The sequence below is a fragment of the Ruegeria sp. YTSC106 genome, assembly GCF_059609765.1.
On sequence record NZ_JBXWMI010000022.1, the window covers coordinates 1 to 49961 of the forward strand.

A 49961-nucleotide genomic window follows, 5' to 3' on the forward strand; every position below is an offset into this window, starting at 1 on the left:
AGGTATTCCTCTCGGCCATCGCTCTCGCTGCTACAGTCCTATTCTGGCTGTAATTCAATGAGTCTGGAGCCTAGCAAACCCTGCGCGACGGGCAAATGGTGCAAACGGAGACTTTATCCAACCCGACTTTGCTTTGTTTGTTATGAGACGGTTTTGGCTCATCACCTCACCGAGGTACTTACCATCCCGAGCATATATTTCATCTCCATGGAACTTTCCCACATGCTTACCATCGTGGGTCCACAAATCGTCGCCATCTCTATAACCGAAGCTTTCACCACCCCAAGTCCACATCCAATCCATTCTCAAAATCCTCCCAAATATGTGAGACAAATCTGAGACAATGGTCTTTTATGGTCAACCTTATTCTGCCTAAGTCTCTGATTTTGTTGGTGCCCGGGGGCGGAATCGAACCACCGACACGAGGATTTTCAATCCACTGCTCTACCCCTGAGCTACCCGGGCACGGGAACGACGTTTGTCGTTGGGTGGGGGCCTTCTATGACTTGCTACCAGCGGTGTCCAGAGGCTTTTTCACATTTTTTCAATGCGGTCGCCCGGGCGTGGAGTCCGGCGTGTCAACCTCGGCTTCCAAGTCCTCTTCGCGCTGCGACGGAACCGAATAAGAACCGTTCAGCCACTTGGCCAAATCAATATCTGCACACCGTCTGGAACAGAACGGGCGAAATTTCTGCGCGGTCTCCCCTCCACAAATCGGGCAGCTCATTTCAGAATCTCCATCACGGGAACGCGGCCACGTTTTCGCTGCAACTCAAAATGGCCCAGTGGAGTCCAACCGACAAGAATCGTCTCGTCCGGGTCTGATCTGAACGCGGCACGTAAAGCGGATTCAAACCCGCGGCGATCCTTCTTTGGCATGGGAGCGGGGTCCAGCGTAATCTGCCCCGCCAGCCCACGCACGCGCAAAGCCCGGGGCAGCATCTTGGCGCAGGCAAAATTGGCTTTGGTGCCCGCGGCCATTGACGTGTCCGCTCCGGTGTTCACATCCACGGCGACCAGTGCGCGCGTGGGTTCGATATAAAGGTGCCCTCCGCCCGGCAAAGGCTCGGACGTTCCGCGTACCGTATCCAGTGCATCCAGAACGCCGTGGGTTTCGAAACCGCCCGTCTGGGTCACGACTTCGGCCGGGTCAGTCCAGTCGCGCCAGGCAAGGATATGAGGGCTGTCACCTTCGCTGAGCAGTTCTGGCTCGGACCCATCGTCACTCATCACCTGCTCGGCCTGCGCCAACATGGCTGAGATATCTTCCGAGATATCCTCGGCATCTGCTCCTGCACAACAGGAACGGAGGATCAGACCATAGGCGCTATCACCCATGTGTTCATGGGCGATTTCAAGCAATTTGTCACGTATGTCCTCGTCCTTGATACTGCGCGAAATGTTCAGGCCCGGGGCATCCGGCGTGACAATGGCATAGCGACTTTTAAAAAGGATGCGATTGCTCACCGGGATGGCTTTGCCGGGCTCAGCAAACCCGCTGACCTGCACCAACAGCAAGACGCCAGGGGCCAGACCCTTGACTTGTCGCAGGAAAGCCGGACCGTCGGGCGTGGTCAGGAACATTCCTCCCTGCCCCTTGACCGGGCGATCAGCGCGGGCGCGGTAGATCGTGCCGGGCGCGGGTGCGTCTGCGGCGATCAGGAAGTCATCCAGCTTGCCGTCGACCATCAGCGCAGCCGCTTCGCGGCCTTGGATGTGGTCCAGAACAATGGTGCGACCTTTCATGATGCCTCGCGATACAGTGGATAGCCGATGCCTTGTAGCAAGGCCGCGGTCTCGGACAGGGGCAGACCGACGATGCCGGTAAACGACCCCGAAATCCATGGAATGAAAGCCCCTGCGGGACCCTGAATGGCATAGGCGCCTGCCTTGCCGCGCCAGTCTCCGGTCGCCAGATAGGCGTTTATCTCGACATCCGACAGACGTTTGACCTTGACCTGTGAGACGACATCACGCTGTAGCACCCGGTTTCCGCGCCGGACCGCAACCGAAGTGATCACGCGGTGACGGCGACCAGACAGGGAATGCAGAAATTCCGCCGCCTGTCCCGCGTCCTCGGGTTTTCCCAGAATCCGGCGCCCCAAGGCCACGGTGGTATCTGCACAGAGGGTAACGTCGTCTCTATCCGACTGAACCGCCTGCACTTTTTGACGCGTGATGCGGTTGCAATACGGAACCGGGAGCTCGCCCTTCAAGGGCGTTTCATCGATGTCAGGAGGGCGAATGGCATCGGGCTGCACGCCAAGCTGAGCCAGCAGGTCCAGCCGTCTTGGGCTGCCCGATCCGAGAATAAACGCCATTGCGGCAGGCGTTACTTGAAGCGGTAGTTGATCCGACCCTTGGTCAGATCATATGGGGTCATCTCGACCTGAACCTTGTCGCCGGCCAGAACACGGATGCGGTTCTTGCGCATCTTGCCTGCCGTATGTGCGATGATCTCATGGCCGTTTTCCAGCTCGACCCGAAACGTCGCATTAGGCAGGAGTTCCTTCACGACACCGGGAAATTCGAGCGTATCTTCCTTGGCCATGTTGTCTCCATCATTACGTTGCACCCGCAGAATCTGCGGGGATGTGCGCTTAAATGAGCCTATTCTGGCCTTATTTCAAGGGCGGAATCGCCTAAAGGGCGGATATTGTGACCGATTCGACTCGGGGGGCCTGTTCTTGCCAATGGGTTCGGTTCAGCACGTGGCCGTCGGCGCGAACCTCGGCGATGGCTGACAGGTCGACGTCTGCATAGGTCCAGCCGGGCTGGTTCAATGCGCCTTCGGCCAGCACACCGGTGGCCGGGAAACCTTTATCGGGCGGGCCGAACACACCGCCTGTTCCGGTGTTCATATCCACCGCCTCGGACCACTCGTTGTTTCCGACCAGCGAAGCCATAACTGTAACGCATTGGTTTTCCAACGCTCTTGACATCGCGCCTATCCGCACGCGCCAGTAGCCCGAAAGCGCTTCGGTACAGGACGGGACAAGGATCAGGTCTGCCTCACTCAGCGCGCGGCCCAGCAGGGGAAACTCGCTGTCATAACAGATCAAAACACCGATTTTGCCCAGCGTTGTGTCAAAGAGTTTCAGCGGACCGCCGGGTGCAATGGCCCATTGCTCGCGTTCGAACCGGGTCATGATCTGTTTGTCCTGATGATCGCAACTGCCATCCGGTGCGTAGAATGCGGCGCGGTTCACCGGACGACCGGGACCATCCACAACCGGAGCAGATGCGCCCAGAATGTAGGTTTTGTACGCCCTGGCGAGGCGGGTGTGCAGATTTTGTACATCTTCCATCCGGTCGGAGACGGCCCGGATCGAACGCTCCAGATCACCGGCAACCTCGGCCCCGTCCAGGGTCGAGAGCTCCATCGCGCCATATTCAGGAAAGACCAGCAATTCGGCCCCCTGCCCTGCGGCCTGGGACACCCAGCGGTTCAGCTTGTCTTCGTACTGCGCCCAGCTATCCAACCAATCGAGATTATAGGCGGCGGTTGCGACTTTCATGGCAGCGTCCCCGTGCGATCAATTTCGCATGACCTTAGTCGGGGACACAGACCGGAGTACAGCCCAATTACCCTGCGGTCGTCGGATCGATGATCGTGGTCACTTCGGTGATCGTGTTGGCCGGAAACCCGCTGAGCTCGGCGTGCTTGTGGATCGCGTCCTCGCTCTCGGCCAGATAGATGCAAAAGGTCTTGTCACCGGCAACATAGGAATGCTCCCACTGCACGCCGGGTATTTGAGCCAGCGCTTCGTTCGACTTCGCAGACGCGCCGCACAGTTCCTCACCGGACATGGAACCGACACCCGGAAGATCGCGTTCGATAACATAGCGTTTCATTGCACTTCCCCCACAGAAAACCCAACAATACCACGATTCGAGGTTTTTTTCTGCGCTTGGCGTTCACAGCTCCCTGATCCAAAACTGCAACGGCTTCAGCGTCTCACCCTCTTCCCCGATGTCTTTCCACGAAAACTGCGCGATCGCGCCGGGCAAAGGCGCATATCCTCGTGCGCGCCAGAAAGAATCCAGCGGGCGGTAATTGTTGGGCCGCATCGGGTGATCGGCGGGGCGCTGCACACCGCAGAAGGCGCATTTGGTGAAGCCCAGCGCGCGGGCGTGGGCCTCGCGTTCGTCGAAGAACCTGTGGCCGACCCCCTGCCCCCGATATTCCGACAACAGCACCGATTCCGCGCAATAGAATATGTCGTTCAGATCAAGGCCTGTGCCCTCGAAAGCCGCAGCGAAATCTTCGGCGTGGTCGATCAGGGGCGCGCCGGTTGACGCGCCGATCAGGCGGTCCTTGTCGAAGGCGCCGACCACAATGGCCTTGTCGCTGTCTCGGTAGGATTGCAGGTATTTCCGCTCATATTCGAGGTCGCCGTCATAGAGATACGGCCAGTCATGAAACACCTTGATCCGCAGGCGGGCAACGTCATCCAGAGCGGGTTCCAGCGCCTCACCTGTCAGGGGGCGGACGGCGGTGACCTTAGCCATTCGAGACCTGATTGGTCCAGTCGGCAAGATTATAGAACGTGGTGACGCGGGTGATCTTGCCGTCTTTGAGGTCAAAGAACGACCCGGCAGGCAGGCGGTAAGTCTGACCATGCGCGTCAGGCAGGCCTTCGTCCGTTACCAGATAAGTCCCGTTGACGATGAATTCGGCTGCGGCGCGGCTGCCGCCTTCGGCTTCGAACACGACGATGTCGGTCAGGTTCTCTTTGTAGCAGCGGTTCATATACAAGCAGAACGCGGCGAACTTTTCTTTGCCGATGCGGATCTGGCCTTCGTTCACGTGATGGGCCACGTCATCGGACAGGCAGGCCAGCATGGCATCCACGTCACCGGCATTGAAGGCTTCGAAATAGGTTTTAACGGTCTGGTTCATGGTCACTCCGTAGGTTCGCCCCAGCGATCTTTCAGATGCTTGATGATCTGATCGCGGGTCTGTCGGTAGTGATGTAGCTTTTGTTCGCGGGTCTCGCCCATCCCGGTAGGGTCCATTATTGGCCAATAATCGACATCGAGGTGAAAAACCCGGGTCAGTTCCAGCGCCTGACGCTGGCTGGCGGGTGACAGCGCCACGATCAGGTCAAACGAGCTGAGATCGTCGCCCCATTCCTGCATCTCGTCAAAGGAGCGCGAGCGGTGGCGGGACAGTTCGACACCCACTTCGTGGCATGCCGCGATACAGAACCCGTCGATTTCCAGATCGTTGTGCACGCCAGCGGACTGAACATAGGTACCAGTGCCGTAAAACTTCTTCATCAGCCCCTCGGCCATCGGAGATCGAACCGAGTTATGGTCGCAACAGAACAGGACCGACTGCGGCAGAGGCTTCACCCGTCAGCCCCCGAAATGTAGCACGCAGATCAGCGTGAACAGGCGTCGGGCCGTATCAGTATCCACTTCTGCTTTTCCCTCCAGCCGTTCTTGTAGAACGCGGCTGCCTTCGTTGTGGATGCCGCGGCGGGCCATGTCGATGGTCTCGATCTGGCTCGGCGGCAGGGTCTTGACCGCGTCGAAATAGCTTTCACAGATCTGGAAATAATCCTTGACCACCTGACGGAACGGGCCAAGCGACAGGTGAAATTCAGCGGCTTTTTCGGCCTCTTCCGTCTCGATATCAAAGACCAGCCGTTTGTCGCGGATCGACAGCTGTACGTGGTAAGGCCCATCAGGTGCGACACGGTCATCACGTTTGGGCAGCGAAAAGCTGTTATCTTCCAGCAGATCATAGATGGCAACCTTGCGTTCCTGCTCGATCTCGGGGGTCGGAGGCGGCAGGTTTCGGTCATCCAGTTCGATATGCGAAATACGGGTCATCTTTACGGCAACTATCCTTGTGTCAGCACAGACCTATAACAACGGCTTTCCGTCGGCAACGCAGAGAAGCGCCATACATGCCCGGTCTTTGCGTCATTTCAGCCATTCAGGCGGTTCAGGCGCGCCGTGACCGAAAGGCCGTGCGCCTCGAGGCTTTCCGATTGCGCCAGCTGTTCAGCGGCGGGACCGATCGCGCGCAGGGCTTTGGGGGTCATTTGGCTGAGTGTCGTGCGTTTGAGGAAATCCATCACGCTGAGCCCGGACGAGAACCGGGCGGACCGGGCCGTTGGAAGCACGTGGTTTGGGCCGCCGACATAATCACCGATGGCTTCGGGGGTGTATTGGCCCAGAAAGATTGCCCCGGCGTGGATGGTCTTTTCGCTCAGCGCGACCGGGTCCGCGACGCAAAGCTCCAGATGCTCCGGGGCGATACGGTTGGAAAGCGCCGCGGCCTCGTCCAGATCGCGTACGGTGATGATGGCGCCAAAGTCGCGCCAGCTGGCACCGGCGATGACGCGGCGTTGCAGGGTTTGGAGGCGCTTTTCGACAGCATTGGCAACGCTGTGGCCAAATGCGGCGTCGTCGGTGATCAGGATCGATTGCGCGCTTTCATCATGTTCGGCCTGGCTGAGCAGGTCCAGTGCGATCCAGTCCGGGTCATTGTCCTTGTCGGCAATGACCAGGATTTCCGAGGGGCCCGCAATCATGTCGATGCCGACCTTGCCAAAGACGCGCCGCTTGGCTGCCGCCACAAAGGCATTGCCTGGGCCGGTGATCTTGTCGACCGGTGCGATGGTGTCGGTGCCATAGGCCAGCGCCGCCACGGCCTGCGCTCCGCCGATGCGATACACTTCGTCCACGCCCGACAATTGTGCCGCCAGCAGCACCAGCGGATTCACCTTCCCGTCCGGCGTGGGCACCACGATGGCCAGCCGGTCCACGCCCGCCACCTTGGCCGGAATGGCATTCATCAAAACCGAGGACGGGTAAGAGGCCAACCCGCCGGGCACATACAACCCCGCAGCAGAGACCGCAGACCAGCGCCAGCCCAGCGTTGCGCCCGCCGCGTCCGTCCATTGGTGATCCTTGGGCATCTGCCGTTCGTGATAGGCCCGGATCCGGCCGGCGGCCAGCTCCAGCGCCGCGCGGTCTTTGGACCCGACTTGCGCCACCGCGTCTGAAATCTCCTGCGCGCTGAAGGCCAGCTTTTCGGGCGTCAGCTCCAGCCGGTCGAATTTCGCGGTCAGTTCGATGACTGCCGCGTCGCCCCGGTTGCGTACATCGTCGATGATCTGCGCCACAACTGCATCCACATCCGGACTGTCTTCGCGCTTGGCAGACAGAAGGGTCTGGAAGGCGGCTTCGAAATCGGGCGATGTGGCGTCGAGGAAAACGGGCATGGTCTGGCACTCCGGGCGTTGCGCCACGGGACATATCGCCCACGGGGCGCGGCCTCAACCCTCAGCCCGCGGGGTGCAGCGATTTGCGCATGGCAAAGCAGGACAGGTCCTGACGGTCACTGCATTGCCCCGTGACCTGCCAGCCGTGGCGCAGATAGAACTCGCGCGCAGTCCGGGTGCCATCAAGATGCGCCTCGGAACAGCCGCACGCGACCAGTTGCCGCTCCAGCCGGTTGAGCAGTGCGGCCCCAACCCCGCTGCCCACGTGATCCGGGTCAACATAGAGCAAGGTGATCTTGCCGGTTTCGAACAATCCTCCGACCGCAGCCACCTGCCCTTCACGCTCGGCCAGCCAGATCTGGGATCCCGGCTTGAACCAGCCCCGGATGGTCGCCGGGTCTTTGTTCGCGGTCCACTGTTTTAGATAGACGGGGTCGTTGTTGTGATCGGCCACGCAAAGCTGAGTGATCGACCGGATCAGCACCCGGCTTACGTCAAACACATCGAATACCGTGGCCGGGCGCAATACGATGCCATCGTGCACCTTCAAAAACGCCTGAGAAATGCCACGCTTGTTTTGCATCTATTCGGGGTGTTGCGGGGCCCGGCCGGATGGGGCCTGATACGGGCGCGTGACGTCTTTGAGCGTGGCTTCCAACGCCTCGACCGTCAGGCGGATCGCGCCATCACCCGCCAGTGTCAGCAAGACCTGGCCCGCGCCATCCTCGCCGGGTTCGAATTCGACGGACAGCAGGGACATGACCATGTCCTTCTCGCCGCGATCAATGCCCTGACTGGCCACGGACAGAACGGAATCGAAGACCAGAACCGACTGCACCCGTTCAAACGGGCGGTCACGACGGGCGGCGGCATCCTTGTCTTCCCAGCGAAAGCGATTCAGCAACAAGCCAAAGCGGCGCTTCGACGGTTGCCATTTCATCTCGGTCACAGGAAAAACCGCGTCCTGGGCTAGGGTCGAGATCACCTTCAGGTCATCTGCATCCTCGGCCCCCAGATTCAGCGGGGCTTCGCGCCCGTCTTCAAAACTTGCGTCCGTCATTCGCCCTTGATCCGTTCGATTTTTGCACCCACGCCTTCCAGCTTGCGCACCACATGCTCATATCCGCGGTCCAAATGATAGACCCGGCTTACCGTTGTCTCACCTTCAGCCGCCAATCCGGCAAGGATCAGCGACACCGAAGCCCGCAGATCTGTCGCCATCACCGGGGCGCCTTTCAGCGTTTCGACACCCGTGACGGTGGCGGTGCCGCCATGCACTTCGATATTCGCGCCCATGCGCACAAGTTCCGGGGCATGCATGAAACGGTTTTCGAAAATACGTTCTTCCAAAACCGAAACTCCTTCGGCGGTGCACATCAGCGCCATCATTTGCGCCTGCAGGTCGGTCGGGAAACCCGGGAAAGGTTCCGTAACCACATCCACGGCCTGCACGCGGCCATTCTTGCGGGCCACTTTCAAGCCGTTTTGGGTTTCGGTGACACTGACACCCGCCGCGTCGAGTTTGGCGGCAAAGGAGTCGACCAGCGACATGCGCCCGCCCAGCAGCTCGACCTCGCCGCCGCAAATCGCCGGGGCCAGCATATAGGTGCCCAGTTCGATCCGGTCGGTGACAACCTGATGTGTGGCACCGTGCAGCCGGTCGACGCCCTGAATTTCTATGGTCGAGTTGCCCTCGCCTGAAATCTGTGCACCCATCTTTCGCAGGCATTCGACCAGATCGACAATCTCGGGCTCGCGCGCCGCGTTCTTCAGAACCGTGGTGCCCTTGGCCAGCGTTGCCGCCATGACGATGTTTTCAGTGGCCCCGACTGAGGCAAAGCGCATCTCATGCACCGCGCCTTTCAGCCCACCCGTAGCCCTGGCGTGCAAATAACCGTCCTTCAGCTCGATCTCGGCGCCCAGCGCTTCAAGCCCTTCCATGTGCAGGTCCATCGGACGGGCTCCGATCGCGCAGCCACCGGGCAAAGAAACAACCGCTTGTCCAAATCGCGCAAGCAAAGGACCCAGCACCAGGTTCGAAGCACGCATCTTGCGCACGATGTCATAATCCGCCGTTTGGCTGGTCAGGTTGTGGCTCGACATCGCGATCACCTGACCATCCTGCAGCGACGACACCTCGGCCCCCAGCGATTGCAGCAGAGCCGTCATGGTCTTGATGTCGCTGAGGCGTGGCGCGTTGGTCAGCGTCAGCGGTTCTTCGCTCAGCAAAGTCGCAGGCATCAGTGTCAGACACGCGTTCTTGGCCCCCGCAATCGGTATTTGACCGTTCAGCGGGCCGTTGCCCGTCACCAGAATCGAATCCATCTGCTCTTATCCCTCGTCCTTGTCGGCATTGTCCCCGGAGGCCGCCCGCGCCTTGGCCTGTGCCTTGCGCCGCGCCATATTGGCCTTCAGCGCCGCCTTCAGCCGCTCTTCGCGTGCATCCCCGGATTTGCCTTGTTTTTTGGGTGAATTTTTTTCCGTCATGATCTTTCTCTACAGGAGGCGAAAAAAACCGTCCAGACACCCTTGCGCCGCGTTTCGTTTGAGTCTAATCACCCGCCCACAGCGCTGCTGTAGCTCAGAGGTAGAGCACTCCCTTGGTAAGGGAGAGGTCGAGAGTTCAATTCTCTCCAGCAGCACCATGATTTCCTTATATTCGTCAGAAACTTACGCCGAACCAACGGCTTGCGCTTGCAGACTCCTACACAGGAGTCCTACACAGTGACCCTTACCATGCCTACACCAGTCAAAGACAAAAAGAGCGGAATCTACTACGTCAGGGTGCGCGTTCCAGCGGACCTCAAGGGAATCGTTGGCCGCGCTGAGGTCTCAAAGTCACTCCGCACGAGAGACCCAGCAGTCGCCAAGGAGCGATTTGCGGCTGAGTACGCCAAAATTCAAAAGCGGTGGGCTTCCCTTCGGGCAAAGCCTGAACCCCTCCCATTGAAAAAGATCGTCGCACTTTCGGCGCGCGTGTATTTCCGCCTTATGGAAGTATTGGAAAATGAACCGGGAGAGCCTGAGATTTGGCACCGCGTTCTGGAACTGAGCCAACAGGCGGAAGCTGCTGAGGGCGGGTTAGAAAAATGGTATGGAGATGCCACTGACGAGATATTGGCAGAAGAAGGAATTGCTGTAGACGAACCGACGCGCGCTCGTTTGCTACGCGAAGTCCATAGGTCTTGGACGCAGGCAGCTAGTCAGCAATTAAAGCGGGCCGAAGGCGACTTCACCCCGGACCCGCAGGCTACGCGCTTCCCTGAGTGGGAACCCGCAAGCACTCCACAATCGGCACCCGAGGGTCCCACACTCACCAGCCTTTTTGAACGGTGGAAGAAAGACCACCTGAGTAACGGAAAGGCACCTGCAACGGTCGATGACTTCGCTCAGAAGAAAGACGCCTTGGTCGCGTATCTGGGACATGAGGATGTCTCCCGAATTAAGCCCAAGGACATAGCGGATTGGTGCGACTATCTTCGAGATGAGAAAGGACTGAAACCAAAAACCATCGGCCCGAAATACCTTACGGCTATCAAAGCCATCCTCCGGTTAGCTCGCTCAAAATTCTTGATCGAAATTGATCCATCCGAGGGGGTGTCGGTAAAAGTCCCTAAGCCTGTCGCAGCGCGCTCCAAAGGCTTCACCGATGACGAAGCAAGACTCATTCTGAAACACGCCAACAAAGCCCTAAAGGAAGACACGCGGGCGACCCTAAGAAACAAGCTGGCCTGTCGATGGATACCTTGGATTTGCGCATATAGCGGAGCTAGAGCGGGAGAAATCGCACAACTCCGCAAGCAAGACCTGAAATCGGAAGGAGTTATCCAATGGCTCTTAATCACGCCTGAGGCGGGGAGAGTTAAAGCTGGGCGATACAGAACTGTGCCTTTGCACCCACACCTAGTCGAGAGCGGTCTTGTGGACTTCATTAGCAGTGCCCGAACTGGTTATCTGTTCCACGATGGAGGAAAGACACCAGAAGACGCTTTCCGGCTTTCCCAGAACGCCCGCGATAAGGTCGGTGATTGGGTCAGGAACAAAGTCGGCATTACGGACCCTAGGATTCAACCAAGTCATGCATGGCGGCATCGGTTCAAAACGCAAGCAAGAAACGCTGACGTTGCTGTCGTCTATCAGGACGCTATTTGTGGCCATGCTAGCCGAAACGCCGGTGAGGACTACGGTGACTATCCTATATCAACGTTATACCGCGAGATTTGCAAAATCCCTTGGATCAAAATCAGATAATCTTTAGGGGCTAGTACTAGGGTACTACATTTAGAGTGGCTACCCCGCGACGATCTACGTAAGGTCGAACGTCTGCGTGCCCTAAGGGACAACCCAGCGGCGACTGAAGGGGAGAAGAGGGCTTGATCGGGATTTGATGTGGTCCAGATATTTTGGCAAATAAATCTGAGTGCCAGAGATAATATATAGCGCCGCGCATACCCCCCGGCGGGGCCGCCTCAGGTTCACCTCTCACCGCCTGCGGGAAAGTCCATTTAGTGCATTAAAAACAATATTTTGACGATCGCTCCCTGTTGATTCATCAAGGCGTTGCATCCCCTTGATGCAGCACTACCAATAATAGGAATAGTAGAATGATCGTCTTTGACTTTTGCGTCGGCCCCTTTGATCTGCTCGTGGAGCGTCACTCGCATTCAGTGCCCCTTAAGGTGAGCCGTGAGAGACCGGGCGAGACTTTCGTTGACGTTGGCCGTTACCGCCTGATGTTCACGAACCACAGAAGGTGCCCCAAGGCGTCCTGAGCGCGCGCGTCCCATTTGACCGGAGTGTAACAAGACAAGTGCCAGCCCACCAAATCCGTCTCATTTAAGTGGTGTTGACACTTAAAGTACACCTTCCTACTTAACCCTAAAAGGTAAATGATACACTTTCGGAGACAGGCACATGCTCATCGGATACGCGCGGACGTCAACCGCAGACCAGATCGCGGGCTTTGAGGCGCAGCAACGCGAGCTTAAAGACCATGGTTGCGAGAAGGTGTTCGCGGAACAGGTCAGCAGTGTAAAGCAGCGAGGTCAGCTTGAGGCGGCCATAGACTTTGCCCGTGAAGGCGACACTTTGGTTGTCACTAAGCTGGACCGTCTGGCGCGCTCTGTCCCTGACCTCATCGATATTCGCAAGCGGCTTTCAGGCAAAGGCGTCCAACTGCACATCAAGAACATGCCAATGATGAATGACAGCGCCACAGCGCAAATGCTTGAAACCATCCTTGGGGCTGTAGCTCAGTTCGAACGGGAAGTGATGCTTGAACGGCAGCGCGAAGGAATTGCTAAGGCTAAGGCAGAGGGGAAGTTCAAAGGACGACCTGCAATGGATGAGACCAAGGCGACAGCCATCCGTAAGGCGTTCGAGAACGGTGTGAAGCCAACCCAGATTGCGAGGGACTTCGGGGTCAGCAGAGCGACGGTTTATAGGTTGGCCAAAGAGGTGGCCTAGGCTCTGGACCTATAAAGCGCCTAAAAGCAGCCATTCGATGCGAGGTGCTTCAACGACCGAGTTGCGGACACATGGGACTTTTTGCGTTGAGTGAGCGTCGATTAAAACTCCACAATGATCGATTTTCGGACGTTGGTGTTCTGGGGATCTTCCAACTGTGTATGCCAATCGAGACAACTTGGATCTCGACGCCACAATAAGGTCAATTTTTCCTTTGATACTTAGACTTCGTCCTACTGCTTGCTAGGCGAGAAAATGTCTCTTTAACCTTGCGGTCTCCTAGCTCCATCAAAGAACTCAATGCTGATCGGCTTACTTTCCAACTTTGCAATTAATGTCGAACATAACGCCGGCCATGCGTTGCGTACAACAACGAGGTGCAACAGATGAAACGATTAATCACAGCGGTCATTCTAGCCGTGACAGCAACAACCGCTACCGCAAAAGACTACCTTTGTGTACCTACAGACCCAAATCTCAAAGGTGTTAAGTTTGCACAGATCAGCGAACTTGTGATCGCCTTTCAGCCCGATGGGCAAAAAACACTTTACGAATGCGAAAAAAATGCAACTTGCTCCAACGAAACCTCGGACGGAATAAATCTGTTACGAATTTTTGCAGATCAAGGAGCGGTAACTAGGGTGTTTGTCCCTAAGAACGAGACGAAAAACCCCGGAATAGGTTTCGTTGAAGTCAAATGCACAGCAATTTAATCGAACGCCCGTCTCAGCTGGGGTCTTCTTTTCCGGGTACTTTTCTCACTTTCAATGACGTTGCATGTGCTTTTTCGAACAGAGCGCCCGTTTTAGTCGCGGTCCTCATCTGTGATTGAGTGACACCCCGGCTCGCGACAACATAGCGCAAGTAGCCCGCTTTGGGTTCGGAGCAGCCGTTCGCTTCAGTCTGCCTGAACGTTCGCTTTGCTGCCAGTGAGCAGATTTTTCATTTATAGGATTAGAGCCTAAGGCACTGATTTAACGACCCGCAGGTCATTTTTGTCTGTTAAGGCGGACCTTTGACTGTGACGTGAGTGACGTTAGGCACTCTTTCCCCTGGCGCCGCGGCAGTAAGCAAGCGCTCGATGGCATTTAGATGCCCCTGAAGGGTCGCTCAGAAAGAAACCTGATATCATATACTTATGAAAATCCCTCCCACGTGAAGTAAGTAAACGCTCGTCATTCTGCGGTAGTCAACACCCATACAAACCCCGACAGAAACTCGAGCTACGGATTGACAGTGGTTCGTCCCATCCCGTGGATGAGGCGGAAACCAGCATTTCGCCTAGCGCGAATTTCAGGGACTTCCATCTGGGCGGGGCGTCTCTCTACAGACCACCTTGCCTTAGCCTGCCCTGAGGGGCCTTTATCGGGCGTCCTGAAACGCGTCGCGCGTCATCTTTCATTCAGGTGCCGCGCACTGGGCGGCGGGTCTTTCCTGTCCGATAGCTCCCGCGTGTCCCTGCCCTGGGGCGTTATCGGTTGAAAAGCCAAGTTGCACGCAATGCACGAAGAGAAACCTATATCCATGTTTAACGGAGCAAAGAGCTATGAAAGCCTCTGAACTCAACACTGAAAATGTCGTGGTCGCATGCGACGACATACCTGTTACATCAATAGCAAAGGACCCCCGATTTTGGTTTCGTTCTGGTGAAGCACCGAGCGCCGACCACATCGATACCCTAGCGAAAGCCTTACGATCTGGCCGAGAACTCGACCCGATACTGCTCTGGCGGGAATGCGATGATACCGGTAGCCATACCGGGCGATTGATCATCATGGATGGCCACCACAGGACCGAGGCATACTATCACCACTTCGAAACCCACAGGGTTGACCCAAGAGATGCTCCTCTGGTTCCCGTTCTTGTTCACGAATGCCTGCCTATGGTTGCCCGTTTGGTGGCGCTGGCGGCGAACACAAAAGACAGTAAGCCCTTGATGCCAGCAGAGCGGAACAACGCCGCATGGCGGTTGGTTCGCGATAGCTTGCAGTGGACGGGTAAGAACTGGCAGAGCCAGATAACCAAGTCACAGATCGCACATGCGTCAGGGGTCTCAACACGAACCGTTCAACGCATGAACAAGGTGTTTAAGCTGATGGCCGAAGCAGAGCACATTCCGACCGGGGAGTGGTGGCAGGACAATCAGTGGAAGGTCCAACTCGACGACGCTTGGACGCCTCCCAGCAGTGAGGAATTGGAAGCAATGACCAACGACGCTGCGAATGCAATCAGCAAGGTGTTGACCGATGCCAAGCTAAAGCGGGATGAGGATGTCCTTACAGTGTTGTGCAAGGTGTTCGACCCTTGGCGATTGAAGCAGATCACCGCAGAATTGTGGGAGAGCGATGTACTGGACGCTGACGAAGAATTTGCGGACACCAGCATCGTTGATCGAAGGCGCACCGCACGGACGCCTGTAGGGGACACTGAACGACCACTTGATGCGTTGTTGAGAGCAGCCAACGACGACGAAGGCAGCAACTTCACATACAACCCCCGGCGTAACTTCAAAGGACGCATGGACACGCTCTCAGACGACGCTCTCAGTTTGGATTAAGTCGGCTTCTGAGAGCATCCTAAACGAATACCCGAAGTGGCCGTGATGGCGGCACGAGGGGAGACACATAGAGGGAGACATTGTCTCCCCATAACAGCAACCGGGGCGTCCAGAACGGGCGTCCCTTTTCATATCTGGAACACACAATGGAACTGAATGAACAGAACCGCGTGGCCGACAAAAGGCTGCGCCGTATCGGCAATGACAAACGACGAGCGTTCACGAAACGCCTGAGATCAACCACACGCGCCCGCCTAGGCCACGACAAGATTGACGAGCAGCTTGACCTTTGGGCCGACCGACAAAACCACTGGGCTAGCGTGAGAGTGCGCCCTGAAGTGGTTGCTACGGTCAACACTGTGCGGGAACGCATGGTCGAACAGATGGGCCGAGAGGTCTCTCAGAGCGAAGCACTTTCATTCTTGGTTGGGCTTGGCGTGGTCGCCATGACCGACCGCAAACAAACCACAGCCCTCTAACGAACGAAGAAGAACCCCAAAATGACAAACACTGAAATAACAATTCACACTGATGGCTCATGCCTTGGAAACCCCGGTCGCGGCGGCTGGGCTGCAACTCTCCGACGATACGAAGACGGCAAAGAGGTCAAGAAGCGGTCCATCAATGGCGGCGTCAAACACACCACCAACAACAGGATGGAAATGACAGCCGCCATTCAGGGCCTAAAAAAGATCAAAAAAGGCGAGAAAGCTCAGATCACTGTTTACTCTGACAGCCGGTTGCTCATCCAAGGAATGACCGAATGGATGCCAAAATGGCAGGCTAACGGCTGGCGAAAAGCAGGCGGAAAACCCGTCGAGAACCGCGACCTTTGGGAAGAGCTACTTGCAGCAACTGACGGGCTGATCGTGGAGTGGGAATGGATTCGTGGCCACTCGGGAGACCCCAGAAACGAAGAAGTCGACGCGTTGGCAGCGGCGGCAGCCAATAAGGCCGCGTAATCTAGGGGTGTTTTGCTCTTAAACTAACTCAAGATGTCCCCACCTAGGTGGGGGCAATATTAGGATCAACTTGTGCCGGATTTCTCAGCCACTTGGGAGAAATGGCCACCAAGCTGCCGTTCGCTGCATTTGCAGCACTAGGCCTCAGCGACGGCGGCAATGCGCAGGAAGCGGACTTTGGATCAAAGATGCAGTGTCTTGGAGGCGTGGACAGCAGCTGTGCGGACAAATCGGTCATTCTCGTTTCTTGAAACCTGCACAAATCAAAATTCGACAATCATTGAGGTCTCAACAGCATGGACGCCTATACCCACGATAATTCCTACAAATATCAGCCCGACAAATGCGTTGATAACCGCTAAGACCCTGCTCGCGGGTTGCTCTGGCTTAATGTCACCGTAGCCTACTGTGGTTGCGTTTATGAAAGCATGATAAAGGCTTACCCCGGTCGACCAGCCTTCGATTCTACCAATCGATATCCCCAGCGTGGACACCAAAACCAGCAAAAACACTAATATCGGTGACAGATAGATCAGGTCCCAAAGGAAAACCGATAGAAACGTGCAAATGTAGCTGGCGTCGCAAACCATGTCGGGAGTCTACCCCTCTACTGATCGGGTCCTAATTGAAAACCAAGGTCTTGACGGGAAGCAAAATGGCCTGAGCACGTAAGACTATGGCATTTGCGATACCCATGCCGTCCACAATTCTTGCAATGAATGCAGACAGGCCCGTGATTTCACCAGCGTCGATTTCCTTTGCTCGGCTCGTATAGGCAACGCCAACGCACGCGCTACCGGGCGGGATGCTTTCAAGATGACGTGGGAAAATAGGTGCGAGAAAAGCCGTAACGGTACCGGGTCGCACTCTATCTTGCTGATCCAACAGCGCATCCCCCGGACGGAATTGCCCGGCAGCAATCGCGCCCTGTACTTCGTCTACGACCATTGGGATTATGGTCAAGGGTTTAGATGCACATGTAATTTCCACTAGCATACCTCGTTTCAGCACACTTGAAGAAATCTGACCAAATGCCGCGATGTAACGCCCTTGCCCCGTGACTTCAGGCACCAAAATCCCAGCAGGGCGAAGAATTGGATTAACGATATCACCCGGCTTTAGGAGGAACTGCGTTACCGTTCCATCCACCTCGGCGAACACGGTGGATTTTGATATCTCGTTCTCAGCCTCTCTCAAAACTGCACGAGCAGTTTCAAGCTGTGCAGGGAGAAGAGTGGTTTGGCGCAATTTGGCACCATCCAGCGTGGCAATAGCGGCTATCCGCTGGCTTTCTGCGCCGGACACTGCTGTTTGCAAGCGTTCCAATTCCTGCTCGCTCACAGCTGTGTTGTTTCGCTCCGCAAGCTTCAGACGTCGTTCCAAATCGCTCGTAGCCTGAGCAAGTTCGGCTTCCGCCGCCTCGACCCGAGCGATAGCACCAGCGACTTCCGTTGCGGCTAGGCCCAGAGCCGCCTCGATCTCTTCTATGCGGCGCTGAGCCGTATCTGCTGCTGCCTCCTGTCGCGTTGTGTCTAGTCGAAAAATAGCCTCACCGGCTTTCACGTCGTCATTATTAGCGACGTAGACTTCCGCGACCCGCCCCGCACGATCCGACAGAATGGTAACCGTACGAAACGCGGCGGAGACATTCCGCGTTGAGGGGTGGAAATAGAAGATCACCGTGATCAATGTCACAGCCAGTATTGCGCAGGCGGTCAAGCCCCACCGCAATTCATACCAGACATTGAACAGGGTAATTTCGTGGCCCCAACGCTTGCCCTGCCTGTAGCGGCGATACAGGTAGTCCGGGACGATTGTGATTAGCGCAGAGAAGACCAACTCAAGCATCGTGGCTCTCCGAGAGGTCTAATTCTGGCTTAAGTGGAAAGATTTCATGTAACGGCACGGCGGCGATCAGAATTGCTGCGATCCAGAAAGCGTTGTTCAGAGTGAAGAGAGAAATCAACCCAAGCACACCGACCAGCTGCATTTGGATTTTATGAGCACCAGCTGCCATACGGTCGGGAATGGCTTGTACGGTGAAGTAGAGTGCACCAAAACCCAGAAGCACTGTGACAAGAACCAATCCAACAACGATCAGAAAACCGTCTGTCTCTCCGGGGGGTGTCACCCAGAACGGGAGCCTCGCCATAGCCTCATCAGAAATAGAACTGCGCACCTGTACCCCACGCTTCCAAGTCATCACATTCGAATATAACTGATTGAAATCAAAAAAACCAATTTCTTATGAGGCTTTGAAATTTGTTCAAACGCATCATGACAAACCTGGCTAAACCACCAAGCTTTGAGACTGGGGTGTAGATCAATTACCGGGAGTATGTTCAGAATACTGTTGGGTCCGCTCTGGGCTCGCAGTCGACATTCGGCCCTTTCACTCAGACAATTGACGAGCACCGAGGGGTCAAGGTCGGCAAAGTGCAGTAAGCAGCCTTGTGCACCCGCAGCTACCAGATCACTCGGCTATGTCCGGTCAGAGCTCAAACTTGCTGAAAGCTGCATCCACCGCGAACGTTCGCTTTGCATGAATAAGGCCATATTTCACAATGTAGCTGGCACGACAGAATCGGAAACCTCGCTAGTGCATCTGCGAAGGCTCAATAAACGGCGGTATTGCGAACTCATCGCTCAATGCTACGCGATTTTAAGACGGTCGTTGGATTATATCCGATCTTGCTTTGCAGAAATCCAAGATGAAATGATCTTGAGGCAATCAGTATTGTCGTAAACTTCACTGTGCTTAAGGCCCTCCCACCTATCCAAGACTATAACCTCCTCAGTGTGAGGATCGTAATATTCAGCGGCGTTGCTTGAGATTGGCTCGACTAGAACGCTTTCATACGACCCGGTGTTGGGCGTTGTTTCAGCCGAAACTAGGCAATTGGAATAATGAAAGGGGATGTCGAAACCATACAATGCCGTACAGAACAGTCGGAGTATGCCCAGCAGGAAGGGCAGACCCAGCACTATTCCGACGGTGCTCATGATGATGGCAGCACCGAAATCAACGTCGTATCCAAACGCCATAGGGCCCAATAAAACTGGCAAGTAAGCCAAGACCAGAAACGACACACCAAAGACGGTGACGATCCTGTAAGGGATTGTCGCTACACGAATTGAAATCCAGTTGATTAACGCAGCAGCACCTAACAAGCCGTTTGCTTCATCACCAATTGTGCGAACCGAAAGAAACTTTTCGCTGGGTATGTGCGGAAGCTCTGCGTCGTAGATTCTCTGTTTGAATCTAAGGGAAGCGTCTTTGCTTGCTCTGTAGAGTATGAAGAAAACAAACCAAATCAGAAGATTGAGGCTCTGTGAAAGTAAGAAGGCGGCCCAAGAAACTCCGTCAGAAAAGTTATCGCCGTAGTCTTTGTGTATGTCGGACAAGATACCTTTCATGAACACAAAGATGATGATCGTTAGAGCGCAGCGCGCCAAAAAGCTCATGGTGTTTACCGATCTGTTGCTCCAGAAATGTAGGAACGGCGTCGACAGGCAGATGATACCGTCTATGTCGTCTTTGTTTTCCAATTGAGCATATGCGTATAGTGCGACGTTCCCGCCATGGCTGTGGCCGATGAGATAGTGAGCTACTTTTTCTCCGCTTTGTTCGTGTTGCGCTTTTAGCGACTCCACATGCAACTTTAGGTCCCGAGCCGCAGTCAGCCTCGCTCGAACTTTGTTTTGGCCACGCCAAGAGAAGGAATGAACCGAAGGTGCGTTTGGAAGGTTCTTTCTCAACCAAGAGGCCAATGATGAGCCTGACTTTATCCAACTGGCATTGGGGGCAAACGTGCCATTAATCAAAGTAATCAATATCTTAGGATCGCTCATTTTTCGCCTCCAATTACGTAAACTTGACGCCGACCGTATTCTTCTTGTTCCTACTTGTCATTGTTGATGTATCGGCCCTTCGCACGTCCACGTTGGCATGCGTAGGTCATAGAAGCTCAGCTTTTCTGCAACGAGGCGTAGATAATATCTCAACACACAACATCTCAGCATATTGGCGTGTCTGGCAAAAAGTGCTCTTCCGCGAAAGGCGGACATTGAAGGAACCCTTGTCGATGTCTCCTTCGTCCGCGTTGCGGTCATTCGCGATATTTCGACCAACATCCGCATCGAGCCCAGATTTACCTATGCTGCGCTCAGCGGATAGGTCTGCTAGTATGGATATGCTTTTGCAAAACTCGGTAGAATTAGTTGACACAATCATCCAACAGACGCGTACCAGATCCGAATGTGAAACTTGCATGCAAACCTCGCGTATACAGATCCTCCATTGGTTTGGATTTCTGGTACGACCATAAATGCCGCGCGATTGTTACCAATGATCCGACAACGTCCATTAAATTCGTCCGTGCTAACCGAGGCATGGACAGTGTCATGTTCGTGTACCTCGAAATAGATGGAATGAGCGTTCAGATCGCACAAAAAAATGGTGAACCCTACCCACCTAGTGTCTATCGAGGTCCAAAGCATTCAACAACTTGGGTCATAGGATCGCTCGGTATACCGCTCTATCGACATCAATTGACTCAGGGTTACAGGTCGTTGGGGGAAGCCGATTTCGATGCTTCCAACGGATATGAGCCCATTGCAATTGAATCCGGGTTTTCTTCAAAGAAGCAACAAGATGTAGCGGTGTGTTTCATTAATGAAGCGCTCCAACGGTATAGTGGCGAGTGGATCGGAGCGTGTCGCGGTGAAGAACAACAAGCAGAGGTATATTTTCGGCCAGAGTTGGAAGAACAACTGGCGAATGGGGAATTACTATACCCTAGGTGACCTCTCCAAAAACAGACATCGAGCATTGCAGATGAATGGCGGCTTTGTCCGCGATTCCGTCGTTGCCCCGATTTTGCTGAACGTCCGCTGTTGGTAGGAAAGCTACCGTTCAGGCTGGTTGCGACGGTTCATGGAAAGGATCGTGCGCGCGACACATACGACTTCTTGGTCAGGCGCGAGGCCGGTCAGGCGATGCGACCACCTTCTCAGCCCAAAGGAGCGCCCGGCGATGCTTACGCCTTCGACCGCGCATTTAGAAACACTCTCGCAGAGTAAACATACCACCCCGAAGGCATCCGAATTAGACCCGGCGCAGCCAAAACCGGACTCGTCAGGTGACGAGTCCGAAAAACTCGGCATCGACCCGGAGCAGCCAAACCCAGCCTCCTCCGGGGAGGAGGCTGCAAACCTCGGCATCACCGCCTTGGCACTGGCGTTCGCCCGGTTAGCCACGCCCAACTTCTGCCGCGCCTCATGGCATAGACCAGATCGGCGTTGATCCCAAACAGTCGCGCGATGCTCGCAGGCCGGTTTCCCTCCTTGAGCATCTGATCGATCTTCAAAGCTTCCAGATTGGTGATCTTGGCAACCGGGTTCTTTTCTCCGAAATGGTCTGTGCCAATCGCCTTCTTATGCCGCGCGTTTTCCTTCGGCGTCACCCAATGGAGGTTTGGCGTCCGATTGTCATCCTTCACGCCGTTGATATGCGCGGCCTGATGCTCGTCGCTTGGTGGCGGTCCTTTGTGCGCCCAGAGAACAGCGCGGTTGACCATCGTCGTGCGGCCTGCTGCTTGGAAGAAAAGATAGCCTTTGAAGTTCGGATTTAGTTTTAGAACCTTGCGGGAACGCGCAGACCAGACGCGGCCCATATTGCTGATGAGATATTGCGGTGCTGGCGGGTATGGCTTCCAGACTTCTCCGACTTTGGCAGGCGGTTCTGAGATGATAGGTTGCTGCATATCATGATGCTCCAAACTAGGGGTCGAGGATTGGACGCTCGCTGCCCCTAGTTTATCAGCTTTTCCGTCAAAATTGGGAACGAAATGGGAGCCGATACGCTTTATGCGGTCGGTTTTTCTATAATTAATAAATAGTTAGATGTGGGATGGTGGTAGCGGAGGAGGGACTTGAACCCCCGACACGCGGATTATGATTCCGCTGCTCTAACCAACTGAGCTACTCCGCCTTGAGTGAGAGGCGATGTAAGCGAGGGGCCCGGGAGGGTCAAGAGGGAAATCAACCCGCCCGAAGATTTCTTTCACGCGTGCCCAGATGGCTTGTTCTGCAAGGACATCCGGGGGGATGTGGTTGCGGCCGTCATCCTGCGGATGAAGGCAGCGCAGATTTCGGGCTCAGTAATCGGAATCATGTGACCGAACCCGTCCAGCTCTTCAAAACTCAGCCCGAATTCGGCCATTGTCGGCCCGTGCAGCGGCGGCGACAGTATCGCGTCCTGACGACCATACAGGATGCCCCCGGGGACAGTCAGTTTCGGATAGCGCGCGACCTGCGTGTTTATACTGGCATCGACACCGGCAACGTCCTGAGACGCTGTGATAAAGGCGGAAGGCCGCAGGCCGAGCGCGCCGCCTGCCCGGTCCAGAAAGTCATCAGGCGGGGTCTCTGGGTCAAACGCTGCGCTCAGCGTGTGCGGCGCGGTTTTGGACGCCAGAGGAACGGCGAGCGTGTTGCCGATCAGACTGCGCAGCCATTCGGAGCGGATCTCGAGCGGTTTGAAGATCGCCGGGGTTTCGGGCAGTTTGTGAGTCAGCGGTGCCAGCAGCGCCAGCCCGGCAATTCGGGCCGGATGGTCCAGTGCCATCGCCAATGAAACCGCGCCCCCCAGCGAGTGGCCGACCAGAACGGCCCGGTCCACGCCTTTTTTGTCCAGAAACTCAGCAATCATGCCAGCCTGGTGGGGCAATTGCGCCAGCTCGGCCGTATCGCGCGTTGAATACCCGCATCCCGGCCGGTCCAGCGCGATAACGTGGTAGTCGTCGGCCAGAAGATCCACCAGCGCATAGGTAAAGTGCTGCAACTGCCCGGCCAGGCCATGGATCATGACGATGGTCTGTGCGTCGGGGTTTCCCCTTTCCACATAGTGAATGCTGCCGCCGCGAACGGGTGTGATCTGACCCAGCTGTGGCACGGTTTCAAGACCGTGGCGTGTTATCCTCCGGGTCCACAGGTTCGTGACAAACAGGGCCACGGCAAAGACGGCGATCACGATCAGAACGGTTGTCATTCAACTCTCTCCATTGCCAAGGGCGGCGGGTCTGTATTGTTCCAACCCCGATTGTGCCATGCGTTTCTGGAACTCGGCAACCGTGCCGGGCCAAAGGGTCGTGTTCCGCCCTTCCGCATCCATGTACCACGATGAACAGCCCCCGGCCTGCCAGACACCGTCCGAGTGGCGGTCGTGCATTTCCCGTGTGAACGCCGCCTGTCTGGCTGCGTCAGGAGTAATCGCGGACAGACCCTTGTGCTGCATCTCGCTCAGGACCCGGCCGATATGGCCAACCTGGGCCTCGATCATCAGCACGACCGAGTTATGCCCCAGCCCGGTATGCGGCCCCAGAAGGAGGAAGAAATTGGGGAAACCCGCAATTGCGGTACCCAGATGCGCGCACATGCCATCCGACCAGGCAGTGCGCAACGTCAGCCCGTCTGTGCCGGTGATGTCCAGACGCTCGACCACGTCGGTTACGTGAAACCCCGTGCCCCAGATCAAGGCATCCGCCTTGGTCTGGGTGCCATCCGCCGCGATGACTGTGTCACCTTCAATTCGGGCGACGCCTTTCGGAACAACGCTGACATTGTCGCGGGCCAGGGTCGGGTACCAATCGTTCGAGCTCAGGATTCGTTTGCAGCCGATCCGGTAGTCGGGGGTCAGAACCCGTTGTTCGGCCGGATCGGTGATGGCGCGCTCCAATGCCTTTCGCCACATTTTCAAGGCAAAATTTACCGCACGTTCCTCACCGCGAAACACGCGGTGGCGAAATTCGAAGATCATGAATATCAACTTGCGCCGAATGCGCGGCAAAATGGGAAACCGGGCGTAAATGCTGCGCACCCAGGGCGCAATCGGGCCGTCCGGGCGCGGCATCACGTAAGGCGCACTGCGCTGAAAGATCGTGACGTGGCCTGCAATTCCGGCGATTTCGGGTACAAACTGAACAGCGGACGCCCCGGTACCGACGACCGCAACGCTCTTGCCGGTCAGATCGACATCGTGATTCCATTCGGCAGAGTGGAAACTGGGGCCGGGAAACCTGTCTGCGCCGGGGATGTCCGGAATGCTGGGATAATGAAGTGCACCAATGGCCGAGACCAGAAACCGGGCCGACCAGTGCTGACCATCCATCGTTTCAACTTGCCAGCGCGTTCCATCCCACCTGGCCGATTTCAGCTCCTGCCCGAAGTGGCACAGGTCATACAACCCTTCCTGACGCGCAACCTTTTGCAGATAAGCCTGTATTTCTGCGCCACCGGCATACGCGCGGCTCCAATGCGGGTTGAGGTGGGTCGCCATGGAATACAGATGCGATGGCACATCACAGGCGACACCGGGATAGGTGTTTTCGCGCCATGTCCCCCCGATATCATCGGCCTTTTCCAAAATCGCGATATCCTTGATACCGCGTTTGCGGGCCTCAAGCGCCATCGTCAGCCCGGCAAACCCGGCGCCGACGATCAGCATCTCTGTTTTGTGGTGCATGAGTGAGTGCCTTCAGAATCAACCTTACGTTTATCTGTTGCAGATGTATGCACTTGATTGGCTGTGAAGTAGGTCACACAGGGGAAAATGACCGGGCGTCCTTTCGTTACAAATGGATGAAAAAAAAGGATTGGCTTAACCTTTGTCGCTTCTTGCAAGCACATATCGCAATCAGAGAGGTGGGCGCGCCGCGAATCCGTCAGTTTGCTTCAAAATTGGAGGATTGCCCCTTGACCACTCGCACTGCCACGCGTTCCGGCGGACGTTCTGCCCGCCGCGCCAAACGCTCCGCTCCGAACTTTGACATGCTGCCGGGCCTGACCCGAGGCATCCCGCTGTGCGAGGTCATGGACGCGACCCAGGTTGAGCGCATCGACAATGCGGCGATGGACATTCTGGAGAACGTCGGTGTTCAGTTCCGCGACCCCGTCGCGCTGGAAGACTGGAAAAAAGCCGGAGCCAAGGTTGATGGAGAGCTGGTTTTTCTGGATCGCCACATGGTGCGCGACCTAATCTCGAGCATTCCGGCGCAGTTCACCTATCACGCGCGCGATCCGAAAAAGAACCTGGCGCTGGGGGGCAAGCACGCGATCTTCGTACCGATGACCGGGGCGCCATTCCTACGCGATCTGGACGATGTGCGCCGCAACCCGACGTTGGATGATCTGGCGATGTTCCACAAGCTATCGCACATGATGCCCGCGCTGCACAGCTCGGCCCATCACATTGTCGAGCCCTATGATCACCCGATCAGCCAGCGGCATCTGCGCATCACCTATTCGTCGATGAAATATTCGGACAAGACCTTCATGGGTATGACCACCTCGCCCAGGAACGCCGAGGATGTGATGGATATGAGCGATATCCTGTTCGGCGAAGGTTTCATTGACGATCATCCGGTCACCACCGGCAACTGCAACGGCAACAGCCCGCTGGTCTGGGACGAAACCATGCTGGGTGCGATGCGGGCCTTCTGCCGCCGCAATCAGCCGGTTCTGTGCTCGCCCTTTGTTCTGGGGGGCGCGAACACCCCGGCATCGGTGCCCGCGACCGTGGCACAGCTGACTGCCGAGGCGCTGTCGGCGCTGGCCTATACGCAGGTGATCCGCAAGGGCTGCCCTGCGATCTGGGGGCATTACCTGTCGACCGTTTCGATGAAATCCGGAGCACCCATGGCCGGCACGCCCGAGATCAGCCTGATGAACTTCATGATCGGCCAGATGGCGCGCTTTTACGATGTTCCGTGGCGCACCTCGAACACGCTGGGCGGGGCCAAGACCTTTGACGCGCAGGCAGGCTACGAATCCGCCACGACGCTGAGCGCGGTCATTCACGCCGGGGCCAATTATATCTGGCATTCGGCAGGCTGGAACGAGGCTGGCATGCATTGCTCGGTCGCCAAGTTCGTCGTGGATGCGGAACAATGCGCGATGGCTTACCGCATGGCCGAAGGGCCGAAGTGGCACGACTTCGATGAGGCTTTGGCAGCGGTTCCGGATGTGGGGCCCGGCGGGCATTATCTGGGTCATCCGCACACACAGGACAACTTCCAGACCGCGTTCTTCATGCCGGAACTGTTCGACAACAACTCGATCGAACAATGGGTCGCCGAAGGTGAAATTGAAATCACTGAACGCGCCCTGAAACATGCACGGAAATTGCTGGCCGAATACCAAGAACCCAAACTGGACGAAGCCAGGAACGAAGCGCTTCTGGACTATATCGCCCGCCGTGAAAGGGAAATCCCGGCGGCGGATGAGTTGAACCAGACATACTGATATACACTCCCCTTACTGGCCCGACCGCATTTCGGGTTGGTCGTTTTTTTTCGGTCAGGACAAGTACACAAGATGAAGATTGCCGAACTGCACATCCACAGCTACGAACTGCCGGTCAAAAACGGACCCTAAACCATGGCCAATGCCAAGGTCCGGGCGCTGGATTCCACGCGGGTCAAAACCGTCGCGGATAACGGTGCAACCGTTCGGCCCGAGCTGCTGGAAGGTGTCTGACTGGCTTCGCCATATATATCGAAGGCAACTACGATCCCGAAAACGGTATCCAAATCAAAGGCGCGCATATCGAACTGCCAATCGGGCCGGGGCTGGGCGTGGTTCCTGTTGAAGGCCTGATCGGAGCACCTGTCGCATCGGTCCAGCAATGGATGACCTTATGAACCTGAATGGAATATCGGCTTGGGTCACTGGCGCTGCCGGTGGCATCGGGGCGTCAATCGTTCAACGCCTGCACAATGCGGGGGCACGGGTGGGCGCAGCGGCATTGGCCGGGCCATCGCCCAACGTTTGCAGGACGAAGGGGCGCATGTCTTCACTGCCCAACGTGGCGAGGGCTCGGAATTCCACGGCATCGTTGCGGATTTCACCCTTACCGACAGCCCCGCGCAGATGGTCAGCAAAGTGACTGACCTGGCCGGGCGTCTTGACGTGCTGGTCAACAACGCCGGCATGATGCAGGAAGCCTCGGTCGGGGGATGAGTCTTTAGGACTGGCACCGCACTCTGACGGTGAACCTGACCACCCCGCTCCCGATGATCAAAGCTGCGCTGCCGTATCTGCGCGACACCAAGGGCACTATCGTCAACATCGGATCCATCGAAGGCTTGGGCAGCAATCCCGGTCACGCCGTCTATTGCACATCAAAGGCAGGGTTGCACGGCCCGACCCGCGCCGTTGCCGTGGATCACGGGGCCGAGTGTATCCGCTGTAACGCCGTCGCGCCGGGATGGATCGATACCCAGTTGAACGAGGAATTCATCGAATCCATGCCTGATCCGTCCGCGTTCCGTCGCGACATCGCCAAGATCCACCCGGTGGCCCGAACAGGGCGGCCTGAAGAAGTTGCCGCGCTCGTCGCGTTTCTGGCGTCTGGGGATGCGGGTTTCATCACCGGGCAGGTCTTTACGATAGATGGTGGACGCATGGCCAAGCTGAGCTTGCCTTGACCTCACTCTTTACCAGATCGCCACTCTTTCCAGATCAAATAGCTGTTCGCCCCAAGCGAGGCGAAGGGCTCGGGCGGCAATCTCGGAAGGTCCGGCTGCGCCAGAAAGTGATCCGCGATCTCTGATCCGCCCTGCATCAGCAGTTCCGCGATGCCCATGCCTTGCAAAGTGCCCCGGGCGATGCCCAGGCCATTCTGACAGCAGGCCGAGAACACGTCCTCCTCCAATTCGCCAAACGCCGCGGATCCGTTGCGGCTGAGGCACAGCATCCCGGCCCAGCGATGTTCCATCTGCACATCCGACAGATTTGGAAAGCGTTCCCGGAACTTGCGGTCATGCACCCAGCCGGCATTGCGCAACCGCATCCGGCTGGTTTCGATCGTCGGGTGAAAACTGGATCCGGTACGGATCAGAATGCGATCCCCGTAGCTGCCCGAAATGCGCCGGACCGAGGTGCCCATCGGATCCGCCGGGGTCACCGACCAGCGCGGTTGCCCGCCCAGTGTCTTGATCTGCGCCTCGGTCAGCGGGGCCGTGATCGAGGCGTAGAGGCAGATATGCATCAACTGCCTCTGGTAGAACCCGAAGCTTTCCAGATGGCCATTGTTGGCCAGGATGATCCGCCCGGTGCTGACCCTGGCCTTGTCGGTGCTGACGATCCAGCCTGTGCCCTGCTTTTCAAAGCTGGTGACAGGAGAGTTTTCAAACACGTCAATCTGGCCGGCCAGGCGGTTCGAAAGCGCCCGCACATAAGCTGCCGGCTGGATCATGACCGTCCCCGGCGCAAAAAGCCCCGAAACATAATGCGGGCTGCCCGTGATCTCTTGCATCTGCTTTTGGTCATACAGCGTATGCGGCTCACCCAGTTTGGTCAGATGCCCGGCAAAGGCGCGGTTATGGGCGTCTCCTGCCTTTGTGGCGGCTGCATTGTGTTTGCCGCAAGGATCGAACATCTCTTGCGGCAGGTCGCAATCGGCGGCGACCTCGGTTGCGAATGCGATGGCCTTACGGTTCAGTGCAATGGCGGCGCGGTCCGCTTCCAACCCATCGCCTGCGTAGTTGTCCGAGGCCAGATCATGCGGCAGGTCGATCATGAACCCCGAGTTCCGCCCCGCCGAACCATCCGCAAATCTACCCGCTTCCAACAGGGCGATCTTCAACGAGGGGTCCAGCTGGTGCAACCGCCGCGCCGTGGTCAGCCCGGCAAACCCACCGCCGACAATGGTGACGTCGGCGGTCAGGTTCTGTTCGAGCTCTGGCAGGGGCTCCTGGGGCGGCAGGATGGCATTCCATCCCGCCGGGCCCGTCTGCCGGGGCAGTCTTTTGGCCTCAAAGCGCGTCAATCCACGGCCTCGTCGGCGTCGTCGGAAAGATCAATCCAGATGGTTTTCAGCTGGGTGTACTGATCATGCGCATGGATCGAATTGTCGCGACCCCCAAAGCCCGATTGCTTGTAGCCGCCAAACGGCGTGGTGATGTCGCCTTCGCCGAAACTGTTTACCGTAACAGTCCCTGCCCGAATGGCTCGCGCACCGCGGATGGCCCGCTTGGCGTTGGCGGTGAAGATCGAGGCACACAAGCCGTAGTCAGTGTCATTGGCAATCCTGATCGCTTCGTCAAAGCCCGAGACTTCAATTACGGACAGGACCGGGCCAAAGATCTCCTCTCGGGCCAGCACGGTGTCATTGCCCGGCACTTCGACGACGGTAGCCTCGACAAACCCCTTGTGCGCCTTGCCGCCGATCACCACGTTTTCAACCTGATCGAGGTATCTGCAGACCTTGTTGTAATGCCCTTCGCTGACCAGCGCGCCCATGCGGGTTTCAGGGTCCAGCGGGTCACCGATGTTCCACTGTTTGGCGTGATGCGCTATGCGTTTCAGCAGTTCGGCTTTCACGTCTTTATGCACGATCAGGCGCGACGAGGCCGAGCAGTTCTCGCCCATGTTCCAGAACGCACCATTCACCACATGCGCCGCCACCCGGTCGAGGTTTTCGGCGTCGTCCATGACGATGGCGGGGTTCTTGCCGCCCATCTCAAGCACCACCTCCTTGGCGTTGCTTTCCGCCGAATAGGTCAGGAACCGCTTGCCCGTCACCGTCGAGCCGGTGAAGGAAACCATGTCGATATCCATGTGCCGCCCGATGGGTTCGCCCACATCGGCCCCTCCGCCCGGTACGATGTTCAGTACGCCGCGGGGAAGGCCAGCCTCCATTGCCAGTTCGGCTAGGCGCAGCGCGGTCAGCGTGGTTTCAGCCGCGGGTTTCACAACCACTGAACAACCCGCCGCCAAGGCAGGTCCGATCTTCCACGCCAGCATCAGCAGTGGGAAGTTCCACGGCAGGACCAACCCTACAACGCCAATGGGTTCACGCACGACCATGGCGATATGGTCGTCACTGGCTGGTGAGACCTGATCGTAAATCTTGTCGATCGCTTCAGCATGCCATTTCAGACAGTGGATGGTTTCGGGCACGTCCACGGTTTCGCAGTCATAGATGGTCTTACCGCTGTCGTTACTTTCCATCACCGCCAGTTCACGGGCGTTGCGGGTCATCAACTTGCAGAGCCGGATCAGCACATCCTTACGCTCGGACGGGTGCATTTTGCTCCAGCGCCCATCGTCAAACGCTTCACGCGCCTTTTCGACCGCAAAGTCGACATCCGCTGCACCGCAGGATGCGATATCCGCCAGCTTGCCGCCCGTAGCCGGGTTCACTGTCTCAAAGGTTTCACCCGTGATCGACGGGCGGAATGCCCCGTCGATGAACGCCCCGGTCGGCAGGTTCAGGCCTGCGGCGATTGATTTGTATTCGTCCTGTGTCAGCAGATCCATATCTCTCACCCCTCAGCCACAATGTCAGCGATTGTCTTCTTGAGCACACGGGTCACCTGTTCCAGCGCGCGCTTGTCATCCTTGTTCAGACCTTTTAGCGGAGGCCGCATCGCGCCCGCGTCGATCCCGTTCATGGTAACGCCATGCTTGATGGTCTGGATGAACTTTCCACCCTGTTCCAGCACCCGCATCAGCGGCATCATCGCGGACATGATCCGGCGACCTTTCGCGAAATTGCCTTCAACCACGCAGGCCCGATACAGAGCCACGTGTTCAGCAGGCAGGAAGTTCGACCCGCCGCACACCCAGAACGGCGCGCCCCAGGCAAAGAACTCGAGCGCCTGATCATCCATACCGCAACCAAGTTGGATATGTGGATAGTCGCGGGCCAGCAAATGCACCCGGTTGATTTCGCCCGAGCTTTCCTTGATGCCGCAGAAATTCCGGCTGCGGCCCACACGGTCAAGGAACTCTTCGCCCATCATCGTACCGGTGCGGTGCGGGTAGTTGTACAGCATCACAGGCAGATCGGCGGCCCTGTCGATAGCCAGCGCGTTCAACGCATTCTCGCGGTCGGTTGGCACTGAATATGGCGGACTGGCCAGCAGGATTGCGTCTGCGCCGATCTTACGTGCGCCCGAAGCCAGAGCAATAGAATCCGGCGTCAGCATCGCGCCTGTGCCAACCACCAATGGCAACCGGCCCTTCAACTGCTCATGCGTGAATCTGGCCAGTTCCAGCCGTTCTTCCACAGTCTGGGCATAGTTCTCGCCGGTCGAACCACCCGAGATCAGGCCATGCACGCCATTCTCGATCAGGTATTCGATCACGTCGGACAAGGCGTCCCAATTCACGCTGCCATCGTCGTGATAAGGCGTGACCACAGGGGTATAGATCCCCTCAAACTTGAAAATCGGGTTCATTCCGTCCTCATGCAGGTTTCGAAAGGGGCGGGACGCCCATCGGGACATCCAGCGCGTCAGGCATCACGAACAATTCAATCTGATCGCGTGACAGGTTCCAGTGATCTTCCGCCAGCTGCGCCGCCGCCGCTTCATCGCGCGCCTCGATGGCTGCGATAATCGCGTCATGCTGCTGGCTGGCCAGCGACAGGTTTTCCGACATTTCACCAGTCTGTGGCCGATAAAACGTCATACCGATCCGGGCGTGATCGATCAGCAGCCGGTTGAACGAAGGCAGCAGGTAGACATTTCCGGACATTTCGCCCGTCACGTCATGAAAGCGGTTGTTGGCCAAGGCACGGTCCTCGCCGGACCCGGACCGAAAGGCCGCCTTGAAAGCCTGCTGGGCCTCTTTCAAATCATTGATCTGGGCGTTCGTCGCATTCAAAGCCGCCAAACGCAGGATCGCTCCGTATACCATCGGCGCGGCAAGGAAGAAGTCGCGCAGGGTGGTGTAGGACATCTCCGAAACCCGGGCGCTGCGGTTTGTCCGCAAGTCCAAATAACCCTCGCCAGCCAACTGACGAAACACCTCGCGCAGCGGCGTGCGCGACAGTCCGAATTCGTCCGACAGATGCGCCTCGTCCAGATCGGCGCCCGGGCGCAGGCGCAGCGTCAGGATGGACACTTTCAGGTGCTCTCTTAGCGCGCTTTTGCGAGACTTGGCTTCGTCCTTCATGCTTTGGCCTCATCCTTCTGTTCGGCGTCCGTGGTCGAATCGCGTGCGGTCACAGTTTTGTATTCCATAAAAATACAACTTGTATACAATTAAAATTCGTGCAGCATGGAAGCCGGCGAAATAAACTCATGTTTTGGGCGTTGTCCCAGCTTGCAAACGGTATTGCTCATGCCTCAGACGCGGCACATCACATTCATCCTTGTCGAGGAGTTTTCGCATCTTGCGTTTTCATGCGCGGTCGAACCGTTGCGGATCGCCAATCTGGTGAGTGGTGAAGAACTGTACCGCTGGTCTTTTGTGTCCGAACATGGCGAGCAGGCCGTGTGCTCGAACGGATCCGTCACGCTGGTGCATTCCGGTCTTCAGGGTCTGGCCAAATGTGATCAGCTGTTTGTCCTGTCGGGCATTCACATGCGTGACCACGTCACACGCCCTCTGCTTGCAACCCTGCGCCGCGAACGCGCGCGCGGTACGAAAATCGGCGCCCTGTGCTCGGGGGCATGGGTGCTGGCCAAGGCTGGTTTTCTTGACGGTATGCAGGCAGCGATCCACTGGGAGTACCACGACGCGTTCATGGAGGCCTTTCCCGAGGTCAATCTGGTGCGCAGCGTGTTCGTGGCCGACGAAAAGCACATTACCGCATCTGGCGGGACCGCAACGGCTGACCTGATGCTGCATCTGATCGAACGCGATCACGGCGAGGAACTGGCCATCGATGTGGCGGATCAGATGGTCTATAACGCGGTACGCAATGCCACGGCCAAACAAAGGGTTTCCCTTCAGTCACGCAACGGTATGCGCAATGCGCACCTCGCCAAGGCGATCACCATCATGCAGGGCAGTATTGAAACCCCGGTTTCCCCCTCGTTCATCGCGGAAAAGCTTGGCATTTCAACGCGGCAGCTTGAGCGGTTGTTTGGAAAATACCTGAACACGTCACCCAAGAAGTACTTCATGGAAATGCGGCTGGAGCGCGCCCAGAAACTGTTGCTTCAGACCGAAGCGTCCGTCACCGAGGTCGCCGTGGCCTGCGGATTTGAAAACCCGGGCCATTTTTCGCGTGTCTACAGGTCAAGCTTTGGCGTTACCCCGCACGCGCAGCGCAACAAGATCGACTGACATTGTCTGGTGGTGGATTTGCCCCGACCGATACGGCAGGGGATGCCGCGCGTCATCGGCCCATAACGGGCCTGAACGGGCATCCCCCTAACCCTGCCGAGATACCCCCTCATTAAAACCGGACTAGTCAACAGATCGGCAGGATGATGAACCAATAGATCTGGATATTGGCATAAGTTTTGCGAGAACTTGTCATACATGAGTTTCTTGTGCCCTTATTCGTTAATCTTTGCCTCAATTCGAGACTGCTGATTCAGCGAAATCCGGTACCCACGAAGACCATAACCAATTGCAACAAAACTACAAATGATGGACTTCGTTCCTTTGTTGCTTTCAGGCCCGCGCCGGGGACCAGCTTTTCTGGTTTCAATCTGGCGTGTTCGATTTCCGCGCGGCGTCCCGGACATGGACGGGGTAGTCTTGGGTCAACAACATCGGTTCTGCATTTGAAACGCCAAACAGGCGTCCAAGTGCCATCTCTAGCGGATCTGCGCCACATCCAGACTAGGCGCGACACGGGTGATTTCGTGGGTGCTGGTCGCTGCGTCTGATCCGACGCGAACGTTCAGCTTCCTTGTCCCGCTGAACCGCTGGAAATACGCAAATTCTATTGTGTTCAGCGCATCCATATTCTGACATTGAACAACGTAATCGGCCTGGAATTCCGAATGTTCATCCGGCGCGGATGACGCGACCCCTTCACCCGCGGTGTCCTGGTTCCCCGAGATATCATGCGTCAGAATAACATTGGCGGAAACGGTAAAGCACACAGCCTCGGACGGTACGACAAACAGATCCAGCGGCTTGGACAGTTCGGAAATCGCGATGGCGACTCGTGTACGCTCGTCGTCATTTGCCACCGGGGTTTCGAACCCGATGATATCAATGCTTGGAACCCTGAGGGACAGCGAAAAATCGGTATCTGTGAGCACGATATTCAATTGGCCGGACCCATGGTGATGGGTGGACGTGATCTGCGTCGCCTGAGCAGCAAGAGCTGCCGGGAAGAGAGACAAGGCCAGAACAGAGCACTTCATTAACCAACAACCGCCTAGAACAGAATCACAACAGTGATTTTAACGCGAATCACCCGCCACGCAATGTTAACCCTCGGATCGGAGCCCGCCAGATATGGGGAGGCTTGCTGGGTTCAACAGCTCCCACTTATATCCGACAATAAAACTCAGGTTGACATTACTGACTAAATAACTCAGTTATTTCTCCGCGAAAACCGCAGGGTATTCCCGCACGATCCGACAGTTCTGACAGGAAAGCACCAAACTCCTATGACCAAGTTATTCACCACTGCCAGCGCTCTGACGTTTTTCATGGCAACCACCGCAATCTCGGGTGATGCCCCCACCAAGGCGGATGTACTGAACACCTATGCCAATATTGCGGAAGCCAAATTTGAAGACAGCCTGATTTCAGCCAGGAAGTTGCAGGATGCGGTCAACGCACTGATCGCCGATCCGTCGGACGCAACGCTGAACGCGGCGCGCGCGGCCTGGGTTGCTGCGCGTGTCCCTTATCAGCAAACGGAAGTCTATCGCTTCGGCAATGCCATCGTTGATGACTGGGAAGGCAAGGTGAACGCCTGGCCTTTGGATGAAGGTTTGATCGACTATGTTGACGCGGCTTATGGCGGCGCGACGGACGAAAACGAGTTTGCTGTGCTGAACGTCATCGCCAATCCCAGCTTCCAACTGTCGGGCGAGACCATTGATGCCGGCGAAATTACCCCCGAACTGCTGAGTGACACGTTGCACGAAGCAGATGGTATCGAGGCGAACGTCGCAACCGGCTATCACGCCATCGAATTCCTTCTGTGGGGCCAGGACATGAACGGCCATGGCGCCGGTGCCGGCAACCGCCCGGCCACCGATTACGCGCAGGACGAGGACTGTACCGGCGGCCATTGTGACCGTCGTGCACAATACCTGAGCGCTGCGACCGAACTGCTGGTCAGCGACTTGGCATGGATGGCGGATCAGTGGAAAGACGGCGGTGCGGCACGCGCAGCCTTGATGGAGAACGAAGCAGAAGGTGTCAGCGCGATCCTGACCGGCATGGGCTCTTTGTCGTATGGTGAGCAAGCCGGTGAACGCATGCGCCTTGGCCTGATGCTGAACGATCCCGAGGAGGAGCATGACTGCTTCTCGGACAACACACACAACAGCCATTACTATGACGGCCTGGGCATCCAGAACGTCTATCTGGGCAGCTATACCCGCATAGATGGCACCCCGGTTTCGGGCGCATCTCTGGCCGATCTGGTCATCGCCACGGATCCGGCGCTGGATACCGAGATGAAAGCGAAACTGGCCGCCACCATGCAGGCCCTGGGCAAGGTCAAGACAACGGCCGAGGCGGGATTTGCCTATGACCAGATGCTTGAGCGCGGCAGCGAGGGCGGTGAGGCCCTGATCATGGGCGGCGTCAACGGTCTGGTCGATCAGACCAAGACCATCGAGCGCATCGTTACCGCGCTGGAGCTGGACGGGGTCGCGTTTGAAGGATCCGACAGCCTGGATAACCCGGACGCCGTCTTTCACTAACTCCAAGCGGGTCGGAAAGGTTTTCTTTCCGGCCCCTTCAATCCGTCCTGATCATCCGCCGAAGCGGCGAAACGAGCCAACAACAATGATTGTCTGCCACTGTACCAACATATCCGATCACGACATCCGCGCAGCCATTGACTGGATGCGCAGAGCAGACCCGCGAACCATCATCACCCCCGGCAAAATCTACCATGCCCTTGGGAAGTCGGCGGATTGCGGCGGGTGCATGCCGCTGTTCCTAGACACAATGCAGGCAGCTACTAATCTGGACGTACCGATGCAACTCCGCACATTGCGTGCCGGAGCAACACAGGAGAAAGCTGATGAAGGGCGATCCAAAGGTCATCGAATATCTGAACAAATCTCTGCGGCATGAACTTACGGCCGTAAGCCAGTATTGGCTGCATTACCGCCTGCAGGAAGACTGGGGGCTTGGCCATATGGCCAAGAAAAGCCGCGAGGAAAGCATCGAAGAGATGGGCCACGCGGACAAGTTGATCGAACGGATCATATTTTTGGAAGGCCACCCTAACCTTCAGAAGCTGGACCCATTGCGGATCGGTCAGACACCGAAGGAAACGCTGGAATGCGACCTGGCCGCCGAGATTGACGCAAGGGCTCTTTACAAGGAAGCGCGCGACTATTGTCGGGAGGCCGGCGACTATGTCTCCATGTCGCTGTTCGAACAGTTGATGTCCGATGAAGAGGGACATATCGACTTCCTCGAAACGCAGCTCGACCTGTATGAAAGGATCGGCGAAGCCAATTATGCGCAACTCAACGCATCAAAAATGGACGAAGGCGAATAGCCTTCTTGCCTTGTCGGTGGTCGCCCTCGCGGCCACCCCTTCCCTGTCAGCCGAACTGCAGGACCTGCATCTGAATGTCATCCCCCGCACCGACGAGGAGCGCGTCCGCATTGCGGCCGTGATCGCGCGCCCGCAGGACTATGGCGTGTCGCAGCCGTTCGAAGAACTCTCTGCCGGAGCGGCGACTGTCAGGGTCCGCAACGACGCGGACGCGTTTTCACAACCCTCAGGCAACCTGAGCTTCGAACAGGAGTTGGAATTCAAAGTCGGCAACGGGTTGTTCAAGAAAATCTGGGTTTCGTCACCATCATCCACGTTGGCCTCTGACGGCTTGGGGCCGCTATATAACGCGCGATCCTGCCAGCGTTGCCATATCAAGGATGGGCGGGGGCACACACCCAACGGCCCTGATGACAACGCAGTCTCGATGTTCCTTCGGGTCTCGATCCCCGGTGCGCCGGAAGACGGGTATCCCGGGATCGAAGACTACATCGCCACCCGGCCCGAAACCAACTATGGCGGGCAGATGCAGGATTTCGCGCTTGCGGGACATCCGGCGGAATATCGGCTGGATATCTCTTACGAAGAAGTCCCTGTTGAACTTTCTGACGGCGAGAGCGCGTCACTGCGCCGCCCGTCTTACAGGGCCGCTGATCTGGGCTATGGCCCGCTGCACCCCGATGCGATGCTGAGCCCGCGGGTCGCACCGCAGATGATCGGGCTTGGGCTGCTGGAGGCGATCCCGGTCGACGACCTGCTGGCCAAGGCTGACCCCGATGACGTGGATGGGAATGGCATCTCGGGCCGTCCGAACATCGTCTGGTCTGTTGAATACGGTGCGCCCATGATGGGACGGTTTGGGCACAAGGCAGGCATGCCGACGGTCATGGAGCAATCCGCCGCAGCCTTTGCCGGGGATATCGGTATTTCAAGCCCGCTTTACCCGGCACCTCAGGGGGACTGCACGAACTTGCAGGTGAACTGCGTCGAGGCCCCGCATGGCGACACCGATACCCGCGAGTTCGAGATCGATCAGCAGGGCATGGACCTGGTGGATTTCTACAGCCGAAATCTGGGTGTGCCCGGTCGCCGAGACGTAGACGATCCCGACGTGCTGCGCGGCAAAGAGGTGTTTCACACCACTGGCTGCGCATCGTGTCATACTCCGGCTCATGTCACCCACCGGCTGGAAGATCGGCCCGAGCACAGTTTTCAGCTGATCTGGCCTTATACCGACCTGCTGCTGCATGACATGGGCGAAGATCTGGCGGATCACCGCCCCGAGGCCCGCGCGACGGGTCGCGAATGGCGGACGCCGCCGCTTTGGGGCATAGGTCTGACCGAACGCGTCTCGGGCCACACGCAATTTCTGCATGACGGGCGAGCACGCAATCTGCTCGAGGCGATACTGTGGCACGGTGGCGAAGCCCAGGCCGCGCGCGATGCAGTTGTGTCAATGCCAAAAACTGACCGCGACGCCCTGATCCGTTTTCTGGAGAGCCTCTGACCCATGCGTATTCTTACTCTTGTTGCCGCGTTGATGATGCCGCTTGCCACGCAGGCGCAGGATCATGCACCGATCCTGATGGACGTGACGGAGACACACATCCTGCCCCGGTTCGGCAAACTGCCGGAAACAGCCGGTGCTCTGGTCAGTGCATCACGGGTGGATTGCGATCCGACCTCACCGGCGCTGCGCGCGGCTTATGATGCGGCCTTCGACAGCTGGATTTCCGCCAGCCACCTGCGGTTCGGTCCGACCGAGGTCGACGATCGTGCGTTTGCCATGGCGTTCTGGCCCGATACGAAAGGGTTCACCTCAAAGGCCCTGTCCCAGCATGTCGCGGCCGAGGATAACGCCGTGCAAGACCCGGAAGCCTATGCCGAGACATCCATAGCGGGGCGCGGATTCTTTGCGCTCGAACGGATGCTGTTCGATCCCGTCTTTGCAAACCAGGGCAACACGGAATACCGCTGCGCGCTGATTCAGGCGATCTCGGCAGACATTGATGCCAATGCCCGGGCGATGGCCGAGGACTGGCAAGGCTATGCCCCCAGCCTGACCCGGCCCGACGAGAACAGCCGCTACCGAACACAGGACGAAGCCATGCAGGAGCTGTTCAAGGCTTTGTCCACGGGTCTTGAATTCACGGCCGACACACGGCTTGGTCGCCCGTTGGGCACGTTCGATCGCCCGCGCCCCAACCGCGCCGAAGCGTGGCGGTCGGAGCGGTCATTGCGCCATGTCGAGCTTTCGCTGATGGCCCTTCGTGATCTTGCGGCGCGGTTGGCCTTTGATCACCCCGAAATTGCCGCCGATCTGGATGCCGCCTTTGCGCGCGCGATCGAGAACGCCCAATCCATCGAAGACCCTGCTCTGGCCGGAGTCGCGGACCCACAAGCCCGGTTCCGAATTGAGGCCCTGCAACGGTCTATCCATGACATCCGCGCCATTGCTTCATCCGAACTTGGCCCGACACTAGGCATCAGCGCTGGCTTCAATTCGCTAGATGGGGACTGAACAATGACATCGCGTCGCCGCTTCCTTGCAGGGCTTGCCGCAACCTCTCTGCCTCCGATCCATGGATGGGCCTCGGTGGGCAGGCCGGAGTTTCTGGCCGCAGGGTTGTTTCCGGATGGTTCGTATCGACTGGCCGGGCTGGATGCACTGGGAACACTCCTCTTTTCCGTGCCCCTGCCCGCGCGTGGGCATGCGGCGGCGGCGCATCCGGTCAAGGCACAGGCCGTTGCCTTTGCGCGCCGTCCGGGCACCTTTGCCGTGGTGATTGATTGCGTGACGGGATCACCGGTCGCGCGGCTGATGACGCCGGAAGGTCGGCATTTCTATGGTCACGGTACTTTTTCAGCCGATGGCGCGATTTTCTTCGCCACGGAAAACGATTACGAGGCTGGAGAAGGTATCATAGGCGTCTGGGACGCAGAAACCTTTGCGCGCTTGGGCGAATTCCCGTCCGGCGGGGTCGGGCCGCATGACATGCGGCTGATGCCGGGTGGAAAAACGCTTGTGATTGCCAATGGCGGGATCGAAACCCACCCCGAAACCGGGCGCACGAAGCTGAACCTGCCGACGATGGAGCCCAATCTGACATACCTTTCCCTGTCGGGCCTGGTTCAGGAACAGGTGTCGCTGACGCCTGCGCTTCACAAGAACTCGATCCGCCATCTGGCGGTCCGTCGCGACGGGCTGGTGGGCTTTGCGATGCAGTGGCAGGGCAGCAAAGCCGAACATCCGCCTTTGCTGGGTCTGCACCGTCAGGGGGAAACCCCGCACCTTCTGTCAGCACCTGTGCAGGATCAGAGCCCGCTACAGGGTTATGCGGGCAGCATCGCGTTCTCGGCGGATGGCGCAACCATCGCTATCACCTGCCCGCGCGGCAACGCGCTGCATCGGTTCGTTGTGGGCAGTGGCACATTCAGGGATGCATTCGAGCTTCAGGATGTTTGCGGTCTTGGATCCGGCATCAGCGGTTTGGTTTTCACCACCGGAACCGGTGTGTTTGGCGCTTTGACCACTGCGGCCCCTGTGATCCGGTCCCGCGCGAAGTGTCAGTGGGACAACCACCTGATCCCGATCCGTCGCCCTGCGTAAAACTCGGTTTTCTCTGGCACATAGTTTACACTTGGAAGAATCAAACAGCTGCCGTATTGGCGGTCGCGAAACTGGCACTCCTAGGTTAAGGACCGACTTGATTGAAACAGACGCCGGACGCACCGCATTCCATCTACGGGGTTGAGAAATGGGGCAAAGGCCTCATCGAGGTGACGGAGCGGGGCGAAATCGGTCTGCGCAATCCCCTGGCGCCCGACGTTGATGCGATCAGCCTGCCCGGCATTCTCAGCGACCTGGACGACCGCGGCATCAAGGCCCCGATGGTTCTGCGCGTCTCCTCCTATCTGGAACACGAGATCGCGCATCTAAACGAAAGCTTCCGGGATGCTATCGCCCGCGTGGGCTACAGGGGCAGCTATCGCGGTGTGTTCCCGATCAAGGTGAACCAGCAGGCACAGGTCGTCGACCGGATCGTCGAATTCGGCAAGAAATACAACTATGGGCTCGAGGCCGGGTCTAAACCCGAATTGGTGATCGCGCTGGCGCATCGCCTGGCCAGCGAAGCGCTGATCGTGTGCAACGGGGTCAAGGATGCCGAGTTCATCCAACTGGCAACCCTTTCCCGCAAGATCGGCTTCAACACGGTGATCGTTCTGGAAAGCCCGAAAGAGGCCGACACGGTGATCGAAGTCTACAAGGAATTGGGAATCGAACCGCTGATTGGTGTGCGGGTGAAACTGACCAACCAGATCAGTGGCAAATGGGAAGAAAGCTCGGGTGACCGGTCAGCCTTTGGCATGAACACCGATCAACTGGTGGCCACTGTGGACAAGCTGCGCGACGCGGGCCTACTGCATTGCCTGAAATTGCAGCACTCGCATCTGGGATCGCAGGTACAGGACGTCAACGACGTGCGCCGCGCGGTGGGCGAGGCCTGCCGCTATTACACCGAACTGACCCGCGAGGGCGTGCCACTGACCCATCTGGATCTGGGCGGTGGTATGGGAGTGGATTACACCGGTGAAAAGAAGGCGGCTGAAAACTCGATCAACTACACAGTCGAGGAATACTGCGCCAATGTCGTGGAAACCGTGGCCTACGCGATGGATGAGGCCGGGATCGACCACCCCACGCTGGTCACTGAAAGCGGTCGTGCTGTGGTGGCGACGTCGTCGATGCTGGTGTTCAACGTGTTGGAAAGCACATTGTACGATGCGCCCAACGGCCCGGAGGTTGAACCCGACGATCATCACATGGTTTCGGACCTTGCCGCGGTGCACGGCTATCTCAGCAAAGACCGGCTTCAGGAATGCTGGAACGACGCCAATTTCTACCGCAACGAATTGCGCGCACTGTTCCGCCGTGGGTACGTAGACCTGCGCCAGATGGCCCGCGCCGAACGGATCTATCTGTCGCTGATTGCCCGCCTCAAGGCACTGGCAGCCAGTGACGATCTGGAAACCGACGTGGACGACCAGCTCGAGAAAGTGGCCGATATCTACCACTGCAACTTTTCGCTGTTCCAATCCCTGCCCGACGTCTGGGCGATCGACCAGCTGCACCCAATTGTGCCGTTGCAGGGGCTGAACAAGACGCCAGACCGCCGCGCGGTTCTGTCCGACATCACCTGCGACAGCGACGGCAAGATCGACCGGTTCATTCTGGCTGATGGCGTCTCGCCCAGCTTGCCGGTGCATTCCCTGCCGGAAGAAGATGAATACTTCATGGGCGTCTTCTTCGTCGGCGCTTATCAGGAAACACTCGGCGATCTGCACAACCTGTTTGGCGACACCAACGTCGTCACAATCGACCTCCGCTCCGACGGTGGTTTTGATCTGCTGCACGAGCAAGAAGGCGACACGATCAGCCAGGTGCTGTCCTATGTCGAGTTCGATCCGACCGACTGCGTCGCCGCCTTCCGCAAAATGGTGGACGAGGCGATCTCAACCGGAACCCTGAAAGCTAAGGACCGCAAAACCCTGATGAGCGCCTATCGCGACTCGATCAACGGCTACACCTATTACGAATAACCCCTTGAGAGGAGACTACCCCATGGGCAAAACACTGGTTGTCGGCGCGGGCGGCGTATCCCACGCCGCCGTGCACAAGATGGCGATGAATTCGGACATCTTCACCGAAATCACTCTGGCCAGTCGCACGAAATCGAAATGCGACGCCATCGCCAAAGCGGTGAAGGACCGTGTAGGTGTAGACATCGCGACGGCTGAACTGGACGCCTATAAGGTCGAGGATACAGTCAAGCTGATCAAGGAAACCGGTGCCGAAATCCTCGTGAATCTCGCCTTGCCCTATCAGGATCTAGTACTGATGGACGCTTGCCTTGAGGCGGGTATTCACTATCTCGACACAGCGAATTATGAGCCCGAAGATGAGGCCAAGTTCGAATACCACTGGCAGTGGGCCTATCAGGAACGATTCAAAGAGGCTGGCCTGACCGCCATCCTCGGCTCGGGCTTCGATCCGGGAGTGACCAGCGTATTCGCCAAATGGCTGAAGAAGCACAAGTTGGACACGATCCGCCAGATCGACGTGCTGGATGCAAATGGCGGCACCAACGATCAGGAATTCGCCACCAACTTCAACCCGGAAATCAACCTGCGCGAAGTCCTGGCCGAGGTGCGTCACTGGGAAAACGGAGAATGGAAACACTCGCCCGCCATGACCCACAAGGTCGAATTCGACTTTCCCGCAATCGGCCCCAAGAACATGTACCTGATGTATCACGAGGAACTGGAGTCGCTCTCGACCCATTTCCCCGAGATCGAGCGCGCCCGGTTCTGGATGACCTTCGGCGACGCCTATATCACCCACGCCAAAGTGCTGGAAAACGTCGGCATGACCCGTATTGACCCGGTAATGCATGACGGCAAGGAAATCATCCCGATCCAGTTCCTGAAAACTCTGCTGCCCGATCCGGGCGATTTGGGCGCGGAAACCAAGGGCAAGGCCTGTATCGGGGACATCGCCACAGGTCAGGCCAAGGACGGCTCGGGCGAGAAAACCTATTATATCTACAACATCTGCGATCACGAGGAATGCTACCGCGAAGTCGGCAGCCAGGCCGTCAGCTACACCACCGGCGTCCCCGCCATGATCGGAGCGGCACAGGTGCTGAAAGGCAACTGGCGAGAGCCCGGCGTGTGGAACATGGAACAGCTGGACCCCGATGATTTCATGGACATGCTGAACACCCACGGCCTGCCTTGGCAGGTTCACGAACTCGACGGCCCTGTCGTATTCTGAACCCTCGGGGCAGTCAGCGCGGCCGCCCTGCTTCATCTGGCCCAAAATATCCCGGGGGTTCGGGGGCAGCGCCCCCGGCCTCTCCAATTCAGGAGACGCCGTTTTTGTCCGACATGATGACCACACAGGCCGGTGACGCCGGAGCCTTCCGCAGTTTCGACCTCAATCGCGTGCCCACGCCTTGCTTCGTGGTCGATGAAAAGGCCGTGGAGAAGAACCTACATATCCTGTCCGATGTCGGAAGCCGCTCCGGCGCGCATGTGCTGAGCGCACTCAAAGCGTTTTCAATGTTCTCTCTGGCACCGCTGATCCGGCAGCACCTTGGCGGCACATGTGCCAGCGGTATCTACGAGGCCCGGCTGGGCCGCGAGAAGTATGGCGGCGAAGTCGCGACCTTCTGCGCGGGTTACAAGGACGCCGACATTGACGAAATCCTCGCGCTCTCGGATCACATCATCTTCAACAGTCCCGCGCAGAAAGACCGCTTTCTTGCCAAGGCACAGGCCGCGGGGCGGCAGGTCGGGCTGCGCATCAACCCCGAACACTCCGAAGGCGAGGTCGCGAAATATGATCCCTGCGCCCCCTGTTCGCGCCTCGGCACCCCGGTCAGCCAACTGGACGCCGCTGCTCTGGAAGGTGTGGACGGGCTGCACATGCACACGCTCTGCGAACAGGGATTCGAACCGCTGGCGCGCACCTGGGCGGCCGTCGAACGGACGCTGGCGCCATTCCTGAACGGCCTGAAATGGCTGAACTTCGGCGGCGGTCACCACATTACGCGCGACGACTATGACCGCGACGGGCTGGTGGAGTTCATCAAACACATCCGCGCCAAGTATGGCGTCGAGGTCTATCTGGAACCCGGTGAGGCCGTGGCGCTCGACGCGGGCATTCTGGTCGGAGAAATCCTTGACCTGCCCACCAACGGCATGACTCTTGCGATCACTGACATCTCGGCCACATGCCACATGCCCGACGTGATCGAAGCCCCGTATCGACCGGCCCTGATGGACGAGGCCGAAGCAGGCCATACATACCGCCTGGGCGGCCCGTCTTGCCTGGCAGGAGACGTAATTGGCGATTATACATGGGACAAGCCGCTGGAGATTGGCCAGCGCTTTGCCTTTCTGGATCAGGCGCATTACTCGATGGTCAAGACCAACACGTTCAACGGCGTGCCGCTGCCCACGATCGCCTTGTGGAACAGCGAAACGGACGAGCTAAGGATCATCAAGCAGTTCGGCTACGACGACTTTAAGGACAGACTTTCATGAGCATTTTCCTCGACAGTGAACTGACCGACTCCGAACGCAGCGAAGACGCCCGGTTCCGCGTGATCCCGGTGCCGTTGGAACGCACGGTCTCCTACGGCTCGGGCGCGGCAGACGGCCCCGCCGCGATCATCGAGGCCAGCAATGAACTCGAACGCATAACCGGCCACGCTGAGCCTTGTGTCGAAGGCATCTTTACCGAAGCCCCGCTGGATTGCGACGGCCCGCTGCCGGATGTCATGGAGCGTCTTGCCCGGCGCACCGAGGCCGCCGTCCGCACCGGCAAGGTGCCGGTGACTCTGGGTGGTGAGCACTCGCTCAGCTATGGTGCGGTCATGGGTGTGGCACGCGCGCTGGAACAGCCCGTCGGTGTCGTGCAGATCGACGCGCATGCCGACCTGCGCAACGCATATCAGGGCGAAAAACACTCTCATGCTTCGGTCATGCATCTGCTGGCCGAGGAAGGTATCCCACTGGCCCAGTTCGGCGTGCGCGCCTTTTCCACCGAGGAAGCAAAAAGCCGTCTGAAAAACCACGTCTTCCATGTCGATGCCGAGGAACTGGTGACGGGTCACATCCACTCGGTTGATCTGCCTGCGAACTTCCCCGAACTGGTCTATGTCAGCTTTGACGTTGATGGGCTGGACCCGGCGCAGATGCCCGCCACAGGCACACCTGTTCCCGGGGGGCTGAGCTATTATCAGGCGCTTCGTCTGGTGGAACATGCATTGAAGGGCCGCAAATGCGTCGGCTTCGATGTGGTTGAACTGGCACCCAACGGCAATGCCGCCTGGGATTTCACCGCAGCACAGATCGTCTATCGACTGATGGCAAGCTGCTGACAGGCAGATTTGCCGGACTGGCCCGCCTGATCCGGTACTTAGTCGGTTTTGCCGTCATCGACGGTTTCGTTCAACTCCATATGGCCTTCGCTCCTGTTCAGGACGCGGCGCAGCATGGGCTCAAAGAACTCCAGCGGCTTGGTCGGATAGTCCGGGTCGAACGCCTTCTGATCGTATTCATGGCAGAAATAGCGACACTCTTCCCAATAAGGGCTGTCGCGATACTTGTCGCGCGCGTTGCGGTCGCCACCCAGGTGGTGGTTGTAGTAGTACCCCTGAAACACACAATGATGCTTAAGAATCCAATACGTCTTTTCGCTGACGTAAGGCTTCATCATCGCCGCTGACAGCTCTCCATGATTGTAGGGCGACAGGATATCACCGGTATCGTGGATCAGCGCCGCCACCACCAGTTCCTCATCCGCTCCGTCCTCATAAGCACGTGTCGCGGCTTGCAAGCTGTGCTGGTAGCGGTTGACCGGATAGGGCGTCCATTCTTCGTCCAACGAGCGGATGGCATCAAGGATGCGGTCTGGCAGGGCCGCATTATACGCCTCTTCATACTCCATCACGGCGTCCCAGTCGGCCTTGGTGGCTGTTTCGAAACTGGTCCAGGTGGGTTTGTGGCTTTTGTCCAGCATGGCTGATCCTTTGGCATGTGTCCTGAGCGGAAGAGTAGTTCGAAATCAACCTTCAAAAAAATGAATTGATTTTATCGCTATGATCAAAAAATACTTTCAATATGCAAACCAAGGCTCTGGAAACCTTTCTCTGCGTGGCCGAAGCCGGTGGCTTTCATGCCGCCGCCCGTAAGTTGAATGTGACGCAGACTGCCGTCAGCGCGCGCATTCGCCTGATCGAGGAGGAAACCGGCAGGGCGCTGTTCACGCGCGGTGCCGGAGGAACGGCGCTGACCGAGTTCGGCCGGCAGTTCAAACCCTATGCAGAACAGATGTTGTCCCTTTGGGGCTTTGCATCGCGCGACCTGCCGGTACAGACACAGAACCGCCCGGCGCTGCGGTTGGGCGGCCAGCTCAGCATTTGGGATCCGTTGCTGGTGGACCTGGCGGATCGGTTTGAACAGCGCTTTGGCAAATTGCTGTTGACGCTGAACTACGACCACGACCTGAACATGGTTGAAGCGGTGGCAACCCATGTGCTGGACGCGGCGATCACACATGAAAAGCCATCCGACCGGCGCGTCACGTGGTACGAGCTGGAACCAGAGCTCTTGTCCCTGGTCCGGACGCCAAAGGCTGACGGCACGGACGATGACCTGATCTTCGTCAACCTCGAACTAGGCAAGGTCTATCAGGATCATGTAAGATCGGCTGCGCGACGGGCGTCAGGTCAGACCGTATTTCTTGGCAATTGCATGATGGCGCTGCGATATGTCCTGCAGCGGGGCGGAAACGGCTATTTCCCCGATTACGTCATTTCCGAGCATCTTGCCTCGGGTGCTCTGGAGCGGGTCGAGGACAGTGTCAGCTTGCACCTGCCCGTGTATCTGGTCGTCCGCGGTGATCGCGAGGAATTTGACGACATTTGCAGCTGTTTGGTAGATCTTCGCAGCTAGAACTCAGGCCGGTGTCGGCATGATCTGGGGCTCTCGCCGCCGTTTTCGCATAAGCGGCCTACCGGCAACAAGCAGAAAGAGGCCCGAGATAAGCACCCCTATGATTGCGGGAAGGTAAAGCATAAACCAAAGCTCCGGGTCATCGATCACCATCGGGGAAACAAACCCGCGAACACCTTCAAGCAGCACAAGGATGGTGAAGGCGCCCAATATCTGCGGCCACAATCCAAACCGGGAAAAACTGCCCAGCATCAGGGTGGAATACCCGGCCAGGGCCACGGCAATGCAGATCACGATCCACGAGAACCGCTGATGCAGTTCCTCGATCAGCTTTCCAGAGCCGAACCCTTCCGTCGCTGAAATCTCTTCTCGGTTGCGGATCAGATCGGCGGTTGGAATAGCTTCAAGACTGCGACGGGTCATCGGGCTTGTATTCGTCAGTTCCGAGATATCGTAGGAGGCGTCCTGAAACAGGGTGGATGACAACACCTTGCCCTCTCGGTGCATACGCAACGCAACTCCGTCAACCATCACAAGATGGATGCCGCTGTCGTTGTTGACCAGATAGGCCGTTACGCTTGAATAACTGATTGCGTTTTCAGGATCGCGACGGTCAGACACGAACACTTCATGGAGTGTACCGTCCAGATCGATACTGCCAATGTAAACCGTGACGCCTTCGGCGGGATGCAGGAACTCGCCTTCGTTCAGAAGCTGGGCCGTCACATCTCCGGCCACTTCAGCCTGCCGGATTTCCAGCTGTTCCACCGAGGCCGGGCGCAAGAACACGCTGATGATCGCCATCATCACCCCGGCAATCACACCGAACAGCAGTACCGCCCGGGCAAGCCGCCAGGGGCTGGATCCGCTGGCCAGCATAACCGTCAGCTCACTTTCGCGGCTCAGACGGTTTGTGGCATAGACGGCGGCGGCAAACACCGCCATGGGCATGACCGTGCGGATCAGGGTCGGTAAAGTCAGCGCGGTGAATTCCAGAAAAACCATCGCCGACTGACCGCCGCTGATGACCCTGTCAAACAGGCTGACAGACCGGGTGATCCAGAACACACCGACCAGCACCAGGGTGAAAAAGCCAAACAGAATCAGCAATTGCCGCAGGAAATATCCATCAAAACGCGACATGGGGCCTCGTGCGTGTTTTCGTTTGCAGCCGACACTAGGGCATTAATCCGGCAGAGGAAACAGGCATTGGACGACAGGATGACCCTGCGCGCGCTCTTCGCGCAAACCCGTATTCACCCAACGCCGCTGATTTGCCCCAGGAAGAGGTCAAGAGCCAACGCTTTGCGAAAACGGCAGTTCGTGGCACTGTTCCAGGATTGATCAGAATGGAGTTTCCTGAATGGCACTGTTTTTTTCCCGCCGCACCTACAACGCCCAGAAAAAGAAGTTCACATTAAAGCCGGCGGCAAGGACCAGATATGTTCACATCACCCAGCAAAGCCCGGGTGGAAAAATTCGCAAGGGCAGCATCGTCAAGCAGGCGAAATGGTTGGATCTCGTGCGTCAGGAAGGTGGGGATTCGGCCGTCCTGATCTATGTTCACGGGTTTAACACCAGCCAGAAGGACATGCTGGACCGGCTGGGGAAAATCGAAGGCAACCTCAGGGCCAACGGGTATCAGGGCGCGGTCGTTGCCTTTGACTGGCCCAGTGACGGATCGGTGCACACCTATGACTCGGACCGGTCCGATGCCAAGGCGGTGGCCCCGCATCTGGTGGGGGATGGGCTATTGCCGTTGTTGGGAATGTCCCCGCGCCCCAAGATTCACCTGATCGCGCATTCCATGGGTGCGCTGGTCATACTTCGCGCTTTCTCGGACTTCGGGGATTCGGCTGGGCCAGGCAACAAGATATGGTCGGCGGATCAGGTCATGTTCGCGTCGGGTGATATCGATTCAGAGTGGCTGGAAAAGGGCGCATGGGGCGATCTGGTTCTGAAAAAACGCTGCAAGCGGTTCACCAATTACTACAGCCGAAAAGACAAGGTTCTGGCCCTGGCCGGAGGGATTGTTCATGGCGGGCGGCAGCGGGCGGGCCGCGTTGGGATGCCAAAGCTGACCTCGAAAGGTCATTGGGACATCTATTGTGATGATCAATACAAGCGGGACGTGCCGAAAAATCAGCGCAAGATGATGAAGTCGCATCGCTGGTGGTTCGACAGTGACGGGTTTTACAAAGACCTTGCACTGACGATCGAAGGCCAACCGGCAAAAACAATGCCGACCCGGCACAAGACAAATATAGGGGATCTGGCGCTATTGGTTTGACGGAGGGGTCGCCCGACGCTCTGACCCTAATTCAAGGTGTGATTGGACGGGTTTTGTTCGAATACAGACCTAGTGCATTTGATTTGCGCATTCTGACAACAATCGGCCACGTTTATTCGTTTGGAACCGCCTTTTTTCTTGAACTGTTTTTGCGCCTTGCCAGAAACAGAAAGGGCGCGCTCAACCACAAGCGCGCCCTTGTCATGGGGAAGAAACTGAAAACATGCGTTCTGAACCGAACCTGAACGCCAACTCTTTGACACCCTCAATTAACCAGATTTCCCAACACTGGTCAGTGACGCTGTTCACACTACTGTGGGGGGGTGAGTTATTCCGGACGAACGCGGTAATTAGGAGGATGGACCAGAAGGCCTTAAAAATATGGCGATATCGTTAGGTTCTGGACCTATTAATTTGGTTGTCGCCATCCCGCCTGCGTGATTCATACCCGCGAGCTTCAGGGGTATAA

The 49961-nt window shown here is 57.4% G+C and carries 54 protein-coding genes and 3 tRNA genes; 25 read left to right on the plus strand and 32 right to left on the minus strand.

From position 1 onward, the window contains the following. Positions 1–54: 54 nt before the first annotated feature. From AC2FEB_RS21180 to AC2FEB_RS21260, 17 genes are all read right to left on the minus strand, one after another. Positions 55–303, minus strand: coding sequence for a 4-fold beta flower protein (locus tag AC2FEB_RS21180; RefSeq protein ID WP_496884348.1), 249 nt, complete (start codon positions 301–303; stop codon positions 55–57). An 87-nt stretch (positions 304–390) separates the two neighbouring features. Beyond that, positions 391–465 (minus strand) — tRNA-Phe (locus tag AC2FEB_RS21185). 79 nt (positions 466–544) lie between these two features. Continuing rightward, positions 545–727: a DNA gyrase inhibitor YacG gene (locus AC2FEB_RS21190; protein WP_117868192.1), complete on the minus strand. Its 183-nt coding sequence runs from the start codon at positions 725–727 to the stop codon at positions 545–547. Continuing rightward, entirely contained in the window at positions 724–1746 is a 1023-nt protein-coding gene (locus AC2FEB_RS21195) for a ribonuclease E/G (RefSeq protein WP_496884349.1), read from the minus strand. The genes AC2FEB_RS21190 and AC2FEB_RS21195 overlap by 4 nt, the downstream gene beginning before the upstream one ends. Next, on the minus strand, positions 1743–2321 hold the full coding sequence (locus tag AC2FEB_RS21200) for a Maf family protein (RefSeq protein ID WP_496676921.1): 579 nt from the start codon (positions 2319–2321) through the stop codon (positions 1743–1745). Before AC2FEB_RS21200 ends, AC2FEB_RS21195 begins: the two co-directional genes overlap by 4 nt. A gap of 11 nt (positions 2322–2332) precedes the next feature. After that, on the minus strand, positions 2333–2551 hold the full coding sequence (gene infA / locus AC2FEB_RS21205) for a translation initiation factor IF-1 (protein WP_005978431.1): 219 nt from the start codon (positions 2549–2551) through the stop codon (positions 2333–2335). A gap of 91 nt (positions 2552–2642) precedes the next feature. Beyond that, entirely contained in the window at positions 2643–3518 is an 876-nt protein-coding gene (locus AC2FEB_RS21210) for a carbon-nitrogen hydrolase family protein (RefSeq protein WP_496676923.1), read from the minus strand. Between the two features lie 67 nt (positions 3519–3585). Next, positions 3586–3855 (minus strand): DUF4242 domain-containing protein, encoded by a 270-nt coding sequence (locus AC2FEB_RS21215; protein ID WP_117868185.1) that lies wholly within the window; start codon positions 3853–3855, stop codon positions 3586–3588. Between the two features lie 63 nt (positions 3856–3918). Further along, on the minus strand, positions 3919–4512 hold the full coding sequence (locus AC2FEB_RS21220) for a GNAT family N-acetyltransferase (protein ID WP_496676926.1): 594 nt from the start codon (positions 4510–4512) through the stop codon (positions 3919–3921). Beyond that, the gene (locus AC2FEB_RS21225) at positions 4505–4903 is read right to left on the minus strand and encodes a ketosteroid isomerase-related protein (protein WP_496676929.1); all 399 of its coding nucleotides are present in this window, start codon (positions 4901–4903) and stop codon (positions 4505–4507) included. The genes AC2FEB_RS21220 and AC2FEB_RS21225 overlap by 8 nt, the downstream gene beginning before the upstream one ends. 2 nt (positions 4904–4905) lie before the next feature. Beyond that, on the minus strand, positions 4906–5358 hold the full coding sequence (locus AC2FEB_RS21230; protein WP_117868179.1) for an arsenate-mycothiol transferase ArsC: 453 nt from the start codon (positions 5356–5358) through the stop codon (positions 4906–4908). 3 nt (positions 5359–5361) lie between these two features. Continuing rightward, the gene (locus tag AC2FEB_RS21235) at positions 5362–5841 is read right to left on the minus strand and encodes a UPF0262 family protein (RefSeq protein WP_117868176.1); all 480 of its coding nucleotides are present in this window, start codon (positions 5839–5841) and stop codon (positions 5362–5364) included. A gap of 98 nt (positions 5842–5939) precedes the next feature. After that, on the minus strand, positions 5940–7241 hold the full coding sequence (gene hisD / locus AC2FEB_RS21240) for a histidinol dehydrogenase (protein ID WP_496884350.1): 1302 nt from the start codon (positions 7239–7241) through the stop codon (positions 5940–5942). 61 nt (positions 7242–7302) lie between these two features. Beyond that, positions 7303–7824, minus strand: a complete 522-nt coding sequence (locus AC2FEB_RS21245; protein ID WP_496884351.1) for a GNAT family N-acetyltransferase — start codon at positions 7822–7824, stop codon at positions 7303–7305. Next, positions 7825–8301 (minus strand): DUF2948 family protein, encoded by a 477-nt coding sequence (locus AC2FEB_RS21250; protein ID WP_425078762.1) that lies wholly within the window; start codon positions 8299–8301, stop codon positions 7825–7827. It abuts the gene before it with no gap. Beyond that, on the minus strand, positions 8298–9566 hold the full coding sequence (gene murA / locus AC2FEB_RS21255) for a UDP-N-acetylglucosamine 1-carboxyvinyltransferase (protein WP_496884352.1): 1269 nt from the start codon (positions 9564–9566) through the stop codon (positions 8298–8300). The genes AC2FEB_RS21250 and murA overlap by 4 nt, the downstream gene beginning before the upstream one ends. Positions 9567–9572: 6 nt before the next feature. Then, positions 9573–9728 carry a hypothetical protein gene (locus AC2FEB_RS21260; protein WP_299895187.1) on the minus strand — a complete coding sequence of 52 codons (156 nt, stop codon included), beginning with the start codon at positions 9726–9728 and terminating at the stop codon, positions 9573–9575. Positions 9729–9811: 83 nt separating this feature from the next. Here AC2FEB_RS21260 and AC2FEB_RS21265 point away from each other — a divergent pair. The 8 genes from AC2FEB_RS21265 (at position 9812) to AC2FEB_RS21300 (ending at position 16477) form a co-directional block, all read left to right on the plus strand. Further along, positions 9812–9886 (plus strand) — tRNA-Thr (locus tag AC2FEB_RS21265). Between the two features lie 79 nt (positions 9887–9965). Continuing rightward, on the plus strand, positions 9966–11492 hold the full coding sequence (locus AC2FEB_RS21270) for a DUF6538 domain-containing protein (RefSeq protein WP_496884353.1): 1527 nt from the start codon (positions 9966–9968) through the stop codon (positions 11490–11492). A gap of 663 nt (positions 11493–12155) precedes the next feature. Then, positions 12156–12707, plus strand: a complete 552-nt coding sequence (locus tag AC2FEB_RS21275) for a recombinase family protein (protein ID WP_496676942.1) — start codon at positions 12156–12158, stop codon at positions 12705–12707. A 386-nt stretch (positions 12708–13093) separates the two neighbouring features. Beyond that, positions 13094–13420, plus strand: coding sequence for a hypothetical protein (locus tag AC2FEB_RS21280; RefSeq protein WP_496676945.1), 327 nt, complete (start codon positions 13094–13096; stop codon positions 13418–13420). 833 nt (positions 13421–14253) lie between these two features. Continuing rightward, the gene (locus tag AC2FEB_RS21285) at positions 14254–15264 is read left to right on the plus strand and encodes a hypothetical protein (protein WP_496676947.1); all 1011 of its coding nucleotides are present in this window, start codon (positions 14254–14256) and stop codon (positions 15262–15264) included. A gap of 146 nt (positions 15265–15410) precedes the next feature. Further along, positions 15411–15743, plus strand: coding sequence for a hypothetical protein (locus AC2FEB_RS21290; RefSeq protein ID WP_496884354.1), 333 nt, complete (start codon positions 15411–15413; stop codon positions 15741–15743). A 21-nt stretch (positions 15744–15764) separates the two neighbouring features. Next, positions 15765–16226, plus strand: a complete 462-nt coding sequence (gene rnhA / locus AC2FEB_RS21295) for a ribonuclease HI (protein WP_496676953.1) — start codon at positions 15765–15767, stop codon at positions 16224–16226. 101 nt (positions 16227–16327) lie between these two features. Further along, positions 16328–16477 carry a hypothetical protein gene (locus tag AC2FEB_RS21300; protein WP_496676955.1) on the plus strand — a complete coding sequence of 50 codons (150 nt, stop codon included), beginning with the start codon at positions 16328–16330 and terminating at the stop codon, positions 16475–16477. A 12-nt stretch (positions 16478–16489) separates the two neighbouring features. On the opposite strand, the gene AC2FEB_RS21305 is transcribed toward AC2FEB_RS21300, so the two are convergent. From AC2FEB_RS21305 to AC2FEB_RS21320, 4 genes are all read right to left on the minus strand, one after another. After that, positions 16490–16816, minus strand: coding sequence for a potassium channel family protein (locus AC2FEB_RS21305; protein WP_496676958.1), 327 nt, complete (start codon positions 16814–16816; stop codon positions 16490–16492). Between the two features lie 31 nt (positions 16817–16847). Continuing rightward, positions 16848–18074 (minus strand): HlyD family secretion protein, encoded by a 1227-nt coding sequence (locus tag AC2FEB_RS21310; protein WP_496676960.1) that lies wholly within the window; start codon positions 18072–18074, stop codon positions 16848–16850. Further along, the gene (locus AC2FEB_RS21315) at positions 18067–18378 is read right to left on the minus strand and encodes a hypothetical protein (protein ID WP_496676963.1); all 312 of its coding nucleotides are present in this window, start codon (positions 18376–18378) and stop codon (positions 18067–18069) included. Before AC2FEB_RS21315 ends, AC2FEB_RS21310 begins: the two co-directional genes overlap by 8 nt. A 527-nt stretch (positions 18379–18905) precedes the next feature. Beyond that, positions 18906–20078: an esterase/lipase family protein gene (locus AC2FEB_RS21320; RefSeq protein WP_496884355.1), complete on the minus strand. Its 1173-nt coding sequence runs from the start codon at positions 20076–20078 to the stop codon at positions 18906–18908. Between the two features lie 552 nt (positions 20079–20630). Between AC2FEB_RS21320 and AC2FEB_RS21325 the strand changes: the two genes are divergently transcribed. After that, a complete protein-coding gene (locus tag AC2FEB_RS21325; RefSeq protein WP_496884356.1) occupies positions 20631–21032 on the plus strand; it encodes a hypothetical protein in 402 nt (133 codons plus the stop codon). Between the two features lie 416 nt (positions 21033–21448). Here the strand turns inward: AC2FEB_RS21325 and AC2FEB_RS21330 are convergent, their stop codons facing one another. From AC2FEB_RS21330 to AC2FEB_RS21345, 4 genes are all read right to left on the minus strand, one after another. Next, on the minus strand, positions 21449–21991 hold the full coding sequence (locus AC2FEB_RS21330; RefSeq protein WP_496884357.1) for an HNH endonuclease: 543 nt from the start codon (positions 21989–21991) through the stop codon (positions 21449–21451). A 150-nt stretch (positions 21992–22141) separates the two neighbouring features. Continuing rightward, a tRNA-Met gene (locus tag AC2FEB_RS21335) sits at positions 22142–22218 on the minus strand. Between the two features lie 72 nt (positions 22219–22290). Further along, the gene (locus AC2FEB_RS21340; protein ID WP_496676979.1) at positions 22291–23277 is read right to left on the minus strand and encodes an alpha/beta fold hydrolase; all 987 of its coding nucleotides are present in this window, start codon (positions 23275–23277) and stop codon (positions 22291–22293) included. Further along, the gene (locus tag AC2FEB_RS21345; protein WP_496676982.1) at positions 23278–24750 is read right to left on the minus strand and encodes a flavin-containing monooxygenase; all 1473 of its coding nucleotides are present in this window, start codon (positions 24748–24750) and stop codon (positions 23278–23280) included. It abuts the gene before it with no gap. 230 nt (positions 24751–24980) lie between these two features. Here AC2FEB_RS21345 and AC2FEB_RS21350 point away from each other — a divergent pair, with 230 nt between their 5' ends. From AC2FEB_RS21350 to AC2FEB_RS21360, 3 genes are all read left to right on the plus strand, one after another. After that, on the plus strand, positions 24981–26528 hold the full coding sequence (locus AC2FEB_RS21350) for a trimethylamine methyltransferase family protein (RefSeq protein WP_496884358.1): 1548 nt from the start codon (positions 24981–24983) through the stop codon (positions 26526–26528). A gap of 417 nt (positions 26529–26945) precedes the next feature. After that, the gene (locus AC2FEB_RS21355) at positions 26946–27245 is read left to right on the plus strand and encodes an SDR family NAD(P)-dependent oxidoreductase (protein ID WP_496676986.1); all 300 of its coding nucleotides are present in this window, start codon (positions 26946–26948) and stop codon (positions 27243–27245) included. A gap of 29 nt (positions 27246–27274) precedes the next feature. Beyond that, positions 27275–27712: an SDR family NAD(P)-dependent oxidoreductase gene (locus AC2FEB_RS21360; RefSeq protein WP_496676988.1), complete on the plus strand. Its 438-nt coding sequence runs from the start codon at positions 27275–27277 to the stop codon at positions 27710–27712. A gap of 2 nt (positions 27713–27714) precedes the next feature. Here the strand turns inward: AC2FEB_RS21360 and AC2FEB_RS21365 are convergent, their stop codons facing one another. Genes AC2FEB_RS21365 through AC2FEB_RS21380 form a run of 4 tightly spaced genes read right to left on the minus strand, consistent with a single transcriptional unit; the run spans position 27715 to position 32189 of the window. Further along, a complete protein-coding gene (locus AC2FEB_RS21365) occupies positions 27715–29055 on the minus strand; it encodes an NAD(P)/FAD-dependent oxidoreductase (RefSeq protein ID WP_496676991.1) in 1341 nt (446 codons plus the stop codon). Further along, positions 29052–30548, minus strand: coding sequence for an aldehyde dehydrogenase (locus AC2FEB_RS21370; protein WP_496884359.1), 1497 nt, complete (start codon positions 30546–30548; stop codon positions 29052–29054). Before AC2FEB_RS21370 ends, AC2FEB_RS21365 begins: the two co-directional genes overlap by 4 nt. A 5-nt stretch (positions 30549–30553) precedes the next feature. Continuing rightward, a complete protein-coding gene (locus AC2FEB_RS21375) occupies positions 30554–31471 on the minus strand; it encodes a dihydrodipicolinate synthase family protein (protein ID WP_496676996.1) in 918 nt (305 codons plus the stop codon). 7 nt (positions 31472–31478) lie between these two features. Next, the gene (locus AC2FEB_RS21380; RefSeq protein WP_496676999.1) at positions 31479–32189 is read right to left on the minus strand and encodes a GntR family transcriptional regulator; all 711 of its coding nucleotides are present in this window, start codon (positions 32187–32189) and stop codon (positions 31479–31481) included. A 168-nt stretch (positions 32190–32357) separates the two neighbouring features. Between AC2FEB_RS21380 and AC2FEB_RS21385 the strand changes: the two genes are divergently transcribed. Then, positions 32358–33308, plus strand: a complete 951-nt coding sequence (locus tag AC2FEB_RS21385) for a GlxA family transcriptional regulator (protein WP_117868080.1) — start codon at positions 32358–32360, stop codon at positions 33306–33308. Between the two features lie 479 nt (positions 33309–33787). Here AC2FEB_RS21385 and AC2FEB_RS21390 read toward each other — a convergent pair whose 3' ends face one another. Continuing rightward, entirely contained in the window at positions 33788–34345 is a 558-nt protein-coding gene (locus AC2FEB_RS21390) for a ZrgA family zinc uptake protein (RefSeq protein WP_496677002.1), read from the minus strand. A 249-nt stretch (positions 34346–34594) separates the two neighbouring features. Here AC2FEB_RS21390 and AC2FEB_RS21395 point away from each other — a divergent pair, with 249 nt between their 5' ends. The 10 genes from AC2FEB_RS21395 to speB all read left to right on the plus strand — a co-directional run bounded on the left by AC2FEB_RS21395 (position 34595) and on the right by speB (position 45626). Continuing rightward, positions 34595–35866, plus strand: a complete 1272-nt coding sequence (locus AC2FEB_RS21395; RefSeq protein ID WP_496677005.1) for an imelysin family protein — start codon at positions 34595–34597, stop codon at positions 35864–35866. Positions 35867–35951: 85 nt separating this feature from the next. Beyond that, complete coding sequence (locus AC2FEB_RS21400) at positions 35952–36245, plus strand: (2Fe-2S)-binding protein (protein WP_496677008.1); 294 nt, start codon at positions 35952–35954, stop codon at positions 36243–36245. After that, complete coding sequence (gene bfr, locus AC2FEB_RS21405; RefSeq protein WP_117868071.1) at positions 36193–36678, plus strand: bacterioferritin; 486 nt, start codon at positions 36193–36195, stop codon at positions 36676–36678. The genes AC2FEB_RS21400 and bfr overlap by 53 nt, the downstream gene beginning before the upstream one ends. Beyond that, positions 36638–38185 carry a di-heme oxidoreductase family protein gene (locus tag AC2FEB_RS21410; RefSeq protein ID WP_496884360.1) on the plus strand — a complete coding sequence of 516 codons (1548 nt, stop codon included), beginning with the start codon at positions 36638–36640 and terminating at the stop codon, positions 38183–38185. The genes bfr and AC2FEB_RS21410 overlap by 41 nt, the downstream gene beginning before the upstream one ends. 3 nt (positions 38186–38188) lie before the next feature. Then, positions 38189–39199 carry an imelysin family protein gene (locus tag AC2FEB_RS21415; protein ID WP_496677013.1) on the plus strand — a complete coding sequence of 337 codons (1011 nt, stop codon included), beginning with the start codon at positions 38189–38191 and terminating at the stop codon, positions 39197–39199. 3 nt (positions 39200–39202) lie between these two features. After that, on the plus strand, positions 39203–40288 hold the full coding sequence (locus AC2FEB_RS21420; protein WP_496677016.1) for a DUF1513 domain-containing protein: 1086 nt from the start codon (positions 39203–39205) through the stop codon (positions 40286–40288). 101 nt (positions 40289–40389) lie between these two features. Beyond that, a complete protein-coding gene (speA, locus tag AC2FEB_RS21425) occupies positions 40390–42279 on the plus strand; it encodes a biosynthetic arginine decarboxylase (protein WP_496677019.1) in 1890 nt (629 codons plus the stop codon). Positions 42280–42301: 22 nt separating this feature from the next. Next, a complete protein-coding gene (locus AC2FEB_RS21430; protein ID WP_496677022.1) occupies positions 42302–43513 on the plus strand; it encodes a saccharopine dehydrogenase family protein in 1212 nt (403 codons plus the stop codon). Positions 43514–43617: 104 nt separating this feature from the next. Then, positions 43618–44787, plus strand: a complete 1170-nt coding sequence (gene nspC, locus AC2FEB_RS21435; protein WP_496677024.1) for a carboxynorspermidine decarboxylase — start codon at positions 43618–43620, stop codon at positions 44785–44787. Then, entirely contained in the window at positions 44784–45626 is an 843-nt protein-coding gene (gene speB / locus AC2FEB_RS21440; RefSeq protein WP_496677027.1) for an agmatinase, read from the plus strand. Before nspC ends, speB begins: the two co-directional genes overlap by 4 nt. A 38-nt stretch (positions 45627–45664) precedes the next feature. On the opposite strand, the gene AC2FEB_RS21445 is transcribed toward speB, so the two are convergent. Beyond that, positions 45665–46267 (minus strand): HD domain-containing protein, encoded by a 603-nt coding sequence (locus tag AC2FEB_RS21445; RefSeq protein WP_496677030.1) that lies wholly within the window; start codon positions 46265–46267, stop codon positions 45665–45667. A 101-nt stretch (positions 46268–46368) separates the two neighbouring features. Between AC2FEB_RS21445 and AC2FEB_RS21450 the strand changes: the two genes are divergently transcribed. Next, the gene (locus AC2FEB_RS21450) at positions 46369–47202 is read left to right on the plus strand and encodes a LysR family transcriptional regulator (RefSeq protein WP_496677033.1); all 834 of its coding nucleotides are present in this window, start codon (positions 46369–46371) and stop codon (positions 47200–47202) included. Positions 47203–47205: 3 nt separating this feature from the next. Here AC2FEB_RS21450 and lptF read toward each other — a convergent pair whose 3' ends face one another. Next, positions 47206–48345 (minus strand): LPS export ABC transporter permease LptF, encoded by a 1140-nt coding sequence (gene lptF / locus AC2FEB_RS21455; RefSeq protein WP_496677036.1) that lies wholly within the window; start codon positions 48343–48345, stop codon positions 47206–47208. A 220-nt stretch (positions 48346–48565) separates the two neighbouring features. On the opposite strand from lptF, the gene AC2FEB_RS21460 reads away from it, so the two are divergent. Next, positions 48566–49492, plus strand: coding sequence for an alpha/beta fold hydrolase (locus AC2FEB_RS21460; RefSeq protein WP_117868050.1), 927 nt, complete (start codon positions 48566–48568; stop codon positions 49490–49492). The last annotated feature ends 469 nt before the right edge of the window (positions 49493–49961 follow it).

Coding starts and splice junctions, on each gene's coding strand:
- AC2FEB_RS21345 (WP_496676982.1), bottom strand. CDS start 24,750: ATGCACCACAAAACAGAGATGCTGATCGTCGGCGCCGGGTTTGCCGGG.
- AC2FEB_RS21215 (WP_117868185.1), bottom strand. CDS start 3,855: ATGAAACGCTATGTTATCGAACGCGATCTTCCGGGTGTCGGTTCCATG.
- rnhA (WP_496676953.1), top strand. CDS start 15,765: ATGACAAACACTGAAATAACAATTCACACTGATGGCTCATGCCTTGGA.
- AC2FEB_RS21370 (WP_496884359.1), bottom strand. CDS start 30,548: ATGGATCTGCTGACACAGGACGAATACAAATCAATCGCCGCAGGCCTG.
- murA (WP_496884352.1), bottom strand. CDS start 9,566: ATGGATTCGATTCTGGTGACGGGCAACGGCCCGCTGAACGGTCAAATA.
- AC2FEB_RS21250 (WP_425078762.1), bottom strand. CDS start 8,301: ATGACGGACGCAAGTTTTGAAGACGGGCGCGAAGCCCCGCTGAATCTG.
- AC2FEB_RS21415 (WP_496677013.1), top strand. CDS start 38,189: ATGCGTATTCTTACTCTTGTTGCCGCGTTGATGATGCCGCTTGCCACG.
- AC2FEB_RS21195 (WP_496884349.1), bottom strand. CDS start 1,746: ATGAAAGGTCGCACCATTGTTCTGGACCACATCCAAGGCCGCGAAGCG.
- AC2FEB_RS21190 (WP_117868192.1), bottom strand. CDS start 727: ATGAGCTGCCCGATTTGTGGAGGGGAGACCGCGCAGAAATTTCGCCCG.
- AC2FEB_RS21210 (WP_496676923.1), bottom strand. CDS start 3,518: ATGAAAGTCGCAACCGCCGCCTATAATCTCGATTGGTTGGATAGCTGG.
- AC2FEB_RS21300 (WP_496676955.1), top strand. CDS start 16,328: ATGGCCACCAAGCTGCCGTTCGCTGCATTTGCAGCACTAGGCCTCAGC.
- AC2FEB_RS21225 (WP_496676929.1), bottom strand. CDS start 4,903: ATGAACCAGACCGTTAAAACCTATTTCGAAGCCTTCAATGCCGGTGAC.
- AC2FEB_RS21315 (WP_496676963.1), bottom strand. CDS start 18,378: ATGGCGAGGCTCCCGTTCTGGGTGACACCCCCCGGAGAGACAGACGGT.
- AC2FEB_RS21220 (WP_496676926.1), bottom strand. CDS start 4,512: ATGGCTAAGGTCACCGCCGTCCGCCCCCTGACAGGTGAGGCGCTGGAA.
- AC2FEB_RS21385 (WP_117868080.1), top strand. CDS start 32,358: ATGCCTCAGACGCGGCACATCACATTCATCCTTGTCGAGGAGTTTTCG.
- AC2FEB_RS21430 (WP_496677022.1), top strand. CDS start 42,302: ATGGGCAAAACACTGGTTGTCGGCGCGGGCGGCGTATCCCACGCCGCC.
- lptF (WP_496677036.1), bottom strand. CDS start 48,345: ATGTCGCGTTTTGATGGATATTTCCTGCGGCAATTGCTGATTCTGTTT.
- AC2FEB_RS21260 (WP_299895187.1), bottom strand. CDS start 9,728: ATGACGGAAAAAAATTCACCCAAAAAACAAGGCAAATCCGGGGATGCA.
- bfr (WP_117868071.1), top strand. CDS start 36,193: ATGAAGGGCGATCCAAAGGTCATCGAATATCTGAACAAATCTCTGCGG.
- AC2FEB_RS21420 (WP_496677016.1), top strand. CDS start 39,203: ATGACATCGCGTCGCCGCTTCCTTGCAGGGCTTGCCGCAACCTCTCTG.
- AC2FEB_RS21340 (WP_496676979.1), bottom strand. CDS start 23,277: ATGACAACCGTTCTGATCGTGATCGCCGTCTTTGCCGTGGCCCTGTTT.
- AC2FEB_RS21275 (WP_496676942.1), top strand. CDS start 12,156: ATGCTCATCGGATACGCGCGGACGTCAACCGCAGACCAGATCGCGGGC.
- hisD (WP_496884350.1), bottom strand. CDS start 7,241: ATGCCCGTTTTCCTCGACGCCACATCGCCCGATTTCGAAGCCGCCTTC.
- AC2FEB_RS21380 (WP_496676999.1), bottom strand. CDS start 32,189: ATGAAGGACGAAGCCAAGTCTCGCAAAAGCGCGCTAAGAGAGCACCTG.
- AC2FEB_RS21285 (WP_496676947.1), top strand. CDS start 14,254: ATGAAAGCCTCTGAACTCAACACTGAAAATGTCGTGGTCGCATGCGAC.
- AC2FEB_RS21305 (WP_496676958.1), bottom strand. CDS start 16,816: ATGGTTTGCGACGCCAGCTACATTTGCACGTTTCTATCGGTTTTCCTT.
- AC2FEB_RS21445 (WP_496677030.1), bottom strand. CDS start 46,267: ATGCTGGACAAAAGCCACAAACCCACCTGGACCAGTTTCGAAACAGCC.
- AC2FEB_RS21320 (WP_496884355.1), bottom strand. CDS start 20,078: ATGAGCGATCCTAAGATATTGATTACTTTGATTAATGGCACGTTTGCC.
- AC2FEB_RS21330 (WP_496884357.1), bottom strand. CDS start 21,991: ATGCAGCAACCTATCATCTCAGAACCGCCTGCCAAAGTCGGAGAAGTC.
- AC2FEB_RS21280 (WP_496676945.1), top strand. CDS start 13,094: ATGAAACGATTAATCACAGCGGTCATTCTAGCCGTGACAGCAACAACC.
- AC2FEB_RS21290 (WP_496884354.1), top strand. CDS start 15,411: ATGGAACTGAATGAACAGAACCGCGTGGCCGACAAAAGGCTGCGCCGT.
- AC2FEB_RS21245 (WP_496884351.1), bottom strand. CDS start 7,824: ATGCAAAACAAGCGTGGCATTTCTCAGGCGTTTTTGAAGGTGCACGAT.
- infA (WP_005978431.1), bottom strand. CDS start 2,551: ATGGCCAAGGAAGATACGCTCGAATTTCCCGGTGTCGTGAAGGAACTC.
- AC2FEB_RS21460 (WP_117868050.1), top strand. CDS start 48,566: ATGGCACTGTTTTTTTCCCGCCGCACCTACAACGCCCAGAAAAAGAAG.
- AC2FEB_RS21235 (WP_117868176.1), bottom strand. CDS start 5,841: ATGACCCGTATTTCGCATATCGAACTGGATGACCGAAACCTGCCGCCT.
- AC2FEB_RS21180 (WP_496884348.1), bottom strand. CDS start 303: ATGGATTGGATGTGGACTTGGGGTGGTGAAAGCTTCGGTTATAGAGAT.
- AC2FEB_RS21390 (WP_496677002.1), bottom strand. CDS start 34,345: ATGAAGTGCTCTGTTCTGGCCTTGTCTCTCTTCCCGGCAGCTCTTGCT.
- speB (WP_496677027.1), top strand. CDS start 44,784: ATGAGCATTTTCCTCGACAGTGAACTGACCGACTCCGAACGCAGCGAA.
- AC2FEB_RS21450 (WP_496677033.1), top strand. CDS start 46,369: ATGCAAACCAAGGCTCTGGAAACCTTTCTCTGCGTGGCCGAAGCCGGT.
- AC2FEB_RS21200 (WP_496676921.1), bottom strand. CDS start 2,321: ATGGCGTTTATTCTCGGATCGGGCAGCCCAAGACGGCTGGACCTGCTG.
- AC2FEB_RS21310 (WP_496676960.1), bottom strand. CDS start 18,074: ATGCTTGAGTTGGTCTTCTCTGCGCTAATCACAATCGTCCCGGACTAC.
- AC2FEB_RS21325 (WP_496884356.1), top strand. CDS start 20,631: ATGTTCGTGTACCTCGAAATAGATGGAATGAGCGTTCAGATCGCACAA.
- AC2FEB_RS21395 (WP_496677005.1), top strand. CDS start 34,595: ATGACCAAGTTATTCACCACTGCCAGCGCTCTGACGTTTTTCATGGCA.
- AC2FEB_RS21375 (WP_496676996.1), bottom strand. CDS start 31,471: ATGAACCCGATTTTCAAGTTTGAGGGGATCTATACCCCTGTGGTCACG.
- AC2FEB_RS21410 (WP_496884360.1), top strand. CDS start 36,638: ATGCGCAACTCAACGCATCAAAAATGGACGAAGGCGAATAGCCTTCTT.
- AC2FEB_RS21400 (WP_496677008.1), top strand. CDS start 35,952: ATGATTGTCTGCCACTGTACCAACATATCCGATCACGACATCCGCGCA.